This window comes from Cellulomonas sp. URHD0024 (assembly GCF_000426185.1).
Taxonomy (GTDB): Bacteria; Actinomycetota; Actinomycetes; order Actinomycetales; family Cellulomonadaceae; genus Cellulomonas.
Genome location: NZ_AUEW01000009.1, coordinates 1 through 57,671, shown reverse-complemented (window position 1 = coordinate 57,671; position 57,671 = coordinate 1). Strand labels below are relative to the sequence as shown.

Genomic DNA, 57,671 nt, shown 5'->3' with positions numbered 1-57,671 from the left:
CAGCGCGGAGAAGCGGCTCTACGGGCTCGTCAACGGCGAGCTCATGTGGGCGCACGACATCGCAGCCTTCGGGCACCCGATGCAGTCGTACGCGTCGGGGCGCCTGTCCCGCGTGGAAGCAGCAGGGGAAGGCTCATGACGGCACCGGTCGACGTCGAGACAGCACGCCACGGCGAGCCCCCGCGGCACGCCAGCCCGCTGCTGAACCGCCGGGGTGCGGTCAGGGGCTCGGGTCCCGACGACGGCGTCGCCTGGCACTACGGGGACCCGACCGCGGAGCAGCGAGCCCTGAGCCGCGGCGGCGCGGTGGTCGACCAGTCGCACCTGGGCGTCGTCACCGTGACCGGCCCGGACCGGCTCTCCTGGCTCAACTCCATCACGTCGCAAGAGCTCGCAGCCCTGGAGCCGCGGACCTCCACCGAGCTGCTCGTGCTCAGCCCGCAGGGGCACATCGAGCACGCGGCCGGCGTGGTCGACGACGGCGAGACGACCTGGCTGATCACCGAGACGCCCATCGCCCTGGCGGCCTGGCTGAACCGCATGAAGTTCATGCTGCGGGTCGAGGTCGCGGACGTGACCGACGGCTGGGCGGCGATCGGCGAACCCGTGGACGCCGAGGGCGCGCCCGAGGAGCCGGTGACGTGGCGGGACCCGTGGCCGACGACCGCCGAGGGCGGCACGCGCTACGGACCTGCGGACGACGAGCACCCCGGGCAGGACCGCGACTGGCGGCTCGTCCTGGTCCCCCGCGACCGGCTGGTCGACGAGGTCAAGGCGCGGGAGGCGGCCGGCTGGCCCCTCGTCGGCACCTGGGCCAGCGAGGCCCTGCGTGTCGAGGCGTGGCGACCGCGGGCGTCCCACGAGGTCGACCACCGGACGATCCCGCACGAGCTGGACTGGCTGCGCACCGCCGTCCACCTGCACAAGGGCTGCTACCGCGGGCAGGAGACGGTCGCGCGCGTGCACAACCTCGGGCGGCCACCGCGGCGGCTCGTGATGCTCCACCTCGACGGCTCCGGGCACGTACTGCCCGAGGTCGGCGCGCAGGTGCACGACGTCGTCCGGAGCGACACGAGCCAGGAGCCCGGAAAGGTCGTCGGGTCCGTGACGACCGTCGCGAGGCACCACGAGCTCGGGCCGGTCGCGCTGGCGGTGGTGAAGCGGTCCACCCCCGTCGACGCCGAGCTGGTCGTGGACAGCGACGGCGGTGCCGTCGCGGTCAACCAGGAGGCGATCGTGCCGGGCGAGGGTGTCTCGACGGACCGGCCTGCACCCCGTGGACCGGTGGCCCGCGGGCTGGGGCAGCACCCGATGCTGTGAGCGCGACGGCGGACGCCGGAACCCGGACCCGGGTACTCCTCGAGGCCCGAGTCCGGCAGGGCGCGTCCCGCGTGCACGCCGCGTGGTTCCCGATCCTGCAGGCCGCGATCGCCGCGGGGATCGCGTTCGGGCTGGCTCGTTATGTCGTGCACCACCCGTACCCGTTCTTCGCACCCGTCTGTGCGTGGGTCGCGCTCGGGTTCACCGCGGACCGGTCCGTGCGCAAGGTCGCCGAGCTGGCCGTGGGCGTCGCGATCGGTGTGGCCCTGGGCGACGTGCTCGTGCACCTGATCGGCAACGGTGTGTGGCAGGTCGCCGTCGTCCTGTTCGTCGCCGCGACGATCGCGCGGTTCATCGACCGCGGTGCACTGCTCACCACGCAGGCCGGCGTCCAGGCGCTCGTGATCGTGGGCCTTCCGGCGCTCACCGCCAGCGGCGGACCGCTGGGGCGGTGGATCGACGCGGCGATCGGCGGTGCGGTCGCGCTCGTCGTCGCGGTGCTGACGCCACGCGACCCGCGCAGACACTCGAGGGCGCTGGCGCGCAGCGCGTGCGAGGAGCTCGCCGGGGTGCTCCGCGTGGCGGCGCGGGGACTGCGAGCCGGCTCGTCCGACGACGTCGAGGACGCCCTGGTCCGCGCGCGAGCCTCGCAGCCGGCCATCGACGAGTGGTCCGAGACCGCCAAGAACGCGGGCGAGCTGGCCCGCATCTCCCCGACGATCCGGCGGTTCCGCGACGAGCTCGCCGGGCTCGAGGCTCGTGCGGTGCTCGTCGACCGGGCCATGCGCAACGCACGCGTGCTGGTCCGGCGCTCGCTCCCTGCCGTCGAGGCGGGCACCCACGACCTCTCGGCGATCGCCACGCAGGTGGACGCCACCGCGCGCGCCACCTCGGAGCTGTCCGCGGCACTGGGCAGCGGACGCGACGCCGGCCGCGCCCGCACCGACCTGTTCGCGGTCGCGCACGCGCTCGACCCGTTCACGATCGACGACTGGCAGGTGCAGAGCCTGGTCCTGCTCCAGCGGTCCCTCGTCGTCGATCTGCTGGAGGCGGCCGGCGCGGAGCCGCAGGACGCCCGGGACGCACTGCCGGAGATCTGATCCGCCGCCCACCCCCGCCGGCCTCGGTGTTTCGGTACGGTCGCCGTGTGGATGTCCCGGTCAGCGCCCTGCGCGCAGAGCTCAAGCAATGGATCGAGGCCGCGCGCACAGGCGAGCACGTGGTCATCACCGAACGCGGGATCCCCGTCGCCCGGCTCAGCGGCATCGAGTCGGCGGACCTCCTGACGCGCCTCGAGCGCGAGGGCCTGCTCACGCCGGCGGCCGCGCCGTCCCGGCCCCACGCCCACGCAGGTGAGAAGTCGAAGGGCTCGGTCTCCGACCTCGTCCGCCGGCTGCGGCGCTGACGGGCTCTCGATGGCCATCGTCTACCTCGACACGAGCGCGCTCGTGAAGCTCGTCGTCGACGAGCCCGGGTCCGCGCTCGCTGCCGCGCTGTGGGACGGCGCCGACCTCGTCGTGACCTCGCGGCTGTCCGACGCGGAGGTGCGCGCGGCCCTCGCAGGCGGCCGACGGGCGGGGCGGCTCGAGGACCACGGTCACGCGACCGCCGAGTGGGACCGGCTCTGGCCCGGGCTGCACGTCCTCGAGCTCGGGGAGGACGTCACCGCCGCCGCCGCGACCCTCGTCGACCGGCACCCGCTCCGCGCGGCCGACGCGCTGCACCTCGCCTCGGCGCTCCAGCTGCGCTCGCCCGACCTGGTCGTCGCCGTCTGGGACGAGCACCTCGCGGCCGCGGCCCGGGCTGAGGGCCTTCGGGTGGTCCCGTGACTAGGCTCACCTCGTGATCGGAACCCTGCAGGGTCTTCTCTTCCTCGCCTTCTACGTGGCGATCTTCGTGATGTCAGCCTGGGCGGCAATCGACCTGATGCGGCGCCCGCCGACGGCCTTCACCCAGGGCGGCAAGCTGACGAAGGGCAAGTGGGGCGGAATTCTCGGTATCGCCGTCCTGGTCTCTTTCTTGTCGATCCCACCGCCGCTGGGCCTCCCGCTGCCGTTCCCGCGCTTCCTGGCGCTCCTGGCGGCCGTCGCTGCGATCGTCTACCTCGTCGACGTGAAGCCCGCGATCGCCCCCTACTCGCGTCGCCGCGGCGGCGGCCCGAACCGGCCGTCCTCCAGCGGCTGGTGACCATGGCCGACGTCGCCACCGCGGCCGTCCCGCTCGCGCGGGTGCTGAGGGGCGATCTCGTCGAGTCGGTGCACCTCGGCCACCTGGTCGTGCTCGCGCCCGACGGCTCGGTCCGGCTGGCGCTCGGGGACCCGTCCGTCACCATCTGGGCACGGTCGGCGCTCAAGCCCGTGCAGGCCGTCGCGATGCTCGGTTCGGGCCTCGATGTCGACCGAGCCCTCCTGGCCCTGGTGTGCGCAAGCCACAGCGGTGAGGGCGGCCACCTGGCCGTCGTCCGCACGCTGCTGTCCCTTGCGGGCATGGGTTCCGACGACCTGCGCAACACCCCCGGCTGGCCGCTCGACCCCGACGCGGCCTTCCAGTGGCGGTCCGACGGGCACGGCAGCGAGCCGATCACCCAGAACTGCTCCGGAAAGCACGCCGGGATGCTGGCGACGTGCGCGGAGAACGGCTGGTCGCGGTCGTACCTGGATCCGACGCACCCTCTGCAGCTCGCGATCCGTGCGACCGTCGAGGACCTGACGGGGGTCGCTGTGCAGCACGAGACCGTCGACGGGTGCGGCGCGCCGCTGTTCTCCACCACGCTCGTCGGCCTCGCGCGATCCTTCGGGCGGATCTCCTCCGCCGACGAGGGGCCGCGAGCCCGCGTCGCCCGCGCGATGACCGGCCACCCGTGGCACGTCGCGGGGACCGGGCGAGATGCCACCCGGTTCATGGAGGCCGTACCTGGGCTGGTCGCCAAGGACGGTGCCGACGGCGTCTACGCAGCCGGTCTGCCGGACGGGTCCGCGGTGGCGTTCAAGGTTCTCGACGGGTCCGCCCGCCCCCGCTCAGCCGTCCTCGCCGCCGCCCTGGCCGTCGCGGGGGTCGACCCCTCGCTCGTCGAGGCCGTCGGGCTGACGCCCGTCCTCGGGCACGGATCGCCGGTCGGCGAGGTCGTGGCGGCACTGTCGTGAGAGCTGTCGTCCAGCGGGTGACGCGCGCGTCCGTGACCGTCGACGGGATCGTCGTGGGCGCGATCGACCGTCCCGGGCTGGTCGCACTGGTCGGCGTGACGCCCGGCGACGGGCCGGCGCAGGTGGAGCTCATCGCCCGCAAGATCGCCGAGCTGCGGATCCTGCGCGACGAGCAGTGTGCCGTCGACGTCGCTGCGCCGGTGCTGGTGGTCAGCCAGTTCACGCTCTACGCCGACACCCGCAAGGGCCGCCGTCCCACCTGGAACGCGGCGGCACCGGGGTCGGTCGCGGCGCCGTTGGTCGACGCGGTGGTCGATGCGCTGCGCGGCCGGGGGCTCGAGGTGGCCACCGGCGTGTTCGGCGCGGACATGGCTGTCGAGCTGGTCAACGACGGCCCGACGACGATCCTGCTGGAGTCCCAGCCGACCGCGGACGGCGCGCTGCAGGGGGGTGACTCCCCCGGACGGGATACTGCGCCGTAACATTCCCGCATTACTGTCGCGCGGGCGCGGCACCGGAAGGTGCGCGTTCCCGTGCAAGGCCCGAATCAGACGATGTCCGCCCCGGCGGCGCAGGAGGTTCCCCAGTGCGTAGTCCCCGTATCGTCCTCGCGGCCGCAACGATTGCCGCGTCCGCCCTGCTCCTGACCGCCTGTGGCGACGGCGACAGCGGTTCCGACAGCTCCACCACGGCCCCCGCCGGGGGTGGCGCAGCCACGTTCGACCCGACCAGCATCGCGAAGGACGACACCATCGCGGCCCTGCTGCCCGAGAAGATCGCGAGCAGCGGCAAGCTCGTCGTCGGGTCGGACACCACGTACGCCCCGGCCGAGTACATCGACGAGGACGGCACCACGCCGATCGGCTACGACGTCGACCTCGCCAAGGCCATCGCCTCGGTGCTCGGTCTGACGGCCGACGTGCAGACGGCCGACTTCTCCGGCATCATCCCGGCGATCGGCTCCAAGTACGACGTCGGCATCTCGTCGTTCACGATCAACAGCGACCGCGAGAAGGCCGCGAACATGGTCGAGTACTTCAATGCCGGTGAGGCCTACGCGGTGGCCAAGGGCAACCCGAAGAAGGTCTCGGCCGACGACCTCTGCGGCCTGACGGTCGGCGTCCAGACCGGCACGGTCGAGGACGAGGAGCTCGACACGATCTCCGCCCAGTGCAAGACGGACGGCAAGAAGGAGATCACGGCGCTGAAGTACCCCAAGCAGACGGACGTGACCACGGCGCTCGTCGGCGGCAAGGCGGACCTCATGTACGCGGACTCGCCGATCATCGCCTACGCGATCTCGCAGACCGGCGGCCAGCTCGAGCAGCTCGGCGACGTGTTCGCCAGCGCCCCCCAGGGCGTCGTCGTCTCCAAGGACGACCAGGCGCTGACCGACGCGATCCAGAAGGCCGTGCAGAAGCTGATCGACAGCGGCGACTACCTCAAGATCCTCACCGCGTGGGGCAACGAGGTCGGCGCCGTCACCACGGCCAACGTGAACCCCTCGGTCAGCTGACGCCATGAGCACGCCCACCACAGCGGACACCCAGAGCCGGGTGCCGGAACGGATCCACGCGGTACCCGTCCGGTATCCCGGGCGCTGGGTGTCCGCTGTGGTGGTCCTCGTGCTGGCGGCGATGGTCGCCAACGCTCTGATCACCAACGACGCCTTCCACTGGCCGACGGTCGGCAAGTACATCTTCAGCGAGCCGATGCTGCGTGGCGTCCGCTGGACCATCTGGCTCACGGTCGCCTCGATGGCGATAGCGATCGTGCTGGCGGTGCTGCTGGCGGTCATGCGGCGTTCGAGCAACCCGGTGATGCGGTACGTGTCCTGGGTCTACATCTGGTTCTTCCGTGGCACCCCGATCTACGTGCAGCTCATCTTCTGGGGTCTGATCTCGGTGCTCTACCGGTCGCTCTCCGTGGGGGTGCCGTTCGGGCCCGAGTTCTTCCACTTCACCACCGCGACCGCGTTCACCGCGTCGCGGCTCGCGATCCTCGGTCTGGCGCTCAACGAAGCCGCCTACCTCGCGGAGATCGTGCGCGCCGGGCTGCAGAGCGTCGACTCGGGGCAGTCGGAGGCGGCCCGCGCGCTCGGCATGTCCGACGGCCGCATCCTGTGGAGGATCGTGCTCCCACAGGCCATGCGCGTGATCGTGCCGCCCACCGGCAACGAGACGATCTCCATGCTCAAGACGACCTCGCTCGTGGTCGCCGTGCCGTTCACGCTGGAGCTGAACTCGGCGCAGCAGAACATCGGCAGTCGGATCTTCCTGCCGGTGCCGCTGCTCGTTGCCGCGTCGCTCTGGTACCTGGCGATCACGAGCGTGCTGATGATCGGCCAGAGCTACCTCGAGCGCTACTACGGCAAGGGCTTCGACACACAGGTGCCGACGAAGCGGGGTCGCAAGCCGCGGGTGCCCAAGCAGGTGGCGATCAACGCCGCCCACACCACGCACGACCTCGGTCCTACGGAGGGACACCTGTGACCACCGACGTCCCGATGGTCGAGATGGCGGGCGTGCACAAGTGGTACGGAGAGTCGCACGTGCTGCGCGGGGTGGACCTCGTCGTGCCCGCCGGGACCGTGACCGTCGTGCTGGGGCCCTCCGGGTCGGGCAAGTCGACCGCGCTCCGGTGCATCAACCAGCTCGAGGAGATCGGCGCGGGCAGCATCCGCATCGAGGGCGAGCTGATGGGGTACCGCGAGGGCACGCGCGGCGGCAAGCCGACGCTGTACCGCCTGCACCCCAGGGTCATCGCCCGACAGCGCTCACGCGTCGGCATGGTGTTCCAGCGGTTCAACCTGTTCCCGCACATGACCGCGCTCGGCAACGTCATGGAGGCCCAGGTCCAGGTGCTGGGGCGCAGCAAGACCGAGGCCCGTGAGCGCGCCGCCGACGTGCTCACGCGCGTGGGTCTGGACGACCGGATGGAGCACTACCCGTCGCAGCTGTCGGGCGGTCAGCAGCAGCGCGTCGCCATCGCGCGCGCCCTGGCCATGGACCCCGAGCTCATGCTCTTCGACGAGCCGACGTCCGCCCTGGACCCCGAGCTGGTCGGTGAGGTGCTGGGCGTCATGCGGGACCTGGCGAGCTCCGGCATGACGATGATCGTGGTCACCCACGAGATCGGGTTCGCCCGCGAGGTGGCCGACCAGGTCGTGTTCATGGCCGACGGCGTCGTCGTCGAGCACGGTTCGGTCGAGCAGGTCCTCGGCGCGCCGGCCGAGCAGCGCACCCGCGACTTCCTGGCGAAGGTGCTGTAGCGGTCAGCCCCAGCCGTCGACACGGAGAAGGGCCCCTCGGAGTAAGCGTCCGAGGGGCCCTTCCGTGATCGTAGGCCGGTGGCCTCCGGCGAACCGGTGACCAGCGCCGCGCTGACGGTGCGGCTACGTCCCGGCACCCGGTGCGTCACCTGCTCGCGCTCCCCGGAGGGGGATCCCCAGCTGGCGACCCGCCGTGGGCGGGACGACTACGATCTACCGCTCGGTCCGTAGCGACCCTCGCGTCGTCATCCGCGAGTCGTCGGGTTGCCCCTCCGATGTGGTCGCCCGTTCTCCGGCCGGCCCGATCTCGACTGCCTGTCCCCGCCGGTTCCGTCGCCCCCGAGGGGGTTCCGTCGCCGCCGGGCTCCGGTGCCCCCGAGAGGGCTCCTTCGCCTGAGGTTCCGGTCCGTCCGGTGTGCGTCTGTCGGCGGTTGCGTGGGCCCCCGGAGGGGTTCCGTCACCGGCCGGCTTCTGCTCCCCGGAGGGGGCCCTTCGCCTGCGGATCTCGATCTGTCGATCTCGATGTGTGATTTCTAGTCCTGCTGTTCACACCCCCGCAAGGGCTTCTGGAGGGTTTCTTTATCCACCGTTGACCCCACAGGGTCATCCACAGGCCCACCTGCGGAAACGCGCCGGAAACACAGGCCTGTGGACAGAATGTGTGGATGAGCCGCGTGGCGTTCACCCGTCCGCCGGGTGCGCGCCGGTACCCTGGGCACCAGGTGAAGGCCCCTCGGAGTAAGCGTCCGAGGGGCCTTCGCCTTTGAATGGACTGATGCAGATCGAAGCCATCCTCGGCGACATCACGACCCAGGACCTCGACGCGATCGTCAACGCCGCGAACTCACGCCTGCTGGGCGGCGGAGGAGTCGACGGGGCGATCCACGCCGCGGCCGGACCGGAGCTGCTGGCCGCGTGCCGGGAGCTGCGCCGCACGACCCTGCCCGACGGTCTGCCCGTCGGTGACGCCGTCGCGACCCCCGGCTTCCGCCTGGCGGCCCGATGGGTGATCCACACGGTCGGGCCCAACCGGCACGCCGGTCAGACGGATCCGGCGCTCCTCAGGTCGTGCTTCACGCGGTCCATGGACGTCGCGGCGCAGGTCGGTGCGACGAGCATCGCCTTCCCCGCCGTGAGCGCGGGCGTGTACGGCTGGGACGTCGACGAGGTCGCGCGCATCGCGGTCGACGCCGTCAGGTCGTCGGAGAGCCCGGGGGAGGGCGTGGTCGCGACGGGGACCGTCGAGCTCGTCCGGTTCGTGCTCTTCTCCGACCGCGCTCACCAGGCCTTCGAGCGCGTGCTGGGCACCCTGCTGTAGACCTGGAACCGGCGCGGTCCGCATCCCCTCCAGATGCGGACCGCGCCGGACCAGCTCAGGCGACGGAGACCGGCGCCTCTTCGCTGCTGACTGCGGGGGTCGGGTCGGGCCTGCGAGCCAAGGCGCTGGGCCACCACATCATCTTGCCGATGTCGAGGTTCAGCGCCGTGACCAGCACGGACCGGACGACCAGGGTGTCGAGCAGGACGCCGAGGGCCACGGCGAACCCGATCTCGGCGAAGCCGACCAGAGGCAGGGTGCCGAGGACCGCGAACGTCCCCGCGAGAACCAGGCCCGCCGACGTGATGACGCCACCGGTGGCCGCCAGCGCGACGAGCGAGCCGCGGTGGTGCCCGATCCGGATCGTCTCCTCCCGGACTCTCGTCATGAGGAAGATGTTGTAGTCGATGCCGAGAGCCACGAGGAAGACGAAGACGAACAGCGGGAAGGCTGTGTCGGCGCCCTCGTACCCGAACACGTACTTGAAGAACAGGGCGCTGATCCCGATGGCAGCCGCGAACGACAGCACCACGGTTCCGATGAGCACCAGCGGCCCGGTGACGGCCCGCAGGAGGACCATCAGGACCACGAAGACCACCAGCAGGATGAGCGGGATGACCAGCTTGTTGTCGGCGACGGCAGCCCGGTTGACGTCGAGCGTGATGGCACTGGTGCCCCCGACGATCGCGTCCGCGTCCGGGACGGCGTGGACCGCGTCACGGACCCGGTCGACAGTGTCGTAGGCCGCCTGGCTGTCGGGAGCGGACGTCAGGGTCCCCTCGATGTAGGTGATCCCGTCCTTGTCGCCGAGCGCCTTGACGCTGCCCTGGTCGATGCCGTCGACCTGCCCGAACGCCGCGACCACCGCCGTCGCCTCGTCGGTCTTCGCGATGACCGCGACCGGCGAGCCCGAGCCGCCGGGGAAGTGGGCCGCGAGGATCTTCTCGCCCGCGATCGACGGCTGCTCGGTGGTGAAGGAGCCCTCGTTGCTCAGCCCCGTCGCGTTCAGCGCGACGATCCCGAAGCCGGCGATGAGCAGGATGGCCACCGTGCCGACCCAGGTGCGACGCGGGCGGCGCTCGATCCGGCTGCCGACCCGGGCCCAGAAGCCGTGCTCCGACGGCTCGGCATCGCCGAGCTTGGGCGTGCGCGGCCAGAAGACCCACCGGCCGCAGGTGACGAGCAGCGCAGGCAGGAGCGTGAGCATGACGAGCACGGCGACGACGATGCCGATGGCCGCGACCGGGCCGAGGCCCGCGGTGGACGCGATCGAGGCGAGCAGCAGGACCAGCATGGAGATCGCGACGGTGGCGCCGCTCGCGATGATCGCCGGGCTGGCGCGGTGCAGCGCCAGGGCCATCGCCTCGTGCCGGTCGCCGTGCTTGCGGAGCTCTTCTCGATATCTCGCCGTCAGGAGCAGCGCGTAGTCGGTCCCGGCGCCGAACACCAGGACGGTGAGGATGCCGGCGCTCTGCGCGTTCACGGTCAGGCCGGCGTGGTCGGCGAGCAGGTAGATGACGGCCTGCGAGACGGTGAGCGCGACGCCCGCGGAGATGACGGGCAGGAGCCACAGGATCGGGCTGCGGTAGGTGAGCAGCAGGATGAGGACGACGACGCCGACGGCCGAGAACAGCAGCGTGCTGTCCAGCCCTTCGAACGCCTTGGAGGAGTCGGCAGCCTGGCCGGCCGGCCCGGTGATGTAGACCTTCATCCCGTTCGCGCCGTCCTCGGCGGTGGTGCGCAGCCCGACGACGGCGTCGGCTGCGAGGTTCCAGCCGTCCTTGCCGAGGTCGAGCGGGACGACGATCTGTGCGGCCTCGCCGTCTTCGGACGGGATGGGTCCGACGACCTTGCCGTCCAGCGTGTCGAGCGTGCCGAACTCCGCCGCGTCGGCCGTTGCCGCGGTCATGTCGGCCTTCGTGAGTCCTCCGTCGCGCTGGTACACGATGACTGCGGGGATCGTGTTGGAGGAGACGAACGTGCCGGCCTCGTCGAGCACCTTGGTCGACTCGGCGCTCTGCGGGAGCCAGGACTTGGCGTCGTTGCTCTGCGCGTCGCTCAGCTTGCCCGCGAGCGGGCCGAGCACGGCGAGGACGGCGAGCCAGAAGGCGATGATCAGGAACTTGACGTATCGGTGGGTGATCCACCCGGCGACGTGAGCCATGGGAAATCCTTTGGGGGGGAGTCGGCGACGACTAGGAGGTGCGACCGGCGCGCCAGGTGATACCTGGTCCCTCGGCCGTGCTGTTCGAATCCTAGAATTCCGCCCGTTCCCCGACCAGGGATATAGGGGATACCCCCGAATCAACCCCGGGGGTGACCCTCAGGTTCCTCTCAGGAAACGGCCTTCACGGCCAGGGTCACGTCGGTCTCGTCGTTCCAGACGTGGAAGGCCAGACGCACGCGCCCGCCTCGGCCGGCGGTGCGGCAGCCGTGCTCGGCGAGGCGGTTGCGCACGCTCCCGACCGCGTCGTCGGGAAGGGAGACGATCGCGCTGCTCGACGGCACCAGGCCGATCCCCGTGCGGAACGCGTTGGCCAGCCCGACGTCGTAGGCGTGCACCTCGTCGCGGTCGGCCGCCGCGAACGCCTCGAGCACGGGCGCCGCGCCGACCCACGCCAGCCACGCCGGCGAGATGTCGAAGCGGCGGGCGTCGTCGGCGAGCCGCATCGCCGGCCCGTAGATGCTCGACCAGATGTCCGCCCCGGCGTACCAGCCGGCGCTCGCCGGGCGCAGCGCCGCGCTCCAGTCGTCCGGTCGCACGGTGAGGAAGGCGGTGCCGCGCGGGGCGGCGAGGTACTTGTAGCCCCCGCACACGGTGACGTCGAACGTCGAGGCGTCGACCGGGAGCCATCCGACGGCCTGCGTGACGTCGCAGACGGTTCGCGCGCCGTGGGCGGCGGCAGCCTCCGGGACCGTCGGCGGGGCGAGGCGGCCGTCGCGGGACTGCACGAGCGAGTACGCGACGACGTCGGTGGTGTCCCGGACCTCGTCGGCGAGCCGGTCGAGCGGGACGTACCGCACCGCGATGCCGCGGGCTGCCTGCGCCTCGAACGGGTACGTCACGGACGTGAAGTCGCCCTCGACTGCCAGCACCTGCGCGCCGTCGGGAAGGCTCGCTGCGACGGTCCCCACCAGGCCGCTGACCTGCGCGCCGATCGCGACGGCACCCGGATCGACGCCGACGAGCCGCGCGTACGCGGCACGGCTCGTCGCGACCGTCTGGTCGTAGAACGCCAGGTCGGCCCTGCCCGCCTGCCAGGCGTCGAGGGCGTCGCGCATCGCGTCGACCGTCGCGCGGGACGGGATCCCGACCGTGGCCGCGTCGAGGTAGCCAGGCACGGACGTGAACTCGGCGCGCAGGCGTTGGAGGGAGCTGTCCATGCCGACGATGCTCCGTGCTGACCGCGCGCCGCACAACAGCCACTTCGGAGCTCGTGGCCGTCCCTAGGAGCGGGTGGACGCGGTCACGGTGAACTTGGCGTCGCGTGTCACCTGGCGGGTGGGCCCGACGGCCCGTTCCAGCGCGGGCCGGTACTGCAGGTGCGAGTTCCAGACCGTCCACAGCTCGCCCCCGGGCCGCAGGATGCGCGCCGCCGCCTCGAACAGCTTGTGGGCGACGCCGGTGTGCACGCCCGCGCCCACGTGGAACGGCGGGTTGAGGAGGACGAGGTCCACGCTCGCGTCGGGCACGGAGGCCGCAGCGTCGTCCTGGTGGACACGGACCCGTTGGGAGACGCCGTTCGCCCGGGCGGTCGCCGCCGCCGACCCGACGGCCGCCGCAGAGTCGTCGGTCGCGACGACGTGGAGCGCGGGCCGCCGGCTCGCGAGGGCGGTCGCCAGGATCCCGGTGCCGCAGCCGAGGTCGACGGCGGTCGCTGCGCCGGGGAGAGCACGGTCGAGCACGCCGAGCAGCCTCCGGGTGCCCACGTCGACGCGGGCGCCGGCGAACGCGGCACCGTGCGCGCACACCGTCAGGTCCAGCTCGTCGTCGTGAAGGGACACGGGCCAGGCCGACAGGGGCCGGTCGACGGGCTGCGTCGCGACGAGGACGCGTGACTTCTGCCGGGCGAGCTGGGGCTCGACCACGGTGAACCAGCGCGCCAGCACGTCGTTCATCGCGAGGGTCATGTGCTTGATCCGACCGCCGGCGAACAGCCGCACCTCAGGGGCGGCATGTGCTGCCACCAGGCCGGCGATCTCGTCGAGGGCATCGAGCGACCGCGGCAGCTGCAGGAGGACGACGCGGGCACCACGCAGGGTCGTCGCATCGAGCGGGCCAGAGGTCGTCGCGAGCTCGAAGCGCTGCGCGTTCGCGGCGAGCGCGAGCTCCGCGGAGCGCAGGTCCTGGTGGCTGCGCACGTGCTGGGCACCGTGCAGGCCGACGGCGCCGAGCGTCAGAGCGCCGTACCGGTCCCCGACGGTGACGACCTCACCGGGCGCTGCCGACGCGATGGCTGCTGCCGCCGTGTCGAGGATGAGGCGGTCTGTCGCGTCGACGGCGTACAGCTCCGGCCCTTCGACGTCAGGCCAGCGTCGCAGCGCGTCGAGGCCGAACTCTGACACCGTCGACTCCTCGCACGTTGACTCCCTCGGACCGCCTGACGCTATACGACGCCGGCACGCCGACGGACCGCCGCCCCGACACCCGCGGACGACCGCCCGTGGGCCAGGTCGTCGAGGTCGGCCGGCAGGGCGACGCGCACGCCGGCGATCTGCGCAGCGGGCGCCAGGAGGTCGACGGGCCCGTGCGCCCGTCGTGCCGCATCCATCGACACGTCAGGGCGCCTCGGTGAGTGCGTCCTGCACCGATGTCTCGACCGGCCCGGGGTAGATGGCCGGCCGTCGGGTGACCGCGTCCCAGGCCGCGCGCAACGATGCGGGCCCCTCGCGCAGCCGCCAGAGCACGGCCTGCTTCGGGTGGACGCTCGTCGACGACACCCCCACGCCCACCACGTCGATCCCGGCCAGGCTGCAGGAGAACAGCGCGCGCCGCAGGTGGTAGTCCTGGGTCACGACGACCGCGTCGCGCACCCCGAACACGTCGTGCGCGCGGACGCAGGAGTCGTGGGTGTCGAAGCCGGCGTGGTCGCGGACCACCTTGTCGCCGGGGACTCCGTGCGCGAGCAGCCAGTCCTGCATCGCAGTCGGCTCGTCGTGGCTCGCCGTGCCGTTGTCGCCGCTGACCAGGATGACCTCCACCGCGCCCTGCTCGTACAGCGAGCGGGCTGCCTCGAGCCGGCGCGCGAGGTACACCGACGGCGTGCCGTCCGGCTTCAGGCCCGCGCCCAGGACCAGCGCGACGGCGGTCGGTGGGATCGCGTCCGCGGACCGGACCTTGGACTGCCCCAGGCCCTGCACCCAGAGCAGCGGCGCGACGACGACCACGCCGAGCGCACCGAGGGCGACCCAGAGGGTGCGGCGTCGGGTCCACCAGCGCGTCGTCACCGGGGGAGCGTAGGGCGTCGCGACCCTACGGCGTGGGCGATTCAGCCGATCGTGGCGAGCCAGTCGCGGACCGCCTGCGCGACCGCGCCGTTGTTCGACGGCGTGTGGGTCCCGGCGACGAACACGGTCGCGACCGGTCCGGCGATCGCCGCGAGGTGCGTCCGGAGCTCGTCGGGCGTGCCGAACGGGTCGCGCTCGCCGGAGATGGCGAGGACCGGGACGGTGATCGCGGGCAGGTGCTCGATCCGGAGGCGGTCGGGTCGGCCGGGCGGGTGCAGGGGATAGGACAGCAGGACGAGACCGGCAGCCGGCTGGCCCTCCGCGACCGCCATCGAGCACATCCGGCCACCGAACGACCGGCCGCCGAGGACGAGGGTCTCCGGCGGCACCCCCAGAGCCTCGGCCATCGAGGACGCCGTCGACCGCACGTGGGCGATCGCCACCGGCGCACGCTCGGGTGCGCGGCTGCCGGCGGCGCGGTTGGGGAAGTCCACCCGCAGCACGGGCAGCGGGTCGACGGCCTTCTCGACGGCGACCAGCGGCGGGCTGTCGCGCCCTGCGCTCGCACCGGGGGTGAGCAGCAGGCCCGCGACGGTCATGGCGACCATTCTGGGCCGATGGGTCGCAAACTGGCACAGACTGGGACACAGTGGGGGCAACGTTCAGAGCGAGCGCGTGCCCGGAGGCGCCATGCGAGGAAAGGCCGCCGCCCTCGGCGTCGTGATCCTCCTCGTCGCGCTCGGTCTGGGACCACTCGATCCGGCGTCGGCGGAGCCGCCGCCCGTGAGCGTGTGCGACACCCCGACGTCGACGTCGGCCGGCGGCAACGACGACGACCTGACCGTCACCGCGGGGCAGGTCCTCCTGCTGACCGCGGGCACCTACACGGGAAAGCTCGACCTGGGCGCGGACGGGACCCTGTGCGTCGACACGGACGCCACGCTGCAGCCCAGGACGATGAAGAGCCCGGCCGGCGACCTGTTCGTGCTCGGTGCCGCGGACCTGCCCTCCCTGACGTCGGTCTCCGAGTTCGACCTGGTCGTCCAGGGGACCGCCACGCTCGGCAACCTGACCCTGGACGGGTCCAGCGAGCTCACGATCGGTCCGACGGGGTCGGCGACGACCGGCACGATCGACCTGAACTCGGGCTCGCAGGTGGACAACGCCGGGCGGCTGGAGGCGCGCCTCGACACGACCGCCGGGTCGACGCTGCTGAACTCCGGTGAGCTCGTCACCCGCCACGGTCTGGCGGTCGACGGCGTCCTGCGCAACACCGGGCACATCCGTGTCTTCGGCGGCCCGTTCCGCGTGAACGCGGGCGCGACGATGAGCAACGAGTGCGTCATCGACTCCAGCGACGACGTCACCGTCAACAGCGGCAGCGGCAGCGGCGTCACGAACGCCGGCATCATCCGCGCGCCCAGCGGTGTGCTCCGTGTGGGACAGGAAGGGGTGTTCACCCAGACGCCGGACGGCATCACCGTCTCCGAGACGCTGGACAACTCGGGCACGGTCACGGGGTTCGGCCGCTTCCGGTTCGCCGGCACCACCCTCTCCGAGCTGGTCTTCGCCGGCGACACCCCCGCGCAGCCGATCGTCGTGCAGGACCTGACCCCGCCGGCGGCCCCGAAGGTCTTCGACCAGCAGAGCGGCTCCGTGGTCAACACCGTCGCCGGAACGGTCGAGAACCCGCCACCGGACGCCACGGTCGGCACCTGCGCCACGCACGAGCCGGTCGCGGACGTCCTGCTGACCAAGACGGGCCCGGCCAACGTCTCCCCCGGCGGCACCGTCAACTACGCCGTCACGGTGCACAACGCCGGCCCCGACACGGCCACCGGGATCGTCGTCACCGACACCCTGCCCGCCGAGCTGACCAACGTGTTCGCGACCGGCGGCGGTGTCGTCGCCGGGGGGACCGTGACGTGGACCGTGGCGTCGCTGGCGAACCAGGCGGACGTCCAGCTCACCGTCACGGGGTTCGCGCCCATGTCCGGGACGCTCACCAACACCGTGAGCTCGACGAGCACGACGAGCGACCCGAACCCGTCGAACAACAACGGGTCCACCCCCGGGCAGGCGGTCACCACCCGGGTGAACGGGACGCTGCCTGCCGGCAACCTCCCACCGGTCCTGGACGACGTCGTCGTGTCCACCCGGGCGACCCAGACCGTCGCCGGTGCCATCCCGGTCAGCGACCCGGACGAGGGACAAGAGGTCGTCACCGAGCTGGCGACCCAGGCGGCGCACGGCGTCGCGACGGCAGGCCCGGACGGCGTGTTCGAGTACACGCCCGACGGCACGTTCACCGGCATCGACGGGTTCGCCATCCAGGGCTGCGACAACGCGCTGCCCCAGGGGTGCGCGACGGGGACGGTCACCGTGGTCGTGGCGCCGCTGGCGGTGCGCGACGCAGCGGAGACCATCCAGAACGTGCCGGTCTCGATCCCGGTGCTGACCAACGACGTCGGGGACAGCGTCGGCGGCCCGAGGATCGTCGACGCCCCGGCCCACGGCACCGCCGTCATGGTCGGCGCGGAGGTCGAGTACACGCCCGGACCCGACTACGTCGGCCCGGACCTGCTCACGTACCGGATCTGCTCGAACCCGGTCACGGTGTGCGGCGAGGCAGTCGTGGCGATCAACGTCCTCGAGCCCCCGAACGAGCCGCCGACGGCACAGGACGTCGCGGTCACCGGTCCCGCGGACGCGCCCCTCTCGGGCATCGTCCCGGCGAGCGACCCCGACGTCGGCCAGGTGCTGACGGCGACCCTGCTCGTGCCGCCGTCCGCCGGCACCGCGGTCGTGAACCCGGACAGGTCGTTCACGTTCACCCCGCCGGCGGACACCGCCGACGTGTTCACGTTCGTCGTCCGGGTCTGCGACAACGATCCCGACCAGCTGTGCGACCCGGCCACCGTCACCGCGACGATCACGCCGGTCGCGCACCCCGACAACGCGACGACCGTCGTCGACACGCCCGTGGCGTTCAGCCTGACCGCGAACGACCGCGGCGGGGTGGGCGCCCCGGCCCTCGTCGCGCCCGGCCCCGCCGACGGCGACGTGACGGTCGCCGCCGACGGTCAGGCGTCGTACACCCCGGACCCCGGCTTCACCGGTCAGGACGCGTTCCAGTACACGGTCTGTGCGACGGCGGAGCCGAGCCTGTGCGTCACCGGCACCGCCACCGTGTTCGTGGACCCGGCGCCGCTGCCGCCGGTCGAGGTCGAGCCGGCGACCCTGACGACGACGGCGACCGTCCCCGTCGTGGCGTACCTGACGTTCAACCACGCGGCGCCCGACCTGGTGTTCACGGTCTCGGGTGCCGCGACCGACGGCACCGGCGTCGTCGACGCGACGGGCCGGGTCACGTACACCCCGACCGGTCTGTTCACGGGTCGCGACGAGTTCACGGTGCGGGCGTGCGCGGTGAGCGAGCCGGCCAACTGCGGGACCGCGCTCGTCACGGTCACCGTGCTCCCCGTCGCCGGCGACGACTCCGCGGCCGTCGAGGCGGGCGGCAGCGTCGACATCCCCGTCGCGACGAACGACATCGGCACGGTCGGACCGCCGCAGGACCTGTCCGACCCGGCCGGCGGGACCGCGGTCGTGTCGGCCGGGCTGGTCCGGTACACCCCGGACGCGGGCTTCGTCGGCACGGACACGTTCACGTACACGATCTGCTCGACGGTCGACGTCGACGTGTGCGCGACCGCCACGGTGTCGGTGCTGGTGAGCGAGCCGCCGAACCAGCCCCCGACCGCGCAGGACGCGAACGTCACGGGGCCCGCGGACGCGGCCGTGTCCGGGCGGGTGGAGGCGTCCGACCCGGACGTCGGTCAGGCCCTCTCCTTCACCCTGCTCACCCCGCCCACCACCGGGGCCGCGGTCGTGAACCCTGACGGGACCTTCACGTTCACCCCGCCGACGAACACTGCGGACGTGTTCACGTTCGTCGCGCAGGTCTGCGACGACCACCCGGACCAGCTGTGCGACCAGGCGGACGTGACCGCGACGATCACCCCGGTCGCGCACCCGGACTTCGCGACCACGACCGCCGGCGTCCCGGTGACGCTCTCCCTGACCGGCAACGACCTCGGGGGAGTCGGAGCTCCTGTCGTCGTCACGAGCCCGGTGGACGGCACGGTGACGATCGAGCCGGGCGATCAGGCGACGTACACCCCGGATGCCGGGTTCACGGGCGACGACACCTTCGGGTATCGGGTGTGCGCGACCGCGGAGCCCGCGCTGTGCACCACCGGGTCCGCGACGGTGCACGTCGGCGCGCAGCCGCTGCCGCCCGTGCAGGGGCAGCCCGCGGCCCTGACGACGACGGCGACCGTCCCGGTCGTGGCCGACCTGACCTTCAACCACGCCGCAACGGACCTGGCCTTCACCGTGTCGAGCGCCGCGACCGACGGCACGGGGGTCGTCGACGCGACCGGCCGGGTCACCTACACCCCGGCCGGCCTGTTCACAGGCCGCGACGAGTTCACGGTGCGGGCGTGCGCGGTCACCGAGCCGGCCAACTGCGGGACCGCGGTCGTCACCGTGACGGTCGTCCCCGTCGCCGGTGACGACTCCGCCGTCGTCGAGGCGGGCAGCAGCGCCGACATCCCCGTCGAGGCGAACGACGTCGGCACCGTCGGCACGCCGCAGGACGTGTCCGACCCGGCCAACGGCACCGCGCTGCCGGTGACGACGTCCGTCCGGTACACCCCCGACGACGGGTTCGTCGGCGTCGACAGCTTCACCTACACCATCTGCTCGACCGTCGACACGGACGTGTGCGCCACCGCCACCGTGGACGTCACCGTGACCCTGCCCCCGAACCTGGCGCCGACGGCGCAGGACGCGAGCGTCACGGGGCCCGCCGGTGCTCCGGTGTCGGGGCAGGTCCTCGTGTCCGACCCGGACGTCGGCCAGGTGCTGACCGTCACGCTGCTCACCCCGCCGGCGGCCGGGAACGCGGTGGTCAGCACGAGCGGCTCGTTCACGTTCACCCCGCCGGCGAACACCGCGGACGTGTTCACGTTCGGGGTGCAGGTCTGTGACGACGCCACCGACCGGCTGTGCGACCAGGCGACCGTGACGGCGACCATCGCGCCGGTCGCGCAGCCGGATGCCGCCGCGACGACCGCCGGCATCCCGGTGACCTTCCCGCTCACCGTCAACGACCTCGGCGGTGTCGGCTCGCCGGTCGTCGTCGTCAGCCCGGTGGACGGGACGGCAGTCGTCGAGCCGGACGGGCGGGCGACGTACACGCCGGACGCCGGGTTCACCGGTGACGACACCTTCCAGTACCAGGTGTGCGCGACCGCGGAAGCGAACCTGTGCACCATCGGGACGGTGACCGTGCACGTCGACCCGCAGCCGCTGCCACCGGTCGTGGTCCAGGGGAAGGACCTGACGACGACGGCGACCGTGCCCGTCGTCGCCGACCTGACGTTCAACCACGCCGCAGCCGACCTGGTGTTCACCGTCTCGGGTGCCGCCGTCGACGGCACGGGCACGGTCGACGGGACCGGCCGGGTCACGTACACCCCGACGGGCCCGTTCACCGGCCGCGACGAGTTCACCGTGCGGGCGTGCGCGATCGCCGAGCCGACCAACTGCGGGACCGCGCTCGTCACGGTGACGGTGCTCCCGGTCGCGGAGGACGACGTCGCCGTCGTCGAGGCGAACGGGTCCGTCGACATCCCGGTCGAGACCAACGACGTCGGCGCCGTCGGCGGCCTCCAGGACCTCACCCAGCCCGCGAACGGCAGCACCGAGGTCGGCGCGTCGGTCGTCTACACACCGGACAACGGCTTCGTCGGCACCGACACCTTCCGCTACACCATCTGCTCGACCGTCGACGCGGACGTCTGCGCGACCGCGACCGTGCGGGTGTCCGTGCAACCCCTCGCCACCAGTGACGCGCTGGCCACCGAGGCCGGCGCACCGGACACCGTGGACCTGCTGGCCAACGACATCACCGGACCCGACCCCGTCGCGACGATCGTCTCCGGCCCCGCCGACGGGACCGTCGACCTGAGGGGCGGGCTGCTCACCTACACGCCGATCGCCACGTTCACGGGGCACGACCAGCTGGTCTACCGCGTCTGCGCTCCGAGCGGCCCACCGCTGTGCGCCGAGGCGCAGGTGCTCGTCGAGGTGTCCCCGGACGTCAACCCGGTCCTGACCGCGACCCTGCAGGACACGGCGATCTCGATCGACGTCGCGGGGAACGACTTCGGCGACGCCGGCACACCCGTCGTCACGCGCCCGCCCGCGCACGGCACCGTGACCGGCGGCGGTCTCGAGCTCGTCCGAGCCATCGTCGGCACCGGCAACGTGGATCTGCGCGTCGTCGCGCCGCTGGTCTACACCCCGGACCCTGGCTTCGTCGGCGCAGACACCTTCTTGTACACGAGGTGTGCGGAGTCGACGTCGCTGTGCAGCGAGACCGCCGTCGTGGTCGTCGTCCAGCCGCTGGTCACGGAGCCGCCGGTGACACCCCCGCCGACCACGCCACCGCCGACCACGCCACCCGCGACGCCGACGACAGGCAGCGGGTCGGGGGCGCTGTCGGCGACGGGTGCGGGCGACGTCTATCCGCTGATGGTCGCGTCGCTGCTGGCACTGTCCCTCGGTGCGCTGCTGGTCACGACCTCGGCTCGCCGCAGGCACCGGCGTCGGCACTGAGAAGGGTCAGCCGAGCCCCAGCACCGACCTGATCGTGCGGACCACGCCATTCGCGGTGTTGGCGGGCGCGACGAACCGCGCGTGCGCCCGCACGGTCGGGTGGGCGTTGTCCATCGCGAACGACCACGCCGACGCGTCGAGCAGGCCGACGTCGTTGAAGTAGTCGCCGAACGCCATCGTCTGCTCGCGGGTCACGCCGAGGGCGTCCTGGACGTGGCGCAGGGCGAGTCCCTTGTCGGCGACCGGGTTCATGACGTCGACCCAGTGCGCGCCCGAGATCACGGCACCCTCGAAGTCCGCCAGGAGAGGCCCCGCGCCGTCGGCGACGGGCCCGAAGTCGTGGACGGCCACCTTGAGGATCTCGTCGTCGACCCCCAGCAGGTCCTCCACCAGCTCCAGCCGTGCGTAGTACGGGTGCACCTCGGCGAGGAACGCGTCGTCGGTGCGTTCGACGTAGGCCGAGCGCTTGCCGCACAGCACCGTTCCCGTGTCGAGGTGCACCGCCCGCCGCAGCAGATGGATCGCCGACCGCGCCGTCTCGAGGTCGAGCGTCTCCGAGCTGACCTCCGCGTCGTCGCGCACGACGTACGCCCCGTTCTCCGCGATGTAGACGAGCTCGGGCCGGCCGATCTGCCGGCGCAGCGCCGCGAACTGGCGACCACTCGCCGGGCACAGCACGATCCCGCGGTCGGCGAGGTCGTCGAGCAGCGGCCAGAACTCGTCGTGGATCTGCTTGTCGTCGTCGAGCAGCGTGCCGTCCATGTCGACGGCGATCAGGCGAATGTCGGGGACGTGCTCGAAGAGGGGCGGATCGAGGACTAGAGTCACGCGACGATTCTCCGGTCCTGTGCCGACGGCGTCGAACGCCGCAGGCCTGACCCCGTCGCTCGGCGTCGAGCGTGCGGCTCGGGGAGCGCATGATCCTGCGGTTTTCGCCGTTGTCTGAGAGGAGGCGAGCGCAATGGCACGTCGACGAGCGCGCGGAACCCTGCTGTTCCTCGGGACCACCGCCGCCATGACGGCCGCCGGCGTCGCGAAGCTCGTGCCGCCGTCCTCGGACACTCTCGCGGCGCCGAGTCCCACGAGCATCGTCACGGCGGACGCGGCGGCGGATCCGGGCGCCGCCGGCAACGTCCAGCGGGCCCCTTCCCCGGCAGCGCCTCCGTCCGCCGCGGCTTCCCCCACGGCGAGCGCCGCACCGATCGCGCCGGCCCCGCCTGCTCCGGCTCCGACCGCTCCCACTCCCACCGATCCGGCTCCGACTGCTCCGGCTCCGACCGCGCACCCACCGGCCGGACCGCCCGCGGCGCCACCGCCCGCCGCGGCCCCGGCCGCCCCCGCAACGCCGTCCGTCGCGCCACCCGCCGTCGCACCGTCCGCACCGACCCACGTCCCGCCCCCGGCCCCTGCACCACCGGCCGAGTCCACGGTCACGATCGTCGGCACGGTCGAGCACAACCGGTACGGATCCGTCCAGGTGGCGGTCACCTTCACCGGAAGCGCGATCACCAAGGTCCAGACCTTGCAGGTGCCCACCCTGGCCAACGAGAGCCGCAGGATCAACCAGTCCGCCGCGCCCGTGCTGGCGCAGGAGGTGATGGTGGCTCAGTCGGCACAGATCGACACGGTCTCGGGCGCTACCTACACGTCCGAGGGCTACGCCGCCTCGGTCCAGTCGGCCATCGACCAGCACGGCTGACCGCCACGGGAGGCGGCGATCATGACGCCTCGCGGGCCAGGTGCTCGACCGTCGAGGCGAGCGCGCGCAGGCCGGTCTCGACGTCGGCGAGGCTGACGGACTCGTCCGGGTGGTGGCTGATCCCGTCGGGGTTGCGCAGGAAGAGCATGCCGACGCCGGTGACCGCGCCGATCGCCATGGCGTCGTGCCCGGCGCGGCTGAACATGGTCGGGGCCTCGCCCGCGCCGGTGTCCTCGATGCCCGCGCGCACCACGTCCTGCAGCAGCCCGTCGCACCAGACCGCCGGTGCCTCGTGGATCTGGCGCGACGACCACGTGAGTCCCCGGCGCCCGGTGATCTGGTCGATCTCCCGGGAGATGGCCGCCCAGACGCGGTCGCGGTCGTCGTCGTGCTCGCCGCGCAGGTCGACGGTGAGGTGCGCCTCGCCCGGCACCACGTTGACGGCACCGGGGAACGTCTCCAGGCGCCCGACGGTTCCGACGATGTGGTGCTCCGCCCGGCAGAGCCGCTCGACGGCCAGGGTCGCCTCCGAGGCGCCGAGCAGTGCGTCGTGCCGGTCCTCGTAGCGGGTCCCGCCGGCGTGCCGGGCCTCGCCGAGGATCTGGACGGAGAACCGCCTGGCGCTCGCGATCGAGGTGACGACGCCGAGCGGTGCGTTCGACCGGTCGAGATCCGGACCCTGCTCGATGTGGGCCTCGAGATACCCGGCGAGGCTCTCCGGGCGGCGTGCCGCCGCCCCCACCCTCCCCGGGTCGAGGCCGAACTCCCGGAACGCCGTCTTCAAAGTGGTGCCGTGCACGTCGGTCAGGTCCCACCAGGCGGGGTTCCAGGTGCCCGCCATCGCGGAGCTGCCGAGCAGGGCGGTGCCGAAACGGGCGCCCTCCTCGTCCCAGAACGCCACGACGTCGAGGCCGAACCTGAACGAGGCAGCCCGAGGCTTCAGGGCCCGCACCACCTCGATCGCCATGAGCACGCCGAGGATGCCGTCGTACCGACCCGCGTCGCGGACGCTGTCGAGGTGGGACCCCAGCAGCAGCGTCGGCGCCTCGCGATCCTTCCCGTCCAGGTGCCCGTTGAGGTTCCCGGCCTCGTCCTGCCAGGTGTCGAGGCCGACCTCACGCATCCAGCGCGACGCCAGGCGGTTGACGCGCGCGTGCTCGGGGGACAGGTAGACGCGCTCGATCCCGCCCTCCATCGAGGTGTAGCGAGCGAGCTCGTCGCACCGCGCCATGATCCGACGCGCAGCCTCCGTGAACATCAGCCCCACGCCTCGTAGGCCGCGTCCACACCGCCACCGACGGGGACGGACGCGCCGTGCCGGCGGAGCACCTGCTCCAGCGCGGCGAGCGTCACCAGGACCGAGTCGAGGCGAGCGTTGACGCCCATGGTGCCGATCCGCCACACACGCCCGTGCAGCGGCCCGAACGACGTCCCGATCTCGATGCTGAAGTCGTTCAGCAGGTCAGCGCGCACGGCGTCGCCGGCGACCACGGACGGGATGAACACGGCCACGACGTTGTTCATCTTGTGGCTCACGGACCCGAACACCGACAGGCCGAGTCCCTGCACGCCCGCCAGCATCGCCCGGCCCGCGCGCTCGTGCCGGTCGATGACCGCCGAGCGGCCCTCCTCCAGGATCACGCGCGCGCACTCGTGGGCGCCGTAGAGCATGGTCGTCGCCTCGGTGTGGTGGTTGAGCCGCCGCGGTCCCCAGTAGTCGAGGACCATGCCGAGGTCGAAGTAGTTGGAGTGCACAGGTTCGCCCGTGTCCTCGTCCGACTCCTCACGGATGCCGGCCTCGATACGCGTGCGGCTGCGGATCTCGGCGACGGCACGGTCGGACAGGCTGATCGGCGCGCTCCCCGACGGGCCCGACAGGCACTTCTGCAGCCCGGCGGTGGCGGCGTCCAGGCCCCAGGCGTCCATCTCGAACGCGTTCCCGCCGAGTGACGCGGTCGCGTCCGTGTAGAACAGCACGCCGTGCTTGGCGCAGATCGCGCCCAGCTCGTCGAGCGGCTGGTTCATCGTCGTGGACGTGTCGCCCTGCACGATCGCGAGCAGGTGCGGCTTGACGCGCGTGATGGCGTCCTCGATCGCCGACGGCGTGAACACCTGCCCCCACTCGACCTCGACGGTGTGCACCTCGGCCTGGGCGCGCAGCGCGATCTCCGCGAGCAGGTGCCCGAACCGGCCGAACACCGGGACCAGGACGCGCTGCCCCGGCCGCACGAGGGACACGATCGCCGCCTCGATCCCCGCGCGTGACGTCCCGTCCACGAGCAACGTCGCCTCGTTCGTCGTCGAGAAGATCTGCCGGTACAGCGCCTGCGTCTCGTTCATGTACCCGGTCATGACCGGGTCGTACTGGCCGACCAGCGGCGTGGACATGGCCCGCAGCACGCGCGGGTCGGCGTTGACCGGTCCCGGACCCATCAGGAGGCGAGGAGGCGGGTTCACCGGGCGTGTCATGCGAGCTCTCCAGACGTGAGGCGGCGTGCGTGTCGCACCAGGGACAGGTCGCTCCCGCGGGGTCCGACGAGGCAGACGCCGACCGGTGCGAGGCCGAGGGGGCCCTCGACGCGAAGCGCCGGGACGCTCAGCGCGGGCAGCCCGCCGATGCCCGCAAGGGCGGTCATCCGCAGGGTCCCGGCGCGGACGTCGTCGGCCATGGGACCGCGCGCGGGGGCCGGACCGGGGGCGCTGGGCAGGGCAAGGACCGCGTCGGCGACGAGGGAGCGGACGACCTCGGCGTACCTCGCCAGCCGTTCCCGGCCCTGCGCCTCCTGGTCGGCGGTGACCGTCGCGGCGACCTCGAACCGTGCGCGGACGCCGGGGCCGACCGCATCGGGGTGCTCGGTGATCCACTGACCGTGCGTGCGCCACGCCTCGGCGGCCTGGACCACACGGAACGCCTCGTACCAACCGTCCAGCGGGCCGACGTCGACGAGCTCGACCTCCCGCCGCGCGCACCACGCCTCGAACGCCGCCCGGGTCGCCGGCTCGCTGCCCGCGAGAGCCTCGCGCGGGACCCGCAGGAGGTCTGGCAGGGCGTGTGCGTCCGGGACCGACTCGTCGACCGCCGTCTCCAGGCACCACGACGCGACCGCCTCGAGCGTCGCGCCGTCGCGGGTCAGCCAACCCACCGTGTCGAACGACGGCGCGAGCGGGAGCATCCCCTGCCGCGGCACGAGGCCGTGCGTGGTCCGCAGACCCCACAGGCCCTGGTAGCTGGCCGGGACGCGGATGGAGCCGGCCGTGTCGCTGGCGAGCCCGACGTCCGCCTGGCCCGTGGCGACGGCGGTGGCAGGACCGCTCGACGAGCCGCCCGGCAGCGCGCCGACCACCGCACCGTTGACCGGGGTGCCGTAGTGCGCGTTGTCGCCGGCGATCGAGTAGGCGAGCTCGTCCGTTCGGGCCAGGCCTCGGATCGAGGCGCCGCCGCGCAGCAGGTCCAGCACCACGGGGGCGTGGTGGCGCTCGCGGTGGGCCTCGCGCAGCCAGGTCGGGTTGCCCGCGCCGATCCGGTAGCCGCTGATCGCGAACAGGTCCTTGACCGCGACGCGCATCCCCACCAGCGGACCCTCGAACGCGCCCTGGTAGAGCGGGTCGCCGACCGTCCGCCAGGTCGACCGGTCGAAGCTCTGCGTCCGCCCGGTCACGTGCGCTGCGGTGATCCGCCAGCGACCGTCTGCCAGCTGCCAGACCTGGGTCTGCAGGCCGGTCCCGCCGCCGGCGTAGCGGCTCGTCGCGACGATCAGCCAGCAGTCCTCGGCCAGCTTCCGCGTCTCGACCCGGTCCAGGGTCCGCGGTCCGACGCCGCCCCGGCCCCTGCGGAACGCGCTGATCGCGTCGTGCCCGACGAGCAGTCCGTCCGTGTCGCCACGCAACGTCGTCGGACCGGGCGCGAACGAGTCGTCGAGGACCGCGACGTCGTCGTCGAGGATCGCGGTCTCGTACGCCTCGAAGGCGGCCCGGAGCTCGGCCGGAGGTTCGGTCATGCGCTCACCCCGTCGAAGTCGGCCACGCGGATCCGGGCGTGCACACCGCACACCAGGTCGACCACCTGGGAGATGTCGAAGTCCGTCGCCGCCGACAGGTACGCGTAGGCCAGGTGCTCGTCCATGCCCCAGCGTGCCCGCAGGAGGGCGATCGCGGCGCGGACGCAGCGCCGCACGGCCTCGTCCAGCTCGCTGTGCAGCCCCGTCGGGACGAGGTACTCGGCCGTCCTCACCAACGGCCCGTCGAGCTCCCCGAACTGTGCCTTCGCGACCATGGCCGGCACGACGTCGAACCGCAGCGTCACCCGGAGCGACGCCTCCAGCGCCGTCAGCGCGACCTCTCCGTCGCCCTGCGCGAAGTGCGGGTCGCCGACGTACGCGAGTGCACCGGGCACCTGGACGGGCAGGTAGAGCGTGGCCCCGACCTGGAGCAGGTTGATGTCGAGGTTGCCACCGTGCGCGCCGGGCGGGACGGAGTGCGGCCGCTCGTCCCCGGCGACCGCGACGCCCATGATCCCGAGGAACGGCGCGAGCGGGAACGCCACGTCCCGCGACCCGCCCTCCACGAGCGGCAGCCGTCCGTGGCCCTCGACCACCGGCGTGAACACGCTGACCTCGTCGGCCGCACGCGGCAGCTCGCCGGCCAGCGCACCGCGTCCGTGCCGGTTGGAGATCACGCCGTACGGGACACGGGGCGTGGTCTCCAGGACGGTGATGGCGAGCAGGTCCCCGGGCATCGCACCGTCGACGAAGATCGGGCCGGTGACGAGGTGCGGGCCGTCGTCGGGGCCGCGGCGCAGGGCGGCGACGATCTCGATCGCGTCGGTCAGCACGTCCTGCGGCGCCACCCCGTGGCCGGTGAAGTACGCGAGCGGATCGCTGCCCTGGTCGGCGAGCAGGCCCTCGTGGCTGACCGTGTCGATGGTGACCTCGGCGCCGTCGACGACCCGCAGGACCGGCTCGTCGGAGCCGCACGGGAGGCGCCCCCAGAGGACCGTGCCCGGTGTCGAGGGCAGGTACGTGGGCGCCTGCACCGGGCCTGTGCCGGGCTGCAACGTTGCACTCACCAGGCCCGGACCCCCACGATGACGCCGTGAAGACCTGGGACGACACGCGCCGACACCTGGTGCTGATGCTGGCGCTGACGTTCACGACCGGCATCGTCGACGCCGTCGGCTACCTCGGCCTGGACCGCGTGTTCACGGCGAACATGACGGGCAACGTGGTCATCCTCGGCATGGCGCTCGTCGGTGGGAACGACCTGCCGATCCTCGGTCCGGCCATCGCGCTCGCGGCCTTCCTGGGCGGTGCCGCGATCGGGGGACGGGTGCTGCGGACCGCACCCGCGGGCTGGTCGCACCGGACGAGCATGACGTTTCTGGCGACCGGCGTGCTGGCGGTCGGCCTCGGCATCGCCGCCGTCGTCGAACCGCCGGCGCAGGGCCAGGTCTGGGCTCTCGTCGTGACCGGGGTGCTCGCCGTCGCGATGGGCCTGCAGGCCGCTGCGGCGCGCCGTCTGGCCGTGAAGGACGTGACGACGGTCGTCGTGACGAGCACCCTGACCGGGCTCGCTGCCGACTCGCGCCTGGCCGGTGGCACCGGCGACGGCTGGGCGCGCCGCTCGCTCGCGGTCGCGCTGATCCTGGTCGGTGCGGCCTTCGGAGCCCTGCTGCTCAAGGTGGGCGGTGAGCGTGGCGTCGGCGTGGGGATGCTCGTGGCCGGCGCGCTCGCCCTCGTCACCGTCGCGCTGGGCCACCGGCACCGCGAGGCCTGACGCCCTACGCACCTTCGGCCTCCGGCAGGATCGTCCGCCCGGTTCCGGCTCTGCTGACGAGGCCGCGCTCCACGATCGGCTCCCCGCGCAGCCACACGCTCCGGGCGAGCCCCGTGACGCGTGCTCCGTCGTACGGGGAGATGGGGTTCTTGTGCTCCAGGGCGCGGACGTCGACCACCCACTCGTCGTCGGGGGCGAACGCGACGAGGTGGGCCGGGGCTCCGACCTCGATGACGCCCGCCGCCAGACCCGCGACGCGCGCCGGGCCGGTGGTGAACAGCGGCAGGATCGCGTCGAGCGGCAGCCCACGCCGCCGCGCCTCCGTCCACACCACCGTGAACCCCAGCTGCAGACCGGCGATCCCGCCCCACGAGGAGCCGAAGTCGCCGCGCTTGAGGTCGGCGGTGGACGGCGAGTGGTCGGAGACGATCGCGTCGAACGTCCCGTCGAGCACTGCCTCCCAGAGGAGGTCCTGGTTGGCGCCGTCGCGGATGGGCGGGCAGCACTTGAACTGGGTCCCACCGGTGGGGACGTCCTCGGCGCGCAGGGTCAGGTAGTGCGGGCAGGTCTCGACGGTCAGCGGGAGACCCTCGGCGCGGGCCTCCCGGACGAGGTCGAGGGAGTCCGCCGCCGAGACGTGCAGGATGTGCGCCCGGGCCCCCGTGACGCGCATGGCGTCGATGACGTGAGCGATCGCGTTGCGTTCGGAGATCGGCGGCCGGGAGGCGACGAAGTCGTCGTAGGAGCCGCCGTGTGCCTCGTGCAGGTGCGACGGGTCCTCCGCGTGCACGATCAGGACACTGCCGATCGCGGCGATCTCCGCGAGCGCGGGCTCCAGCAGCTCCTCGGGGAGGTGCTCGAACTCGTCGACCCCCGAGGGTGCGAGGAACGCCTTGAACCCGCGCACGCCGGCGTCGTGCAGGGCCTTCAAGGAGCCGAGGTTGCCGGGGACGGCACCGCCCCAGAAGGCCACGTCCGCGGTGAGCTTGCCGATGGTGGCGTCGGTCTTGAGCTCGAGCGCCTCGACCGTCGTGGTCGGCGGGATCGAGTTGAGCGGCATGTCGACGATCGTCGTCACGCCGCCCGCGGCCGCCGCCCGGGTGGCCGACGTGAACCCCTCCCACGCCGTGCGTCCTGGCTCGTTGACGTGCACGTGCGAGTCGACCAGACCGGGCAGGAGCACCTCGTCGTCGGGCAGCGTGACCGCACCGGCCACAGGCGGCTCGAACGGCAGGATCCCGGTCACCGCACCACCGCTGACCTGCACCTGAGCCGGACGGAACGCACCCTCGAGCCAGACGCGCAGTGCGCGCACGACCAGATCAGGCATGTGTCCTCCAGCGGCTGGATACCGGCTCGCGCCAGGCTACGGCCACAGTGCCTCAAGCGGTGTTTCGGCCGCATTTCCCACCGCGCGCGCGGCGACACCATCTCCTACGCGTGCGGGACGCCCCACCTGCTGTCCAACCAGTCCGCTGACGCACCCGACGGGCTGACCGGCGGATCGGCCTCGGCCTGGCGTGCGCGCCGCCGGTGTGCGTCAGTGCCCTCCGTGGCCGTGCCGGCCGAGGTCGACCGTCCACACCTCCCCGCCGAGCGTGACGACGTAGGCCGAGCTGCCGATGATCTGGAACGAGACGGGCTGGTTCAGGCCGTCGGCGACGACGTCGAGCGAGCCGTGCCGGCCGACCTTCAGCAGCTGTCCCGTGTTCGGGGCCGCGGGAGACCCCGCCTGCCCGCCGAGCGGCCAGTCGCCCTGCGCGAGTGCGTAGAGGGTGTGTCCATGCCCGGCCCGGACGTCGACCATGAGCGGTCCGCCGGCGGCGACCTCGGTCGCGGTCGTGGAGCGCTTGTCGAACGTCACGACCTTTCCGTCCGCCGCCAGGTGCGGCAGAGGGCCCGCCTCGGCCATATAGACCCGGGAGCCGACGACGTCCAGACCCGTCGGGACGATGTTGTCGAACGCGATCCGCACGGACACGGAGCCGTCGAGCCCCACCGTGTAGACGCGGTTGTGGTGGCCGTCGGTGACCAGGAAGCCGGCCCGGTACGGCTCGAGGGGCGTACGGGACGCCTGTCGCAATGAAGTAGTCGGTGGTCGGCGGGTTCTCCTTGGCGAACGTGCCGATGTCCGCAACCAGAGTGAACGAGCTCGGTCCGTCCATCTTGTAGAGGCCGTCCACGTTGCCCGGCGCGCCGCCGGCCTCCTCCGTGATGAAGCCGACCAGCACGTAGGCCGTGCCCCGCACGAACGCGATGTCGTGGGGGCCGCCGTTCGGTGCGGTCGGGAGGCCGGAGGCGAACGTGGTGGTCGCGCCGGTGCGCGGGTCGATACGGGCGATCTCCCCGGAGACCGACTCCGCTACGTACAAGGCGCCGTCCGGGCCCACGGTGCTCCCCCAGGCGCCCGAGAGTCCGGTGGCGAGCAGCTGCGGCTCTGGCGACGGGGGCGGATGGTGCGCGGACGCGGCCGACGGTGTGAGGACGAGCAACAGAACCGATGCGAGCGTGAGCAAGACTCTGCGGGGACCCGTCATGGGGATCCCTCCCTCCGCAGCTGTGCGTGGACGAACGAGTTCGGGGCCGCCGGGCGTCGTCGCCTCGGCGCGTCTCGGGACTGCCTGCGCCGGCCGGGCCGACGCTAGACCGGGTATCGGCGGCGATCTATGACCCGGGGCAACCGGACGAACGTCCTGATACCGACGTGATACCGGTCGCGTCGGGTGCGTCGGAGTGGCCGCCGTCACGCCCCTGGCGAACACGGGCAGTCTGGGCACCACCGCGCCGTTAGCATCGAACAACGCCGCTCGTAGGCCCCCGGTGCGCCAGCCCGGGGTTCGGTGGGCACGCAGCTCGTGAGGAGTGCACATGTTCGAGAGATTCACGGACCGAGCCCGTCGCGTGGTCGTCCTTGCCCAAGAAGAGGCACGGATGCTGAACCACAACTACATCGGCACGGAACACATCCTCCTGGGACTGATCCACGAGGGTGAGGGTGTCGCCGCCAAGGCGCTGGAGTCGCTCGGCATCTCGCTCGAGGCCGTGCGCGCGCAGGTGCAGGAGATCATCGGCGAGGGCCAGCAGGCGCCGTCGGGTCACATCCCCTTCACGCCGCGCGCCAAGAAGGTCCTCGAGCTCTCGCTGCGCGAGGCGCTGCAGCTCGGCCACAACTACATCGGCACCGAGCACATCCTGCTCGGCCTGATCCGCGAGGGCGAGGGCGTCGCCGCCCAGGTCCTCAACAAGCTCGGCGCGGACCTGAACCGCGTGCGCCAGCAGGTCATCCAGCTCGTCTCCGGCTACCAGGGCAAGGAGCCCGTCGCCGCCGGCGGTCCGCAGGAAGGTCAGCCCTCGGGCTCTGCCGTCCTCGACCAGTTCGGCCGCAACCTCACGCAGGCTGCGCGCGACGGCAAGCTCGACCCGGTCATCGGGCGCGAGAAGGAGATCGAGCGGGTCATGCAGGTGCTGTCCCGCCGCACCAAGAACAACCCGGTCCTCATCGGGGAGCCCGGCGTCGGCAAGACCGCCGTGGTCGAGGGCCTCGCGCAGGACATCGTGCGCGGCGACGTGCCCGAGACGCTCAAGGACAAGCAGCTCTACACGCTGGACCTGGGCGCGCTCGTGGCCGGCAGCCGCTACCGCGGTGACTTCGAGGAGCGCCTGAAGAAGGTCCTCAAGGAGATCCGCACCCGCGGCGACATCATCCTGTTCATCGACGAGATCCACACCCTCGTCGGTGCGGGTGCCGCCGAGGGCGCGATCGACGCCGCCAGCATCCTCAAGCCCATGCTGGCGCGTGGCGAGCTGCAGACGATCGGTGCCACGACGCTCGACGAGTACCGCAAGTACGTCGAGAAGGACCCGGCCCTGGAGCGTCGCTTCCAGCCGATCCAGGTGGCCGAGCCCAACCTGCAGCACGCGATCGAGATCCTCAAGGGTCTGCGCGACCGGTACGAGGCGCACCACCGCGTGTCCATCACGGACGCCGCGCTGGTCGCCGCCGCCACCCTGGCGGACCGGTACGTCAACGACCGCTACCTCCCCGACAAGGCGATCGACCTGGTCGACGAGGCCGGCGCCCGCCTGCGCATCCGCCGCATGACGGCTCCGCCGGAGCTGCGCGAGCTCGACGAGCAGATCGCCGAGACGCGCCGCGACAAGGAGTCGGCGATCGACGAGCAGGACTTCGAGAAGGCAGCCCGTCTCCGCGACGCCGAGAAGCAGCTCGGTCTCAAGCGCGTGGAGAAGGAGAAGGCCTGGAAGTCCGGCGACCTCGACGCGGTCGCGGAGGTGGACGAGGAGCTCATCGCCGAGGTGCTGGCGAACGCCACGGGTATCCCGGTGTTCAAGCTCACCGAGGAGGAGTCCAGCCGTCTGCTCCACATGGAGGAGAACCTCCACAAGCGGGTCGTGGGCCAGGACGCCGCCATCAAGGCGCTCTCGCAGGCCATCCGTCGCACGCGTGCGGGCCTCAAGGACCCGAAGCGTCCCGGTGGGTCGTTCATCTTCGCCGGCCCGACCGGTGTCGGTAAGACGGAGCTGGCCAAGGCGCTCGCGGAGTTCCTCTTCGGCGACGAGGACGCGCTCATCCAGCTCGACATGTCGGAGTTCTCGGAGAAGCACACGGTCTCGCGGCTGTTCGGCTCGCCTCCCGGCTACGTCGGGTACGACGAGGGTGGTCAGCTCACCGAGAAGGTGCGGCGCAAGCCGTTCTCCGTGGTCCTGTTCGACGAGGTCGAGAAGGCCCACGCGGACATCTTCAACTCGCTCCTGCAGATCCTCGAGGACGGTCGCCTGACCGACTCGCAGGGCCGCGTGGTCGACTTCAAGAACACCGTCATCATCATGACCACCAACCTCGGCACCCGGGACATCGCCAAGGGCCTCATGACCGGCTTCCAGGCCGGCGGGGACCTGTCGACGTCGTACGAGCGGATGAAGTCGAAGGTCAACGACGAGCTCAAGCAGCACTTCCGCCCCGAGTTCCTCAACCGCGTCGACGACGTGGTCGTGTTCCCGCAGCTGTCCCAGCCGGAGATCTTCGCGATCGTCGACCTGATGGTCGCCAAGCTGGCCAAGCGTCTGCGGGACAAGGACATGGACATCGAGATCACGTCTGCCGCCAAGCAGCTGCTCTCCGAGAAGGGTTACGACCCGGTGCTCGGTGCGCGTCCGCTGCGTCGTGCGATCCAGCGGGAGATCGAGGACGCCCTGTCCGAGAAGATCCTGTTCGGGGAGCTCAAGGCCGGGCAGCTGGTCATCGTGGACGCCGAGGGCGAGGGACTGCTCGGGGAGTTCACGTTCCGGGGCGTCCCGCGTGGGGTCCGTCTCGAGGAGCCGGTCAAGGTCGGCGTCTCGGTCGGAACCCCCGGCTCAGGGACCGACCTGCCGGCGGCCCCGCCCATCTCGGCCGTCGGCGACGGAGGAACGGGCACCCTGCCCGCCCTCTGACGCACGACTCGGCGACGCCCCGTTCCCCTGAGGGAGCGGGGCGTCGTCGTGCCGGGACCGGTGTGTCGTCCCGGTGTCGTGCGCCAGCCCCGCCGGTGCCGCAGCCCCCGCGGCCGCCCGCCCCCGCGGCCGGTGCCGCAGCCCCCGCGGCCGGTGCCGCCTGCGCGCCGCGTGTCGAGCTTGTGCTTATGCACCCCATAGGGCCGGTTGCCGTGCGTAACCGCAAGTTCGTGGCGTCGACAACGACCCGGCAGCCGTCAGTGCTGCAGGGCCTCGACCGGGTGGTTGGCGGACGCGGGCAAGGACGGGTAGAGGCCGGCGAGGATGACGAGCATCGCGTCGGCGAAGGGGGCCGCGTAGACGATCACCGGCGTCCACTCCTGTGCCAGCGACACGACGAGGAGGACGGCGAGCGCCAGGCTGCGTCGCTCACGACGGCCTGGGTCGCCTTGGTGACCGAGAAGTCCGCCGATCTGGCCGCCTCGCGGACAGTCCCAGGAGCGCGACGAAGGTGCCGATGCCCAGGACCGTGCCGAGCATGGTCAGCAGGGAACGGATCGGCCGCTGGAGCAGACCGGACACCGACTCCGAGAAGAGTGCCCGGACGCCGAACCGGCACGTTAGGGAGCGCTGGCTCGTCAGCGCTACGCGACTCGACCGACCCCTCGTTCGACGACGACCCCGTCCTTGATGCTGAGCCGACGCGTCCCCCGCGCGGCGACGTCGGGGTCGTGCGTGATGACGACCAGCGTCAGCCCGTGGGCGTTCAGCCGGTCGAGCAGCTCCAGGACGTTCGCGTTGTTCTCGCTGTCGAGCGAACCGTTGGTTCATCGCAGAGCAGGAGCCGCGGCCCGTGCGAGATCGCGCGTGCGATCGCGACCCGTTGCCGCTCGCCCCCGGACATCGTCACGGGCAGCGCGTCCCGACGGTGACCGAGGCCGACGATCTCGAGGTGCTCGGCGCGCGGGCGGCGCGCACCGAGGCCGGTAGGCCGCCGTACAGGCCGGCCAGCGCGACGTTCTCGGCCGCCGTGCGGTAGCCGAGCAGGTGGGACGACTGGAACACGAACCCGATCCACTGCCCCCGCAGCGCCGTGCGGTCCCGCTCGTTCAGGTCGGCGGTGTCCACGCCGGCGTCGGCCGGCCGTCGGCCGGTCGAGCAGGCCGAGCACGTTGAGCATCGTCGACGTGCCGGAGCCCGAGGGGCCCATGACGGTGACGTACTCACCGCCCGCGACCGTCAACGAGGTGGCGCGCATGGCGTGCACCGGCGGGCTTCGGCGAAGGTCCTCTCAGCGCCGAGGAGAGGAGCCAGCGCCGTCACTGGCTCGTCACCACGCGGTCGGACAGTCGCGTCGCGAAGGGTGGCGACGGTCGTGGCACAGTGGGTGGATGCCTGGACGCCGACGCCTGCCACGGAGCTCACCGCAACAGCAGGGGGTGGACGCGGCAGCGCTCGCCGACGTCGTCCGGGCACTCACGGCACTGCCCGAGCTGCACTCGATCATGGTGCTGCGGCACGGGCATGTCGTCGCGGAGGGGTGGGCTTCGCCGTACGCAGCCGACCGGCTGCATGAGGTCTACTCACTCAGCAAGAGCGTGACGTCGACGGCGGTGGGTTTCGCGGTCGACGAAGGGCTGTTCGGCGTCGACGACCTGGTGCTCGACCTGTTCCGCGACCGGGCCCCGGATCATCCTGACGAGCACCTGCGCAGGATGCGGGTGCGCCACCTGCTCACCATGACGACCGGCCACGACCAGGACCCGTCGCCGGCCGTCTTCCCGAGCGGCGGCGACTGGGTGACGGAGTTCCTGCGTCACCCGGTCGAGCACGAGCCCGGCACGCACTTCCTCTACAACACCGCCGGGTCCTACATGCTCTCGGCGCTCGTGCAGCAGGTGACCGGCCAGCGACTCCTCGACTACCTCCAGCCGCGACTGTTCGGGCCGCTCGGTATCGAGGACGTGACGTGGGAGCAGTCCCCGACCGGTGTCGACACGGGAGGCTTCGGCCTGTCCGCGACGACGGAGGACATCGCGGCGATCGGGCTGCTGTACCTGCAGGACGGTGTCTGGGAGGGCCGGCAGCTGCTCCCCGACGGCTGGGCAGCGGAAGCGACGCGGCTGCACGTGCTGAACGGCGACGATCCGGACGATGACTGGGCGCAGGGCTACGGCTACCAGTTCTGGCGCTGCCGGCCCGCGAACAGCTGGCGCGGTGACGGTGCCTTCGGGCAGTACATGATCGGGTTGCCGGAGCACGACGTCGTCGTGGCGACGACCGCGGGCCGCCAGGACATGCACGACTACCTGCAGGTCCTGTGGGACCGGCTGCTGCCGGGGCTTTCCGACGAGCCGAGCGCCGCCTCAGATCCCGAAGGCGCCGCGCACGGCCAGTACGAGCTGGCCGAGGCGGTCGCCGCGATGCGCCTGGACCCGCCGCAGGGTGAGCCGACGTCCCCGACCGGCGACCGGCTGAGCGGGCGCACGATCTCCTTCGCCCCGAACGCCTATGGGCTGCGCAGCGTGGTGTTCGCGGTGGGCACGGACCAGGACCGCCTGATCCTCGAGCTGGGGGACCAGCGGATCGAGGGCAACATCGGACGGTCCAGCCCGGCTGCGGAGACCGCGGACGTCGGACACGGCTCGCCGACGATCGTGCGGGGCTCGTTCCGTCGTCGCAATCCTGAGGACGTCCTGCTCAGCGGCACGTGGACGGCACCCGACATCTACGTCCTGACCGCCCGGTTCGTCGAGTCGCCGTTCTGCCTGACCGCCACGGCGACCGTCGACGGCGACGCGATCACCGTGACGACGAGCTGGAACGCTTCCTTCGGCCCGCGCAACCTCCCGCCGTTCCGAGGCACCCTCACGTAACGCCCAGCGCCCAGCGCCCAGCGTCCGCGCTCGTGGGTGTGATAACCCCGACGAGTGCGGACACAACGGAAGCAGTGGCCCGCCGGACGTCCGCGTTCGTGGGTGCCATAGCGCCAACGAGTGCGGACGCAAGGGGAGCAGTGTGGCGCAGCGTCCGCGTTGGTGGGTGCCATAGCGCCAACGAGTGCGGACGCAACGGGAGCAGTGTGGCGCAGCGTCAGCGTTCGTGGGTGCGATAGCGCCGACGAGTGCGGACGTCCGGCCATGAGTCAGGAGATCTCGAGGACCGTCCACCACGTGTCGGGGTCGCGCGTGCCCAGCGCCGACACCTCCTGCTGGCCGTTGGTGAACCTGGGGTTCGAGCCGTGGTGCGAGTGCAGGAACGTGCCGGTCGGGACGTGGACGAGCCGGAAACGGCTCCCGGCCAGCCACGGACCTGGCTGCTCGAGCTCGACGCGCCAGGTGTCGAGCGAGCCGTCGTCGGCAGCGCTGACCTCCTGCTGGTGGGAGACGGGCGACGGTACCCCGGACCGGCTGTGCAGCCAGCGGCCCGTGCGCTGATGGCGCAGTCGGATCACCGATCCGTGGGCGAGGGGGACGCCGGCGGACGGACCGACGAGGGACCAGCGGTCGTTGTCGTCGGAACCGTCGAAGCACGTGACCTGCTGGAGCCCGTCGGTTCCGGGGTGCGTGTACGGCAGGGCGTGCGAGTGCAGGGTGAGCCCGGTCCAGACGTGCGAGAGCTTGACCACGGCGCCGGCGGACAGGCGCGCGTGGGGGTCGGCTGGGTCGCGGGTCAGGATCCGGGGTGTCTTCGGCGTGTAGTCCTGCACGAAGAACCCGCGCCACACGCGCCCGTTGGAGGCCGTCCAGTCGTGCTGGTCGGCCTGGGACGTGAGGGTGACGGGACGCCCGGGCGTGTTGTTGTCGTACACGGTCACCACGGCGCGACCGTCGTCGAACCGCTCGTACCCGTACGCGACGACCTGGTGGTTGTCGCCGATGGCGCCCAGGCTGCGCGCCACGACGAGCCCGAGGACGACGGGCCGGCCCCGGTCGATCGAGGCGATGACGCGTGGCAGCTCTTCCTCCTTGGTCCACCGCGAGACGCCCTTGAACACCCAGGTGGGGTCGTCGGAGTGCAGGGACCAGGTGACGAACTTGGCGGCGGAGCCGGTGAAGAAGGAGTCGTGCAGGCGGGAGTAGAGGTACTTGGCGAGCCAGTTGCTGTCCGGTGGGACCCGACCGGGCGCGTAGAGGTCGGGGCGCCAGCGGGGGACGGGTTGGCCGGGCAGGAAGTAGTCGAGCGCGGCGTAGGCCATGCCCCCGCAGCGGCCGGCGGTCGTGATCTGTGCGCCGGTGGGCAAGGTCAGGACGACGTTCACGAACGCGTTGGGGAACGCGAACCCGTGCGTTGCCGGGTCGAACGCCACGGTGCGCTGAGCCAGGAGCATGGAAGGCCTCTCGTCTGAGTGAGCGTCTCAGACAGGAGCGCGGGATGCGCGTCGAGATACCTAGCGGCTGAGCAGGGCGATCGACTCCGTCGCCCACTGGACCTGGGCCCGCGCGCTCGCCTCGCCGGCGGCGATGGTGACCAGGAAGTAGAGCTGGTCGGGGGAGTCGGATTCGGCCTCGACCACCGCGCGGATCCCGGCCATCGTCTCCAACGTCCTTTGCGACGAGGACCGCGCCTCCTCCAACAGCTCGACGCAGACCTCTCGGCCGAGCATCCGCCCGAAAAACAGACGCAGGAGCAACCCGTTGCGCGCGGGCGCTTCCTCGAACGGCTCGCTGAGCAGCTCCCGCAGCCGGTCCAGGCCGGCGTCGGTGAGGACGAACCTCTTCTCCGCGTCGCGGACCACCAGCCCGTTCGCCGCCAGCCGCTCGAGCGCCGGGTAGATCTGCCCGAAGCTCTCGTTCCAGAAGTGCCCGAGCGTGCTCGTGATCGCGGCGCGCACGGCGTAGCCGGTCATGGGCTCCACCGAGAGGGCGCCGAGCACGGCCGTCTCGGTCTGTGATCGTCTAGGCATCGGTCTCGACTATATCTGCCAGATATGTTTCGCTGGCGCCATGACACGGACAACAGCGCAACGCGTCGCCGGCTGGACGCTCGTCGGCATCGCCACCTTCCAGGCTGCTCTCGCCGCCGGGGCCCCTTGGGGGGAGGCGGCATACGGGGGCGGGAACGCGGGCGTCCTGCCGGCCGCAGAGCGGATCTCGAGCGTCGTCGCGGTGCCTGTCTACCTCGCGCTCGCGGGCGTCGCGTTCGGGCGCATCGGTTCCCCCATCGTCCGCCGGCGGGTGCTGCGCGGTGCCTCCGTGCTGATCGGGACCGGTGCGCTGCTGAACCTGGCGTCGCCGTCGACCGTCGAGCGGATGGTCTGGGTGCCCGTCTCGGTGGTGGCTGCGATCTCGCTATGGAGGGCGGCCCCCGGCCGCGAGGCGTTGGTCGCGCAGCCCGTCTGAGAGACGACAACGGCTCCGATCCCCCGCGAGGGATCGGAGCCGTTGTCATTCAGGGAGTGTCAGCCGCCGTAGTTGGTCACGGTGGCGGGCACGGTGTTGGTGCCCTCCGCGGCCGGACCGACGCCGTTGATGACGTGGGCGTAGGAGCCCATGCCACCGAGCGACACCGTGGACAGGCTGTGCATCTTCACGCCGGGGACCGAGGGGACCTCGAACCCGTTGTCGACCCGGATCGTCGGGTCGGCCGTGAAGTTGCTGTAGGAGCCCAGGCCCCAGGCCTCGTGCTGCGTGACGCCTGCTGCGACCTTGTACGCCGCCCAGCCCTTGATCCCGTCGTGGGTCCACGCCGCGATGTTCGGGACGTCGTACGGGAGCTCGTTCTGGAAGAAGATCGTGCGCCCGTTGTTGCCGTTCCAGAGCACGTTGTACTTCTCGTAGTGCTCGACGAACAGGCCGTACGCGTTGACGTCGTTGCCGTTCACGATCAGGCCGTAGTCGGCGACGTTGTCGTTCCAGCCTGCGCCGGCTCCGTGGTCGGCACGCCAGGACCAGATGTGGTCGATGATCGTGTCGTCCGCGTTGATGACGATGGCGTTGACGGCCTTGCCGGCGACGACGCCGCCGACGCGGATGAACACGTCCTGGACCGTCGTCGGGTTGGCCGAGTGGTCGACGTGCGTGACCGAGCTGCCGATCTTGACGATCGTGTCGGACTTCGTCGTGCCCTGGTCGAACAGCAGGCCGGCGATCTTGATGCCGTCCACGTCGGCGGTCTGCAGACCGTTGACGCCGTTGTCCGGGATGATCGTCGCCATACCCATGCCCAGCACGACGGTGTTGGGCCGCGTGACGTTGATGGTCTGGTCGACGTGGTAGACGCCCGGCGTGAAGATGACGTTCAGGCCCTGCGAGAGCGCGAGGTTGATCGTCGCCGCCGAGTCAGACGGCTTGGCCAGGAAGAACGTGTCCAGGCTCAGCGACGTCCCGACCGTGTTCGGCCAGGTCGTGCCCGTCGTCCCGTTGCGCAGGCTCGGGACGAAGACCGCCCACTTGCCGTTCTCCTTGTAGAGGTACGGCTTCTCGCGGATGGCACCGGTCGTGTTCACCGTGGTCGAGGCCGGCTTCGGGAAGGTCGTCGCCGGCGCACCCTGCACGCCCGAGAAGACCTGGTTCCACAGCGCGCCGGTCCACTTACCGACCGTCGAGTCGCGGGTGTACCACTGCTGCTGCGTGTAGGACACGAGCTCGCCGTCGATCTTCGAGTCGGCGATGTACCCGCCGGACGCCCAGCCGTAGGCCGAGGAGTCCACGGAGATGTTGCCCTTGACGTGGATGCGACGGAACGGCGCGGCCTGGGCGACGGCCCAGCGAGCCTGGCCCGTGCTGGGCGTCACGGCGAAGTTCTCGGCGGAACGCCAGAAGTTCTGCGTGGCGTTGCCACCGAACCACTGGGCGTCGACCCACACCCCACCGTTGATCTGGACGTCGTCGGGGTTGCGCCCGACGCCGTTGATCGACGTGTAGAAGCCGATGTTGGCCTGCACGCTGTAGGAGCCGGGCTCGAAGAGGAACTGGTCACGCTCGGTGCCGAACTGGTTCGACTCCTGACGCTTGAAGACGTCGTTGACCTTGTTCTGGATGTCGGCCGCCGGGGTGTTCGGCGTGAACACGAAGGTGTTCGGGCCGAAGTCCGGGTTCACCGGGTCGCCGTGGGGCACGGCCGGTCCGGTCGGCGTCGGCGTCGGGGTGGGCGTCGGCGTCGGAGTCGGGGTGGGTGTCGGCGTGGTGGTCGGCGTCGGGGTGGGCGTCGGCGTGGGCGTGCTGCCGGAGCCGGTGAACACGCGCACCTCCCAGAGCGAGTAGCCATAGCCGGTGCCACGAGTGGTACCGACGATCCGGATGTACCGGCCGTTCCCGGACGTGGCGACCGACTGCTTGCCGCCGGTGCCGTTGGTCACGGTACCGATGGTGGCGAAGCCGGACGTCGCGCTGTCGGAGGCCTGGATCGTGAAGCTCTTGCCGTAGGCAGCCTCCCAGTCCAGCTCGACCTTGCAGACGCTCTGCGACGAGCCCAGGTCGACCTGCAGCCACTCGGCGTCGGTCGAGGCGCTGGCCCAGCGGGTCCCGCCGTCGCCGTCGAACGCGTTGGCAGCAACGAGGCCGCTACCGGTCTGGACGGACGAGGACGTTGCCGGCTTCTTCAGCGCAGCGTTGGTGGTGCTGCACCCGGCCGGAGTGGTGGGCGGCGGGTCCGTGACGGGAGGGGTGGTCGTCGCGGTGGCGTCGCCGAAGACCTGGAACTCCCACAGGGAGTAGCCGTAGCCGGTCGCACGCGCCGTCAGGTTGAGCTTCACGTACCGGGCGCTGCCCGACACGGTGATGCTCTGGTTGCCGCCCGTGCCGTTGGTGACGGAGGCGGCGTTGGTCCACGTGGTGCCGTTGGTGGACGTCTGGATGGTGAAGGCCTTGCCGTACGCGGACTCCCAGTTGAGGACGACGTGGTCCAGAGAGGCGTTCGCGCCGAGGTCGACCTGGAGCCACTGGGCGTCGGAGAACGCGCTCGACCAACGCGTGCCCAGGTTGCCGTCATTGGCACCGGAGGCGGGCGTGTAGTCGGGGCTCTCCACGGACGAGGCCGTGATGGCCTTGCCCTGGGACAGGTTCACTGCAGGGGCTGCCGAGGCCATGAGGGCGCCAGTGCCCACGATGGTCGCAGCGAGTGTTGCCGCCAGTCCGGCGGCGAGGAGCACGCGACTGCGGCGAGGCCGCGGAGGCGCTGTGAAGCGTGTACTCATCAGTTGCCTTTCACATGAGGGAGTACGTGTGGAACAGGGAGGGGTTGGGACGGGGATGCCTCCCAGGGGGAGGCCCCCCACGCGCGGAGAGTCGCGGTCGCCGCGCGCGGGGGGCCCGTCTTGTGGGGAGTGTGACAGGTTTGTCAGGGAATCAGGTTGTTGTTCGCATCCAGGACGCCGCCGGCCCACGTCTTGTAGATGTCGAAGCCCTTGGGAGTGCACTGCAGGCCACCGTCGATGCAGTGCTGGGTCAGTGCCGAGAGCACCGCCGGGTCCCACGCGTTGAAGAAGTCGTAGTGGAACGAGTAGCCGCGGCCGCTGGAGAACGCGACGCCCGACATGTCACCCGAGACGGGCCACGACAGCTTGAACTCGAGCATCGGGACCGGGATGGGGTAGCCGGCCGGGCACGCACCGTTGACGGGGTACGCCATGTGGCTCTTGTGGTTGGCGGAGTCGAGGTCGACACCGTTCCAGCAGCTCGGGGCCTGGTAGCGGACGTTGAGCTCGGAGCCCGGTGCGCAGTACGCCGGGATGTCCCACTGGAACGACAGGTTGCCGCACTCGAAGCCCTCGACGTGGCCGGGAGCGTTCTGGAACTCGGACTGCGTGGCGAGCATGCTGCCGACGACGAACCGCAGGCCGGCCGGGAACGGCTGGACCTTCTTGTAGTCGAGGATGCCGGCCTTGTAGTAGATGGTCTGTGCCGAGGGCGAGACGACCTGTGTGCCGTTCTTGAGCAGCGTCGGGAACCAGTACGCCGACTTGTCCTGCGGGACGGTGCAGCTCGTCGACGCGCTGGCGGCGAGGAGCGAGGCTGCCGTGGTCGCTGCGTTGGTGGTGCTGTTGCCCATGAACGTGTGGCTGTGCGAGGCGCCCGGCTGGCCCGGGAAGACGATCGGGTCGTCCGGCAGGGTCTTGTTCGGCGTGCAGTTGGCCTGGAACTCGTGGTGCGTGACGGTCGTGTCAGCACCGGGAGGGGCCGGCGGGAGCGGCTTCGGGCTGTACGGCGGGGTCGTCGAGCCGCCCGTACCGAAGACCTGGAACTCCCACAGCGAGAAGCCGTACCCGGTGGCACGGGTCTGCAGGTTGAGCTTCACGAACCGGGCCGTGCCCGAGACGTTGATGGTCTGGTTGCCGCCGGTGCCGTTGGTGATGGTGGCGGCTGTGGTCCAGGCCGCGCCGTCGGCCGACGTCAGGACCTGGAAGCTCTTTCCGTAGGCGGCCTCCCAGCGCAGCTGGACGCTCGAGAGCGTCGCCGAGGCGCCGAGGTCGACCTGGATGAACTGGTTGTCGGAGAACTGGCTGGCCCAGCGGGTGTTGTTGTCGCCGTCGACCGCGAAGGACGCATTGAGGCCGGCGTTCTCGGACGAGGACGCCGTGGCGATCCTGCCCTGGGAGAGGTTGATCGGTGCCGCGGAGGCGCCGGACGCGATGCCGACGGCGCCCGCGCCGATGAGGGCGCTCGCGAGAGCGACCGCGACCCAGGCGCGGGCTCGGCCGCTCGACCGGGAGATCTTGTGCTTGGACATGCTTCGTGCTCCTTCTTTCTGCGCTGTGCGGCGTACGGGCCGCGCGGGCTGACGTCAGACCTGCACCGGACCGGGTGAGGTTCCAGGGACGGTGCGTCGACGCCGGGAGCGAGGTGTCACGATGCTGTGGCTCCTCGGTTTCGGCTCGGAACAGGGGTCATGGGCCGAGGGGTGGTGCCGGGGGCGGGTGGCAGCCCGCCCCCGGCACGCGTTCGAGATCAGGCCGTCAGGCGTAGACCCCGAGCTCGTACAGCGAGTAGCCGTACGCGGTGCCGCGGGTCACGCCCTGGACTCGGACGTACCGCGCGTTGCCGTTGACGTTCACCGTGTCGACGTTGCCGTCGCCGTTGGTGATCTCCGTCAGGGTGGTCCAGGTGGTTCCGTCGTTGGAGGCCTGGATCTTGTATCCCTTGGCGAATGCGGCCTCCCAGGTGAGCTGGATCGTCGAGAAGGCCTTCTGTGCACCCAGGTCGACCTGGATCCACTCGTTGTCGGTCCAGGCGCTCGACCACCGGGTCGCGTAGTCGCCGTCGACGGCCTGGCCCGGGGTCCAGTTGCCGTTGTACTGGTCGAACGACGACGCCGTGGCAGTGTGGCCCTTGGCGATGTTGGTTCCCGCGACGGTCGGCGGGATGACCCGGACCGACTTGGTCTCGACACCGACGTTGCCCTTGCCGTCCTCGGCGAACACGTAGACCTTCCAGACACCGAGCGTCTGGGGAGCCGTGACCGAGAAGGTGCTGCCGTTGCGCGTGAACGGCACCGTCGCGAGGCCACCCGACTTGTTGATGTAGTTGCTGTTCATCAACACGTTGTAGGTGATGGCGTCACCGTTCGGGTCGGTCGCCGGGGCGTTGACCGTGAAGGTGGAGCCGGCCACGACGCCGGTCTGGTTGTTGACCGTGAACGAGCTGAACGTGGGCGGCGTGTTGGTGCCGGCCGCGCCCGCGGGACCGTTGTAGGCCTTCGCCAGGGCGTAGAAGGACAGGCGACGGTTGTTGCCCGGCTTCAGGTTGAACCAGATGCCACCGAAGTCGCCCTCGTTGCCGTAGTGGAACATGGTCGCGCCGAGCGCGACGCCCGGGTGGCTCTTCACGGCGTTCCAGGCGTTGGTGTAACCCGCAGCGTTCTGCGCGTCCGTGCCCTGGTCGGGCACGCCGTTGATGTCGTTCAGCACCTCCCACTCGCCGGCCGGACCGGACTCCGTGATGAAGTACGGCTTGGTGTAGCCGCCGGCGATCCAGGTGGCCTTCGCGTCGTTGACGGCCTTGTAGCTGTTCAGGCCGTACAGGTCGAGGTCAGGCGAGTTCTTCTTGTAGTACGGCCACGCGCCGGTCCACGCGTCCGTCGAGGTGACGGGGTGCGTCGGGTCGATCTGGTGGATCCGCTTGGCAGCGTCGTTGACGAACGTCGCGTAGGCGTCGCGCTGGTTCTCGAGCTCCTGGCCCGAGTAGCAGTTGCCGAGGCCGAGCAGGGACTCGTTGCCGACGTCCCAGATGAGCACGCCGGGGTTGTCCTTGTAGGCCGTCACCCAGGTCACGATGTCGTTCATCGAGTTGGCCTTGTAGGTCGCGTCGGTGACGTAGTTCGGGCAGCCGCCCGAGCCGGGGCCGCCACCAGGTGCCAGCCAGAAGCCGGCGACCGTGCGCATGCCGTTGGCGGCAGCAGCGTCGAACAGGACCTTCGAGCCCGCGTCGGTGCCCCACGTCCGGATCGTGTTGACGCCGAGCGCCTTGAGGTTCGCGACGTGCTGCGGGAAGTCAGCGGGAGCCGGGCCCCACGTGACGCCCTTGATCGGCCAGTTCTTGCCGTTCACCAGGAGGGCCCAGTTGCCCTGCGAGCCGGCCACGCGCACCTTGCCGTCGGCGGGACCGGTCGTGCCCTCGCCCGGGTCGCCGCCCGTGACGGGGGGGTCTGTCGGGGGCGGCGTCGTGACGGTGCCGCTGGGGGTCGAGACCTTGACCTCCCAGAACGAGAAGCCGTAGCCGGTAGCGCGCGTCTTCAGGTCGAGCTTGAGGTAGCGCGCCTTGCCCGAGACGGCGATCGACTGGTTGCCGCCGGTGCCGTTGGTGACCGTGGCCAGCGTGTTGTACGTGCCGGTGCCGGTGTCGGAACCGAGGACGTTGAAGACCTTGCCGTATGCGGCTTCCCAGTTGATGGTCACGTTGCAGAGGTTCTGGCTGCTGCCGAGGTCCACCTGCCACGTCTGGTTGTCCGCGAAGCTGCTCGCGAAGCGGGTGCCCAGGTTGCCGTCGACCGCGGAACCGGCCGTGTTGCCGCCCTCGACCGACGAGGCGGTGGCCGTCTTGCCCTGCGCGACGTTGTCGGCGTTGCAGGTGCCGGCGGGGGAGGTCGGAGGCGTCGTCGTGGTGCCGCCGGCGGTGCCGAAGACCTGGAACTCCCAGAGGGAGTAGCCGTAGCCGGTGGCGCGCTTGGTGCCGAGCAGCTGGACGAAGCGGCCGGTGCCGCTGACCGGGATCGTCTCGACGCCGCCCTTGCCGGTGGTCGTCGTGTAGATCGTGGTCCAGTCACCGGTACCGGTGGGGGAGGTCTGGATCTGGTAGCCGGACCCGTAGGCGGCCTCCCAGTTCAGGACGACCTTGTTGATCGTGGAGGTCGAGCCGAGGTCGATGCGGAGCCACTGCGCGTCGGTCGCGAGGCTCGACCAGCGGGTCGTCGTGCTGCCGTCGACCGCGGCGGAGGCCGGGGTGTAGTCGGCGTTCTCGACCGACGACGCCGTGACCGTCTTGCCCTGCGAGAGCAGGACCGGGTCGGCGGCCTGCGCGGCCAGGGCCGGGATCGCGATCGCGGTGGCGACGAGCGCACCGGAGATCAGCACGCCCAGCATGCGACGGCTGCGGGTCGGGGGTCGGGACGGGCGCGCGTTGCGCGACCCGTGGGAGGGGTAGGTGGTCGTTGACACAGGTTCTCTCCTCAAGGCTTGGCCCGCGGCACGGACGTCGATGTCGAGCTCCGCAGTCGACGTCGTTGTCGATCCGGTGCGCCGGGCGTTGCAGTTCTTCGTTGAGCTGGTGCCTGTACTGCCCTTCGCTCTCCCTGCTGGGAGAGCGCTCTATCGATGAAGCCTGATTCAGGGCGGGAACGCGTGCGATGCGGGAGGGGGTGACGCCCTGACTGACTCCGGGAGGGACGTTATACCCGGATTCACCCGCCCGCATAGCCTGGGATCGCATCGGAAGAGTGACTGTTTGGGCCCAGATGGGCCGTTAGAGTGCGAAATCGGGGCCTTGGGCGGGTCTGGAGCGCCTTGACCCGCCTTGGATCGGGGTAGAGCGCTCTCCCGCGCTGGTACATTTCCCACCATGGAAGACGACGACAGGAGGGGCACCCCGTCTCGTGGGGGTCCTGTCACGACGCTGGAGGCGACGCCGCCGGACGGTGTACCCCTCGTGCCCGGGCTGGGTCGCGGCGCTCCGACCCTGGAGGACGTCGCGCGCGTGGCGGGTGTCTCACGGGCCACGGTCTCGCGGGTGGTCAACGGCAAGCGAAGGGTCACCCCGGAGATCCAGAGCGTGGTCAAGGCTGCGATCGCGACCACCGGGTACGTGCCCAACCTAGCCGCCCGCTCCCTGGTGACGCGCCGCACCGGGGCCGTGATCGTCGTGGTGTCGGGCGTCGAGGACCAGGGCGTCGACGGCGCTCTGTCCACCATCGAGTTCGCGGACCCGTTCTTCGGGCGCATCGTCGGCGGCATGCTCCGGGCTCTTCGCCCGCACGACGTCGACCCCATCCTGATGCTCGCCGAGACGGACAACGACCGCGCCCGCGTGCTGAGCTCGCTGCGCAACGGGAACGCGGACGGTGCGCTCGTCGTGTCCACCCGCGGAGACGACCCGATGCCCGGTCTGCTGGTCGAGGCCGGGCTGCCGGCCGTGATGTTCGCACGCCCAGCCCACCCGATCCCGCTGAGCTTCGTCGACGTCGCCAACCGTGACGGCGCACGCCTGGCCGCCGAGCACCTGGTGTCCCGGGGCTGCCGGCACGTCGCCGCGATCTCCGGACCGATCGACGTCGCGTCTGCTGCCGACCGGCTCTCCGGCTTCCAGGACGCGATGGCCCGCCACGGCCAGGCCTTCGTGCCGACCGAGTTCGGCAACTTCACGTTCGAGAGCGGCGTCAAGGCGATGACGTCGTTGCTGTCGCGGCACGACGACCTCGACGGGGTGTTCGCCGCGAACGACCTCATGGCGCTCGGCGCGATCGAGGCGCTGAACGCCTCCGGACGGGGCGTGCCGGAGGACGTCCGGGTGATCGGCTTCGACGACAGCTCCGTCGGCGCCCTGACCCGGCCGTCCCTGACGTCGGTGCGCCAGCCGATCGAGGAGATGGCGATCGAGATGGCCAAGATCCTGCTCGACACGATCGCCGAGCCGGACCGTCGCGTGACGTCGGTGATCTTCGAGCCGACCCTTCACATCCGCGACTCCGCCTGACGCGTCGCAGGTAGCGGGCACTCGCAGGGGGAGTGCCCGCGGCGCATCCCTTCGTCAGGGCGTCCGGCGCGACGGGTCGAGCGTCGCGACGAACGCGTGGACGGCGACCATCGCGTCCTGCGCGGCCGGCGTCTCCAGGTCGAACTGGAACTGGTGCCCTGCCCTGGGGGCGACGTGGGTCTCGTGCGGGACGCCGACGGCGTCGAGGGTGTCGGCCATGACGTACTGGTGGGCCATCATCGGGTCGTCCCCACCGCACGCCAGGAACGTCGTCGGGAAGTCGGCAGTGACGTGCGCGACCACGGACAAGCCGGCGAACCGCGGGTCGTCGAGGTAGCCGGTGGTGCCGGTGAAGGCCCACATGATCGAGTCGACGAACCACCGGGTGCGGCCGCGCAGCGGCCGGATCAGGGACATGTCGTAGGCACCGCAGAAGAACACGGTGCCGACGACCTGTGCCGCCGTCACGGGCGGGCGCATCTGCATGGAGGACGCATAGTCACGGTTGGTGATCATGCCGGTCACCTGCGCGGCGATCTGCGCGCCGGCCGAGTCGCCGGCCAGGATCAGCCGCGTCGGGTCGATGCCGAGCTCCTGCGCGTGGGACGTGAGGTAGCCGAGCGCGTCGAGCACCTGCCGGACGGGCGTCGGGTAGCGCGCCTCGGGGGCGATCGAGTAGCCGACGCCGACCACCGTGTAGCCGCCGGCCGCGAGCACGCGCAGGAAGTTGGCGATGTGGGCCTTGTCGCCGGACAGCCAGGCTCCGCCGTGCACCCAGACGATCGTCGGGCCGACCTCGCCGCCGGCCGAGGGGCGGTGGATGTCGAGCAGCGCGTCGCGGTCGCCGGGTCTGTAGGGGACGTCGCGCTCCGTCGTGACTCCGTCGGGCACGAACGCGGCGGCGACGAGTGAGCGGCGCAGGCCGTTGGCGTCGAAGCGGCGGCGGTAGAAGAGCGCCGTAGGCCGCGGGCTCACGCGCAGGAGCAGAGCGAGCAGTGCCGCGAGGGCGAGTGCGGCCGCTCCGATTCGCTTCATCTGGTGATCGTCGCACTGGCGGACGTCCCGCGGGGGTCCAAACTGGACGACGTGACGGACGACGTAGACCAGCATCCGCTCCGTCGGGCCGGGCGGTGGCTCGCGCGCGAGCGGCAGATCGACGAGTTCCTCTACGGCGCTCTCGTGTCCGGGTCGGTCTTCGCGGTCTCGAGCGCCAAGTCGGAGGACGGCGGGTCCGTCCTGCTCGCGACCGGCCTGGTCAACATCACCTACTGGCTCGCGCACGTCTACGTCGACCTGGTCGGCGGCCGGTTCCACGACCATGAGCGCTCGACCGGCCACCGGTTCAGGCATGCACTGCAGAGCAGCACGGGTGTGCTGCTCGGCAGCGTGCCGTCGATGGTCCTCTTCTCGGCCTGCAGGCTGTTCGGCCTGGACGTGGCGACGGCGGCCTGGACAACCCTGTGGTTCACCGTGGCCCTGCTCGGCTATGCCGGGGGTCTGGCGGCCCACAGGGCGGGCGCCCGCCGGTGGCCCCTGATCGGGGAGACCGCGATCGCGCTCGGGTTCGGGATGGCCGTGATCTTGTTGAAGATCATCCTGCACTGAGTCACTTGGCCTCGTCGTAGCTGTCGACGACCGCCACGTTGAGCGCGAAGTCCACAGCGGTGTCGCCGAACAGCAGGTGCCCGGCCTCGAGCGCGGACTCCCGGACCGCCTCCGCGACGCCGTCAGCCTCGCTCGCGGGCGAGTGCACCATCACCTCGTCGTGCAGGAAGAAGACGAGGTGGGCCTCGCGGTCGCGCAGCCGCCTGCGCAGCGACGCCATCCAGCACAGTGCCCACTCGGCGGCGGTGCCCTGGACCACGAAGTTGCGCGTGAACCGACCCCAGTCGCGTCCTCGGCGGCGTGCTGCGCGGACGTCGTCGGCGCCCGCTCCCTCCGCCGACGCGGCCGCCAGGGCGTCCTGCCAGGCGGCGTCGGGCGCGGGGGAGGTGCGGCCCAGCCAGGTCGCGACGACGTCACCGCGCTCGCCCGCCCGTGCTGCGGCCTCGACGAGCGCGACGGCCCGCGGGAACCCTTGCGTGAGCCGGGGCATGAGGACGGCGCTGGGCCCGGTGGTGGCGCCGTAGATCGCGCCGAGCATCGCGACCTTGGCCTGTGCCCGGTTCTCGACGATCCCGGCGTCGACCACGCCCTGGTAGAGGTCGGCGTGCCGTCCAGCCGCCGCCATGGCCGCGTCCCCGGACATGGCCGCCAGGACGCGAGGCTCCAGCTGGGCCGCGTCGGCGACCACCAGCTTCCAGCCCTCGTCGGCGCGCACCGCGCCCCGGATGCTCGCGGGCAGCTGCAACGCACCGCCGCCACTCGTCGCCCAACGCCCGGTCACGACCCCGCCGGGCACGTAGTCCGGGCGGAACCGGCCGTCGTGGATCCACGTGTCCATCCACGTCCAGCCGTTGGCGCTGAGCAGGCGGGCCAGCTTCTTGTACGCGAGGAGCGGCTCGGTGGCCGGCAGGTCGATCTCCTTGATCTCCCACCTGCTGGTCGACTCGACGTCGTACCCGGCCGCGCGCAGGCCGCGCAGCAGGTCCTGCTGGGAGTCGAGGTTGAGGTTCGGTTGCGCGAGCGCCTCGCGGACCTCGTCGGCCAGGGCCTCGAGCTTGGCCGGTCGGCCGCTGCGCGGACGAGGACCGAGCATCCCGGTCAGGATCCGGTCGTGGGCCTCGACGCTCCACGGCACGCCGACGTGGTTCATCTCGGCGGCGATGAGCGCACCCGTCGACTCGGCGGCGAGCAGCAGGCGGAGCTTGCCGGGCTCGTCCGACTCTCGCATCGCGTCGAGCTGCCGCTGGAGCTCGTCGACGACGTCGAGCGTCTCGGCCCGGTCCTCGTCGAACAGGCTGACCTCGACCGGCTCCGGCGCGCCGGGCCGTGGCCCGTCCCAGGGGGTCGGGGGTCCGGTGGCGATCGCGGAACCTCGTGCGTAGATGCTGCGGCGCAGGATCGCGTGGCAGAGCCGCAGGTCGTGGCATCGGTCCACCCGGACCCCGGCGGCCAGGAGCGGCGGGTAGCGACGTGACGTGTCGTCCCAGACCCAGCGGGGCTTGTCGGCCTCGCGCTCGCGGACCTTCTCGGGCAGGTGGGCGACGAGGACCTTCTCCGTGCGGACACGATCGCCCTCGTCCGTCAGCTCCTGAAGGACGACGTGGTCCGCGCGAGCGTCGTCGTCGAGCAGGAGCAGCAGGGTCACGGCGTCATTCTCGCTGTACGGACCGACATGCCGGCTGGTGGCCCGAGGGCGAGACGTGGGCTCAGACCGCGCGTCCACCCGACGGTCGTCCGCGCTCCGTCGCTACGGTCAGGCGGGTACCCCGTGCTGCTGCTGCTCGGCCGGGCCGGGCGGCGGTCCGAACTGCGCGTTCGCGATCGCCAGGCCGACGCCGATGGCCGAGAGCACGAGGGCGGCGATGGCGACGGCCGCGACGATCCGCCGCGACATCGGGTGCGGGCGAGGTGTGAAGTCCTCGGGCTCCGACGCGTTCACAGCCGAGCCGTCAACGCCCGCCCGGAGCGCAGCGCCCGCGTCACCTTCACCGGCGACCCGTCACGCGAGAACCCCGCCGCCAGCGCCGCGTACTCCGGCGTCCCCACGGCGTAGACGGCCAGTCGGCCGTCGGCGTCGGCGTGGATCCCCCAGCCGAACTTCTTGCCGAGCTCCGACGATCGCAGGCAGACGTGGGGCCCCTGGAAGAACGTCGGCCAGACCTCGGGCCGTGTCTCGGCCGGGACGTCGTTCCGGTCGGCCCAGACGGTGAAGATCACGTCCGAGCTGCGATAGGTGTACGGCGGGGCGGACATGAGCATGTCGAACATCGCCGACGCCACGGTCGGCTTCTCTCCGTCCGACGCGGGCGCGACACCGGCGATCGCGGCCGAGTCCGGCGCGACGCAGATGAATGTCGAGACGTAGTCCACGAGCTCCATGACAAAACTCTAGCCACTACCACCGACGGGCGGACGCCGCATGGGGAACACCCACGGACCCGCAGAGGGGGTGCCGAGGGCGACCGGCGATCGCACTGAGTCATAGCCCAGAGCCTCGTAGTAGGCGACGTTCTCGGGCTTCGTCGTCTCCAGGTACGACGGGTCGCCGCTCGTGTCGATGAGCGTGAAGACCTCCGCCATGAGCCGCTTCCCGCGTCCGGCGCGCTGCAACGAGGGGTGCACACCGAGCGCTTCGACGTACCAGCAGTCGGTCTGGACGCCGGATGCGGTGACGTCGCCGAACTTGATCAGGCCCATCGAGTGCTCGCGCGTGTGCATCGCGATGCGGGCGATGCGCAGGCTCTGGGACCACCAACGGCGGGGCGTCATCGGGTACGTGCCCGGTGGGTAGATCGCGATTGCGCCGGTCACAGCCCCGTTGAGCCGGGTGGCGAACGCGTGGCCGTGCAGCAGCGCGTCCGACAGCGTCATCCGGTAGAGGGCGCGCAGCTCCTGCTCGCGGCGGCCGCGGACAGGGAACAGGTGGACGAATCCGGGGTCGTCGGCGAGTGCGGCGGCAAGGACCCGGGCGGCCGAGTCGATGTCGGCGGGACGCAGGGGGACGGTCTCGTCGGGAAGCTGGCGAAGGGGGACTGCGCCCAGGGGTGCCGACATGTCCGGCAGTCTCTCTGTGACAAGCGTCCAGATGCAACCGTGACAACCCTTTTGACCAGCCGAATCACCCCGCCGAAAGGGCATCTCGCAGTCTGATACGGCCGCCGCTGCGCAGCACGGCGTTGGAGTAGATGCGCCCGGCGAGCCAGATCAGCACCGGGATCACCGCGAGGGAGAGGCCCAGGGACAGGGCGACCTCCCACGGGGCGACCTCGCCCATGGCGATCCTGATCGGCATGATCAGCGGTGCGCAGAACGGGATGAAGGAGAGCGCGACGACGAGCGGGTTCGTCGGGTCCCACGGTGCGATGCTCACGCCGATGATGTACGGGATCATCATCACCGTGATCACCGGTGCGGTGACCGAGCCGACGTCCTCCTGCCGGGACACGAGCGCCGCCAGGGCGCCCAGGGCGAGTGCGTACGTCGTGAACCCGATGACGAACCAGATCACCACCCACAGCGCGGCGGTCCCGACGTCGAGCTTCGAGGCGTCGACGAGGCCCAGTGCGGCCGCGGTACCGGCGCCCGCGCCGACGACCAGCACGATCTGCGTGAGTCCGATGAAGCCGATGCCGAGCACCTTGCCGGCCATGAGCTGCCACGGCCGGACAGTGGCCAGCAGCAGCTCGACGACGCGGCTCGACTTCTCCTCGACCACGCCCTGCGCAACGAGCTGACCCGCGGAGATCAGCGTGACGAACAGCAGGATCCCCGCGATGAAACCCGCCACGATCTGCCCGGAGTCGCGCTCCGGCGGCGGTTCGAGGGCGGTGACGGTCGGCGCGGCGGCCGCGATCTTCTCGCTCACCGTCGCCGGGTTCCCACCGAGGTCGGTGATCGCCGACGAGAGCGCGGCCTGCTGCGCTACGGAGTCGAGCACGGGCGTCAGCGACTCGGGCTCGGTCTCCTTGACGACGACCGTGAACGGGTCGACCGAGGTGATCAGGGCGTCGATCGTCCCGTCGCGAAGCAGCTTCTCGCCGGCCGCCCGGTCCGGGACCTCCTGGGTGGTGACGGTGACACCGGTGACCTTCGCCGTGCCGACGAGGATGTCGGAGACGTCGGCCGCGGCTGACGTCAGCCCGACCGTCTTGCCCTCGTCGCCGTTGGCCGTCGCCAGGTGGAGAACGACGCCGCCGAGCACCACGCCGGCGACGAGGGCGATCGTGGTCCAGATGAACGCCTTGGACCGAATCCGGGTGGTGATCTCGCGGCCCGCGATCATGCGGACCGCCTGCGAGGAGCTGACCGGGTGCAACGTGGCGGTCATGCGTTCACCTCCTGCGCGACGGTCGCGGTGGGGGTGCTCACCACGTGCCGGTAGAGCTCGGTCAGGGACGGTCTCTGGCGCGTGAACTCGTGCACCGGTCCGGCGGCCATCGCGGCGGTCAGCAGCTCCTGGTCCACCTCGGTCAGCCACGGGTCCGCGACCTCGACGACCGTCCGGGACCCCTCCGAGGACACGAGCTCGGCCGATGGCACCGACGGCAGCCACGACTGGTGCGGCGGCCCGGCGACCACCCAGCGACGCGTGTCCGTCTGGCGCAGGTCGTCGATGTCCCCGAACGCCACGAGCGACCCGGCCTTGATGATGCCGACGCGGTCGCACAACGCCTCGACGAGCTCGAGCTGGTGCGACGAGAAGAGCACCGGCACGCCGGCCGCGGCCTGCTCGCGCAGCACGCCGCTCATGACGTCGACCGCCACCGGGTCGAGACCGGAGAAGGGTTCGTCGAGGACGAGGATCTCCGGGTGGTGGACCAGGGCCGCGGCCAGCTGCACGCGCTGCTGGTTGCCCAGCGACAGCTTGAGCACCTCGTCGCCGCGTCGCTCCGCGATCCCCAGCACCTCGGTCCAGTGCTCCATCGCCTCGGTCGCCGACGAGGCGTCGAGCCCGTGCAGCCGTGCGATGTACGTCAGCTGTTCGCCCACGCGCATGCGCGGGTAGAGCCCGCGCTCCTCCGGCATGTACCCGATGCGTCGTCGGACGTCGAGGTCGATCAGCCGGCCGTCCCAGCGCACCTCTCCCGAGTCGGCCTCGAGCACGCCGAGCGTGATCCGCATGGCTGTGGACTTGCCCGCCCCGTTGGAGCCGACGAAGCCGACGATCTCGCCGGCGCGCACCTCCAGGGAGAGGTCACGAAGCGCCCGGACGTCGCCGTAGGTCTTGTTGAGGGCGGTCATGGTCAGCGCGCTCATGGATTCCATCGAATCAGACGACTCGGACATGTGCCTCCGTCGACAGGTGGAGACGGCAGGATGCGCCTATGCGTCGTCGCGTGGTCCCTGTCCTCCTCCTCTGCCTCCTCGCGGGCTGCACGGCTTCGCCTGGTCCGACGACGACCACGAGTGCTCCTGCTCCCACGACGGGTTCCCCAGATCCGGCGACGACGACCAGTGCCCCCGGTCCGACGACGACCGCCGAGCCGGATCCGCTCGCGGGCTGGACGATCGAGGAGAAGGTCGGCCAGATCGTCATGGTCGGTGTGAACCTCGCGCACCCGCAGCCGGCGAGCATCAGCTCCGTGACCGACCAGCACGTCGGGAACGTCTTCCTGCAGAACCGCTCGTCCGCCGGCACCCAGTCCGTGCTCGACCTGGTGCACCAGCTCACCGACCAGCCGACGTCGCACGGCACGCCCCTGTTCGTCGGCGTGGACCAGGAGGGCGGTCAGGTGCAGAGCCTGACCGGTCCCGGGTTCAGCACCATCCCGTCCGCGCTCGACCAGGGCGCGATGTCGCCGGCGGACCTCAGCAGGTCGGCGACCACGTGGGGTGCCGAGCTGGCGGCGGCCGGGGTCAACCTGAACCTCGCCCCCGTGGCCGATGTGCCGTCCGAGGCCGCGGCGGCCCAGAACGCTCCCATCGGGCACTACGAGCGCGCGTTCGGGTACTCGCTCGACACGGTCGGCCCGCACGCCGACGCGTTCGCTGAGGGGATGGCGGCGTCCGGTGTCGAGACCGCCGTGAAGCACTTCCCGGGTCTTGGTGCGGTGACCGCGAACCCCGACACCGCCGCGAACGTGACCGACACGACCACGGGCCCCGGCTCCGTGCAGATCGAGTCGTTCACCCACGCCATCCTGCGCGGCACCCGGATGATCATGGTCTCCACGGCGATCTACACGCAGATCGACGCCTCGGCGCCGGCGGCGTTCTCGCCCGTCGTCGTCGACCAGCTCCTGCGCAAGACCCTCGGCTTCGACGGGGTGGTGATCACCGACGACCTGTCTGCCGCCGCGCAGGTGGCCGCCTGGAGCCCCGGTGATCGAGCGGTCGACGCGATCAGCGCCGGCTGCGACATCGTGCTCGCCTCGAAGGACCCGACCGTCCTGCCGGAGATGGTCGGGGCGCTGACGACGAAGGCCGAGTCCGACCCCGCCTTCGCGGCCCTCGTCGACGCGGCCGTCCTGCGAGTCCTGGCGGCCAGGTCCGGTCGGCCGTGACCTCGTGCACGGCTGACGACCGGCGGTCGGGTGGTGTTGTGAACGCCACAATGCACGGACGTGGACGAATCCGACGGACGAGCAGACGCGGACGCCGCGGACCCCTACCCTCCGATCATGACTGTGACGCTCAGCGACGTGGCGCGCGAGGCCGGCGTCTCGCTCGCCACCGCGTCGCGGGCGATCAACGGCTCCGCCAGTCGAACCGTCGGCACCGAGCTCCGCGAACGCGTCCTGGCCACGGCCGTTCGTCTGCGGTACACGCCTGACGCCAACGCCCAGGCGATGGCGCGTGGTCGGACGACGTCTCTCGGCCTGCTCGTGCACGACATCGCGGACCCGTACTTCTCGACGATCGCCGCAGGTGTCGCCGAGGCCGCCGACGCTCACGGCTTGCAGATGACGCTCGCGAGCAGCCAGCACGACTCCGGCCGTGAGGTCGACCTCGTCCACCTCCTCCGCCGACAGCGCGCCCGGGCGATCATCGTGGCGGGCGGGCGCAGCAACGACGTGGAGATCAACGACCAGCTCCGGCTCGCGCTCGCCGACTACCGCGCCACCGGCGGCTCCGCGGCGCTCATCGGCCAGCCGATCCTGGGCGTGAACACCATCGTGGTGAACAACGCCCAGGGCGCCACGTCGCTCGCCAGGGCAGTGCACGACCGCGGCTACCGACGGTTCGCCATCCTCGGCGGCCCCGAGCAGCACTTCTCGGCCCGCGAACGCCGCGAGGCGTTCATCTTCGCCCTCGGCGAGCGCGGCACCGAGGTGGCCGACGACGCCGTGGTCTTCAGCCCGTTCACCCACGCCGGCGGCGAGGACGGCATGCGGACCCTGATGTCCCGGGGTCAGCTGCCCGAGATGATCTTCGCCGTCGCCGACGTGATGGCGCTCGGCGCGATGGCGGTGATGCGCGAAGCCGGGATCCGGGTGCCGCACGATGTCGCCATCGCCGGGTTCGGCGACATCCCGACACTGCGCGACGTCACCCCGGCCCTGACGACGGTGCGCGTCCCGCTCCACCAGCTCGGCCTGATGGCCACCCAGCTCGCCCTGGCCGAGCCCTCCGAGGAGCCGGAGATCCGCGCCGTCGTCACGGAGGTCGTCGTCCGAGACACCACCCCGCACCTCCGGTAGGCGCCGGCGCTCAGCAGCCGGGTTGGTGGGGGTCCTGGTTGCAGTCCTTGGCGACGAGGTGTGCGCGGCGTTCCTCGACGTCGAACGGTGCGGCGGCGCTGGTGGTCTCGGCGGTGCCGACGACGTCGTGCCACTGGTCGTCCCCGTCGACCCGGTAGCGCCCCGACCAGGTCGTGGTCAGCGTCACCGTCACC

At 71.4% G+C, this 57,671-nt stretch carries 49 protein-coding genes and 1 pseudogene (1 of these 50 running past the window's edge); 22 read left to right on the top strand and 28 right to left on the bottom strand.

The genetic code is table 11. The annotated features are described in order from the left end of the window. From I847_RS0110625 to I847_RS0110570, 12 genes are all read left to right on the top strand, one after another. Positions 1–139: the 3' end of an FABP family protein gene (locus tag I847_RS0110625; protein ID WP_028049672.1), read on the top strand. Its footprint begins 452 nt before the window's first position; only the last 139 of its 591 coding nucleotides appear in the window; the start codon falls outside the window, past its left edge; the stop codon is at positions 137–139. Beyond that, positions 136–1,320 (top strand): folate-binding protein YgfZ, encoded by a 1,185-nt coding sequence (locus I847_RS23215; protein WP_051274798.1) that lies wholly within the window; start codon positions 136–138, stop codon positions 1,318–1,320. Before I847_RS0110625 ends, I847_RS23215 begins: the two co-directional genes overlap by 4 nt. Next, the gene (locus tag I847_RS0110615) at positions 1,317–2,420 is read left to right on the top strand and encodes an aromatic acid exporter family protein (RefSeq protein ID WP_028049671.1); all 1,104 of its coding nucleotides are present in this window, start codon (positions 1,317–1,319) and stop codon (positions 2,418–2,420) included. Before I847_RS23215 ends, I847_RS0110615 begins: the two co-directional genes overlap by 4 nt. A gap of 47 nt (positions 2,421–2,467) precedes the next feature. Next, positions 2,468–2,725, top strand: a complete 258-nt coding sequence (locus I847_RS0110610; RefSeq protein WP_028049670.1) for a type II toxin-antitoxin system Phd/YefM family antitoxin — start codon at positions 2,468–2,470, stop codon at positions 2,723–2,725. A 10-nt stretch (positions 2,726–2,735) separates the two neighbouring features. Then, complete coding sequence (locus I847_RS0110605; protein ID WP_028049669.1) at positions 2,736–3,149, top strand: type II toxin-antitoxin system VapC family toxin; 414 nt, start codon at positions 2,736–2,738, stop codon at positions 3,147–3,149. 13 nt (positions 3,150–3,162) lie between these two features. Continuing rightward, positions 3,163–3,507, top strand: coding sequence for a DUF2516 family protein (locus I847_RS0110600; RefSeq protein WP_028049668.1), 345 nt, complete (start codon positions 3,163–3,165; stop codon positions 3,505–3,507). A gap of 2 nt (positions 3,508–3,509) precedes the next feature. Further along, the gene (locus I847_RS0110595; protein WP_028049667.1) at positions 3,510–4,463 is read left to right on the top strand and encodes an asparaginase; all 954 of its coding nucleotides are present in this window, start codon (positions 3,510–3,512) and stop codon (positions 4,461–4,463) included. Continuing rightward, positions 4,460–4,945, top strand: a complete 486-nt coding sequence (dtd, locus tag I847_RS23210) for a D-aminoacyl-tRNA deacylase (RefSeq protein WP_051274796.1) — start codon at positions 4,460–4,462, stop codon at positions 4,943–4,945. The genes I847_RS0110595 and dtd overlap by 4 nt, the downstream gene beginning before the upstream one ends. 104 nt (positions 4,946–5,049) lie before the next feature. After that, on the top strand, positions 5,050–5,979 hold the full coding sequence (locus I847_RS0110585) for an ABC transporter substrate-binding protein (RefSeq protein WP_028049666.1): 930 nt from the start codon (positions 5,050–5,052) through the stop codon (positions 5,977–5,979). 4 nt (positions 5,980–5,983) lie between these two features. Next, the gene (locus tag I847_RS23205) at positions 5,984–6,955 is read left to right on the top strand and encodes an amino acid ABC transporter permease (RefSeq protein WP_034609954.1); all 972 of its coding nucleotides are present in this window, start codon (positions 5,984–5,986) and stop codon (positions 6,953–6,955) included. After that, on the top strand, positions 6,952–7,734 hold the full coding sequence (locus I847_RS0110575; RefSeq protein ID WP_028049665.1) for an amino acid ABC transporter ATP-binding protein: 783 nt from the start codon (positions 6,952–6,954) through the stop codon (positions 7,732–7,734). The genes I847_RS23205 and I847_RS0110575 overlap by 4 nt, the downstream gene beginning before the upstream one ends. Before the next feature lie 775 nt (positions 7,735–8,509). Continuing rightward, complete coding sequence (locus tag I847_RS0110570) at positions 8,510–9,052, top strand: O-acetyl-ADP-ribose deacetylase (RefSeq protein WP_028049664.1); 543 nt, start codon at positions 8,510–8,512, stop codon at positions 9,050–9,052. Positions 9,053–9,107: 55 nt separating this feature from the next. Here the strand turns inward: I847_RS0110570 and I847_RS0110565 are convergent, their stop codons facing one another. The 6 genes from I847_RS0110565 to I847_RS0110540 all read right to left on the bottom strand — a co-directional run bounded on the left by I847_RS0110565 (position 9,108) and on the right by I847_RS0110540 (position 15,099). Beyond that, positions 9,108–11,216, bottom strand: a complete 2,109-nt coding sequence (locus I847_RS0110565) for an MMPL family transporter (protein ID WP_028049663.1) — start codon at positions 11,214–11,216, stop codon at positions 9,108–9,110. A gap of 170 nt (positions 11,217–11,386) precedes the next feature. Beyond that, on the bottom strand, positions 11,387–12,436 hold the full coding sequence (locus I847_RS0110560; RefSeq protein ID WP_028049662.1) for an aminotransferase class V-fold PLP-dependent enzyme: 1,050 nt from the start codon (positions 12,434–12,436) through the stop codon (positions 11,387–11,389). 63 nt (positions 12,437–12,499) lie between these two features. After that, the gene (locus I847_RS0110555) at positions 12,500–13,618 is read right to left on the bottom strand and encodes a class I SAM-dependent methyltransferase (RefSeq protein WP_028049661.1); all 1,119 of its coding nucleotides are present in this window, start codon (positions 13,616–13,618) and stop codon (positions 12,500–12,502) included. 41 nt (positions 13,619–13,659) lie between these two features. Further along, positions 13,660–13,824 carry a hypothetical protein gene (locus tag I847_RS26725; protein ID WP_231384171.1) on the bottom strand — a complete coding sequence of 55 codons (165 nt, stop codon included), beginning with the start codon at positions 13,822–13,824 and terminating at the stop codon, positions 13,660–13,662. Between the two features lie 7 nt (positions 13,825–13,831). Next, on the bottom strand, positions 13,832–14,500 hold the full coding sequence (locus tag I847_RS0110545) for a vancomycin high temperature exclusion protein (RefSeq protein WP_028049660.1): 669 nt from the start codon (positions 14,498–14,500) through the stop codon (positions 13,832–13,834). Between the two features lie 41 nt (positions 14,501–14,541). Beyond that, on the bottom strand, positions 14,542–15,099 hold the full coding sequence (locus I847_RS0110540; RefSeq protein ID WP_034609952.1) for an alpha/beta family hydrolase: 558 nt from the start codon (positions 15,097–15,099) through the stop codon (positions 14,542–14,544). 91 nt (positions 15,100–15,190) lie between these two features. Between I847_RS0110540 and I847_RS23200 the strand changes: the two genes are divergently transcribed. Continuing rightward, positions 15,191–21,187: an Ig-like domain-containing protein gene (locus I847_RS23200; protein ID WP_034609950.1), complete on the top strand. Its 5,997-nt coding sequence runs from the start codon at positions 15,191–15,193 to the stop codon at positions 21,185–21,187. 6 nt (positions 21,188–21,193) lie between these two features. Here the strand turns inward: I847_RS23200 and I847_RS0110530 are convergent, their stop codons facing one another. Continuing rightward, entirely contained in the window at positions 21,194–22,015 is an 822-nt protein-coding gene (locus I847_RS0110530) for an HAD family hydrolase (protein ID WP_028049658.1), read from the bottom strand. Between the two features lie 133 nt (positions 22,016–22,148). Here I847_RS0110530 and I847_RS25650 point away from each other — a divergent pair, with 133 nt between their 5' ends. Continuing rightward, positions 22,149–22,886, top strand: a complete 738-nt coding sequence (locus I847_RS25650) for an FMN-binding protein (protein ID WP_051274795.1) — start codon at positions 22,149–22,151, stop codon at positions 22,884–22,886. Between the two features lie 19 nt (positions 22,887–22,905). Here I847_RS25650 and I847_RS0110520 read toward each other — a convergent pair whose 3' ends face one another. The 4 genes from I847_RS0110520 to I847_RS0110505 are packed head-to-tail and all read right to left on the bottom strand — an operon-like array spanning position 22,906 to position 27,951. Then, positions 22,906–24,144: an allantoate amidohydrolase gene (locus I847_RS0110520; protein WP_051274820.1), complete on the bottom strand. Its 1,239-nt coding sequence runs from the start codon at positions 24,142–24,144 to the stop codon at positions 22,906–22,908. After that, positions 24,144–25,355 (bottom strand): alanine--glyoxylate aminotransferase family protein, encoded by a 1,212-nt coding sequence (locus tag I847_RS0110515; RefSeq protein WP_028049656.1) that lies wholly within the window; start codon positions 25,353–25,355, stop codon positions 24,144–24,146. The genes I847_RS0110520 and I847_RS0110515 overlap by 1 nt, the downstream gene beginning before the upstream one ends. Then, a complete protein-coding gene (locus I847_RS0110510) occupies positions 25,352–26,884 on the bottom strand; it encodes an AtzH-like domain-containing protein (protein ID WP_028049655.1) in 1,533 nt (510 codons plus the stop codon). Before I847_RS0110510 ends, I847_RS0110515 begins: the two co-directional genes overlap by 4 nt. Continuing rightward, positions 26,881–27,951, bottom strand: coding sequence for an acetamidase/formamidase family protein (locus I847_RS0110505; RefSeq protein WP_028049654.1), 1,071 nt, complete (start codon positions 27,949–27,951; stop codon positions 26,881–26,883). The genes I847_RS0110510 and I847_RS0110505 overlap by 4 nt, the downstream gene beginning before the upstream one ends. 65 nt (positions 27,952–28,016) lie before the next feature. Between I847_RS0110505 and I847_RS0110500 the strand changes: the two genes are divergently transcribed. Next, positions 28,017–28,658 (top strand): YoaK family protein, encoded by a 642-nt coding sequence (locus tag I847_RS0110500; protein ID WP_051274819.1) that lies wholly within the window; start codon positions 28,017–28,019, stop codon positions 28,656–28,658. 4 nt (positions 28,659–28,662) lie between these two features. On the opposite strand, the gene allB is transcribed toward I847_RS0110500, so the two are convergent. After that, a complete protein-coding gene (gene allB / locus I847_RS0110495) occupies positions 28,663–29,988 on the bottom strand; it encodes an allantoinase AllB (RefSeq protein WP_028049652.1) in 1,326 nt (441 codons plus the stop codon). Between the two features lie 210 nt (positions 29,989–30,198). Further along, positions 30,199–30,741 (bottom strand): hypothetical protein, encoded by a 543-nt coding sequence (locus tag I847_RS0110490; RefSeq protein ID WP_028049651.1) that lies wholly within the window; start codon positions 30,739–30,741, stop codon positions 30,199–30,201. A gap of 785 nt (positions 30,742–31,526) precedes the next feature. Here I847_RS0110490 and I847_RS0110485 point away from each other — a divergent pair. After that, complete coding sequence (locus tag I847_RS0110485; protein ID WP_028049650.1) at positions 31,527–34,109, top strand: ATP-dependent Clp protease ATP-binding subunit; 2,583 nt, start codon at positions 31,527–31,529, stop codon at positions 34,107–34,109. 257 nt (positions 34,110–34,366) lie between these two features. On the opposite strand, the gene I847_RS26720 is transcribed toward I847_RS0110485, so the two are convergent. Continuing rightward, entirely contained in the window at positions 34,367–34,504 is a 138-nt protein-coding gene (locus I847_RS26720) for a hypothetical protein (RefSeq protein WP_155856113.1), read from the bottom strand. A 371-nt stretch (positions 34,505–34,875) separates the two neighbouring features. Next, positions 34,876–35,319 carry an ATP-binding cassette domain-containing protein gene (locus tag I847_RS27685; protein ID WP_369751722.1) on the bottom strand — a complete coding sequence of 148 codons (444 nt, stop codon included), beginning with the start codon at positions 35,317–35,319 and terminating at the stop codon, positions 34,876–34,878. A 181-nt stretch (positions 35,320–35,500) separates the two neighbouring features. On the opposite strand from I847_RS27685, the gene I847_RS23185 reads away from it, so the two are divergent. Continuing rightward, on the top strand, positions 35,501–36,985 hold the full coding sequence (locus tag I847_RS23185; RefSeq protein ID WP_051274793.1) for a serine hydrolase: 1,485 nt from the start codon (positions 35,501–35,503) through the stop codon (positions 36,983–36,985). A gap of 269 nt (positions 36,986–37,254) precedes the next feature. Here I847_RS23185 and I847_RS0110465 read toward each other — a convergent pair whose 3' ends face one another. Continuing rightward, a complete protein-coding gene (locus I847_RS0110465; RefSeq protein WP_028049648.1) occupies positions 37,255–38,439 on the bottom strand; it encodes a hypothetical protein in 1,185 nt (394 codons plus the stop codon). A 60-nt stretch (positions 38,440–38,499) separates the two neighbouring features. Further along, the gene (locus tag I847_RS0110460) at positions 38,500–39,015 is read right to left on the bottom strand and encodes a PadR family transcriptional regulator (protein ID WP_028049647.1); all 516 of its coding nucleotides are present in this window, start codon (positions 39,013–39,015) and stop codon (positions 38,500–38,502) included. Positions 39,016–39,055: 40 nt separating this feature from the next. Here I847_RS0110460 and I847_RS23180 point away from each other — a divergent pair, with 40 nt between their 5' ends. Continuing rightward, positions 39,056–39,451 (top strand): hypothetical protein, encoded by a 396-nt coding sequence (locus I847_RS23180; RefSeq protein ID WP_051274791.1) that lies wholly within the window; start codon positions 39,056–39,058, stop codon positions 39,449–39,451. A gap of 59 nt (positions 39,452–39,510) precedes the next feature. Here the strand turns inward: I847_RS23180 and I847_RS0110450 are convergent, their stop codons facing one another. The 3 genes from I847_RS0110450 to I847_RS23175 all read right to left on the bottom strand — a co-directional run bounded on the left by I847_RS0110450 (position 39,511) and on the right by I847_RS23175 (position 46,701). Next, positions 39,511–42,156 (bottom strand): discoidin domain-containing protein, encoded by a 2,646-nt coding sequence (locus I847_RS0110450; RefSeq protein ID WP_231384170.1) that lies wholly within the window; start codon positions 42,154–42,156, stop codon positions 39,511–39,513. A gap of 233 nt (positions 42,157–42,389) precedes the next feature. Beyond that, on the bottom strand, positions 42,390–43,778 hold the full coding sequence (locus tag I847_RS0110445) for a DUF1996 domain-containing protein (RefSeq protein WP_028049645.1): 1,389 nt from the start codon (positions 43,776–43,778) through the stop codon (positions 42,390–42,392). A 226-nt stretch (positions 43,779–44,004) separates the two neighbouring features. Further along, a complete protein-coding gene (locus I847_RS23175; RefSeq protein ID WP_196804531.1) occupies positions 44,005–46,701 on the bottom strand; it encodes a discoidin domain-containing protein in 2,697 nt (898 codons plus the stop codon). 400 nt (positions 46,702–47,101) lie between these two features. Between I847_RS23175 and I847_RS0110435 the strand changes: the two genes are divergently transcribed. Then, positions 47,102–48,232 carry a LacI family DNA-binding transcriptional regulator gene (locus I847_RS0110435; protein WP_155856112.1) on the top strand — a complete coding sequence of 377 codons (1,131 nt, stop codon included), beginning with the start codon at positions 47,102–47,104 and terminating at the stop codon, positions 48,230–48,232. Between the two features lie 54 nt (positions 48,233–48,286). Here I847_RS0110435 and I847_RS23170 read toward each other — a convergent pair whose 3' ends face one another. Continuing rightward, the gene (locus tag I847_RS23170) at positions 48,287–49,267 is read right to left on the bottom strand and encodes an alpha/beta hydrolase (RefSeq protein ID WP_051274785.1); all 981 of its coding nucleotides are present in this window, start codon (positions 49,265–49,267) and stop codon (positions 48,287–48,289) included. 51 nt (positions 49,268–49,318) lie between these two features. Here I847_RS23170 and I847_RS27090 point away from each other — a divergent pair, with 51 nt between their 5' ends. Beyond that, positions 49,319–49,837: a hypothetical protein gene (locus tag I847_RS27090; RefSeq protein ID WP_196804530.1), complete on the top strand. Its 519-nt coding sequence runs from the start codon at positions 49,319–49,321 to the stop codon at positions 49,835–49,837. A gap of 1 nt (position 49,838) precedes the next feature. Here the strand turns inward: I847_RS27090 and I847_RS0110420 are convergent, their stop codons facing one another. From I847_RS0110420 to I847_RS23160, 6 genes are all read right to left on the bottom strand, one after another. Beyond that, on the bottom strand, positions 49,839–51,482 hold the full coding sequence (locus I847_RS0110420; protein ID WP_028049643.1) for a bifunctional 3'-5' exonuclease/DNA polymerase: 1,644 nt from the start codon (positions 51,480–51,482) through the stop codon (positions 49,839–49,841). 108 nt (positions 51,483–51,590) lie between these two features. After that, positions 51,591–51,776: a hypothetical protein gene (locus tag I847_RS0110415; protein WP_028049642.1), complete on the bottom strand. Its 186-nt coding sequence runs from the start codon at positions 51,774–51,776 to the stop codon at positions 51,591–51,593. Further along, positions 51,773–52,216 carry a DUF6157 family protein gene (locus I847_RS0110410; RefSeq protein WP_028049641.1) on the bottom strand — a complete coding sequence of 148 codons (444 nt, stop codon included), beginning with the start codon at positions 52,214–52,216 and terminating at the stop codon, positions 51,773–51,775. The genes I847_RS0110415 and I847_RS0110410 overlap by 4 nt, the downstream gene beginning before the upstream one ends. 9 nt (positions 52,217–52,225) lie before the next feature. Then, the gene (locus I847_RS0110405) at positions 52,226–52,891 is read right to left on the bottom strand and encodes an N-acetyltransferase (RefSeq protein WP_028049640.1); all 666 of its coding nucleotides are present in this window, start codon (positions 52,889–52,891) and stop codon (positions 52,226–52,228) included. A 64-nt stretch (positions 52,892–52,955) separates the two neighbouring features. After that, positions 52,956–54,164 carry an ABC transporter permease gene (locus tag I847_RS0110400; protein ID WP_028049639.1) on the bottom strand — a complete coding sequence of 403 codons (1,209 nt, stop codon included), beginning with the start codon at positions 54,162–54,164 and terminating at the stop codon, positions 52,956–52,958. Further along, positions 54,161–55,093, bottom strand: a complete 933-nt coding sequence (locus I847_RS23160) for an ABC transporter ATP-binding protein (protein ID WP_034609947.1) — start codon at positions 55,091–55,093, stop codon at positions 54,161–54,163. The genes I847_RS0110400 and I847_RS23160 overlap by 4 nt, the downstream gene beginning before the upstream one ends. Before the next feature lie 80 nt (positions 55,094–55,173). On the opposite strand from I847_RS23160, the gene I847_RS0110390 reads away from it, so the two are divergent. Both I847_RS0110390 and I847_RS0110385 read left to right on the top strand, forming a co-directional pair. Further along, positions 55,174–56,340, top strand: a complete 1,167-nt coding sequence (locus I847_RS0110390) for a glycoside hydrolase family 3 N-terminal domain-containing protein (protein WP_028049638.1) — start codon at positions 55,174–55,176, stop codon at positions 56,338–56,340. 117 nt (positions 56,341–56,457) lie between these two features. Further along, entirely contained in the window at positions 56,458–57,477 is a 1,020-nt protein-coding gene (locus I847_RS0110385; RefSeq protein WP_034609985.1) for a LacI family DNA-binding transcriptional regulator, read from the top strand. A 10-nt stretch (positions 57,478–57,487) separates the two neighbouring features. Here the strand turns inward: I847_RS0110385 and I847_RS27085 are convergent. After that, positions 57,488–57,671 (bottom strand): annotated as a pseudogene (locus tag I847_RS27085) (hypothetical protein); the annotation flags it as partial.

Excerpts from the sequence above, each read along its gene's own strand:
- I847_RS23215 (WP_051274798.1), top strand. The coding sequence starts at position 136 with ATGACGGCACCGGTCGACGTCGAGACAGCACGCCACGGCGAGCCCCCG.
- I847_RS0110605 (WP_028049669.1), top strand. The coding sequence starts at position 2,736 with ATGGCCATCGTCTACCTCGACACGAGCGCGCTCGTGAAGCTCGTCGTC.
- I847_RS0110595 (WP_028049667.1), top strand. The coding sequence starts at position 3,510 with ATGGCCGACGTCGCCACCGCGGCCGTCCCGCTCGCGCGGGTGCTGAGG.
- I847_RS23205 (WP_034609954.1), top strand. The coding sequence starts at position 5,984 with ATGAGCACGCCCACCACAGCGGACACCCAGAGCCGGGTGCCGGAACGG.
- I847_RS0110570 (WP_028049664.1), top strand. The coding sequence starts at position 8,510 with ATGCAGATCGAAGCCATCCTCGGCGACATCACGACCCAGGACCTCGAC.
- I847_RS0110565 (WP_028049663.1), bottom strand. The coding sequence starts at position 11,216 with ATGGCTCACGTCGCCGGGTGGATCACCCACCGATACGTCAAGTTCCTG.
- I847_RS0110560 (WP_028049662.1), bottom strand. The coding sequence starts at position 12,436 with ATGGACAGCTCCCTCCAACGCCTGCGCGCCGAGTTCACGTCCGTGCCT.
- I847_RS26725 (WP_231384171.1), bottom strand. The coding sequence starts at position 13,824 with ATGGATGCGGCACGACGGGCGCACGGGCCCGTCGACCTCCTGGCGCCC.
- I847_RS0110540 (WP_034609952.1), bottom strand. The coding sequence starts at position 15,099 with ATGACCGTCGCGGGCCTGCTGCTCACCCCCGGTGCGAGCGCAGGGCGC.
- I847_RS23200 (WP_034609950.1), top strand. The coding sequence starts at position 15,191 with ATGCGAGGAAAGGCCGCCGCCCTCGGCGTCGTGATCCTCCTCGTCGCG.
- I847_RS25650 (WP_051274795.1), top strand. The coding sequence starts at position 22,149 with ATGGCACGTCGACGAGCGCGCGGAACCCTGCTGTTCCTCGGGACCACC.
- I847_RS0110520 (WP_051274820.1), bottom strand. The coding sequence starts at position 24,144 with ATGTTCACGGAGGCTGCGCGTCGGATCATGGCGCGGTGCGACGAGCTC.
- I847_RS0110515 (WP_028049656.1), bottom strand. The coding sequence starts at position 25,355 with ATGACACGCCCGGTGAACCCGCCTCCTCGCCTCCTGATGGGTCCGGGA.
- I847_RS0110510 (WP_028049655.1), bottom strand. The coding sequence starts at position 26,884 with ATGACCGAACCTCCGGCCGAGCTCCGGGCCGCCTTCGAGGCGTACGAG.
- I847_RS0110500 (WP_051274819.1), top strand. The coding sequence starts at position 28,017 with ATGCTGGCGCTGACGTTCACGACCGGCATCGTCGACGCCGTCGGCTAC.
- allB (WP_028049652.1), bottom strand. The coding sequence starts at position 29,988 with ATGCCTGATCTGGTCGTGCGCGCACTGCGCGTCTGGCTCGAGGGTGCG.
- I847_RS0110485 (WP_028049650.1), top strand. The coding sequence starts at position 31,527 with ATGTTCGAGAGATTCACGGACCGAGCCCGTCGCGTGGTCGTCCTTGCC.
- I847_RS27685 (WP_369751722.1), bottom strand. The coding sequence starts at position 35,319 with ATGGGCCCCTCGGGCTCCGGCACGTCGACGATGCTCAACGTGCTCGGC.
- I847_RS23185 (WP_051274793.1), top strand. The coding sequence starts at position 35,501 with ATGCCTGGACGCCGACGCCTGCCACGGAGCTCACCGCAACAGCAGGGG.
- I847_RS0110465 (WP_028049648.1), bottom strand. The coding sequence starts at position 38,439 with ATGCTCCTGGCTCAGCGCACCGTGGCGTTCGACCCGGCAACGCACGGG.
- I847_RS0110460 (WP_028049647.1), bottom strand. The coding sequence starts at position 39,015 with ATGCCTAGACGATCACAGACCGAGACGGCCGTGCTCGGCGCCCTCTCG.
- I847_RS23180 (WP_051274791.1), top strand. The coding sequence starts at position 39,056 with ATGACACGGACAACAGCGCAACGCGTCGCCGGCTGGACGCTCGTCGGC.
- I847_RS0110445 (WP_028049645.1), bottom strand. The coding sequence starts at position 43,778 with ATGTCCAAGCACAAGATCTCCCGGTCGAGCGGCCGAGCCCGCGCCTGG.
- I847_RS0110435 (WP_155856112.1), top strand. The coding sequence starts at position 47,102 with ATGGAAGACGACGACAGGAGGGGCACCCCGTCTCGTGGGGGTCCTGTC.
- I847_RS23170 (WP_051274785.1), bottom strand. The coding sequence starts at position 49,267 with ATGAAGCGAATCGGAGCGGCCGCACTCGCCCTCGCGGCACTGCTCGCT.
- I847_RS0110410 (WP_028049641.1), bottom strand. The coding sequence starts at position 52,216 with ATGGAGCTCGTGGACTACGTCTCGACATTCATCTGCGTCGCGCCGGAC.
- I847_RS0110405 (WP_028049640.1), bottom strand. The coding sequence starts at position 52,891 with ATGTCGGCACCCCTGGGCGCAGTCCCCCTTCGCCAGCTTCCCGACGAG.
- I847_RS0110400 (WP_028049639.1), bottom strand. The coding sequence starts at position 54,164 with ATGACCGCCACGTTGCACCCGGTCAGCTCCTCGCAGGCGGTCCGCATG.
- I847_RS23160 (WP_034609947.1), bottom strand. The coding sequence starts at position 55,093 with ATGAGCGCGCTGACCATGACCGCCCTCAACAAGACCTACGGCGACGTC.
- I847_RS0110385 (WP_034609985.1), top strand. The coding sequence starts at position 56,458 with ATGACTGTGACGCTCAGCGACGTGGCGCGCGAGGCCGGCGTCTCGCTC.